This is a genomic window from Nocardia jejuensis NBRC 103114, from assembly GCF_001613145.1.
Lineage (GTDB): Bacteria > Actinomycetota > Actinomycetes > Mycobacteriales > Mycobacteriaceae > Nocardia > Nocardia jejuensis.
This window is the reverse complement of sequence record NZ_BDBU01000030.1, coordinates 1-57671: the sequence shown is the minus strand read 5'-3', so window position 1 is coordinate 57671 and position 57671 is coordinate 1. Positions and strand designations below refer to the sequence as shown.

Here is a 57671-nt window from a genome sequence, read left to right as displayed (position 1 = left end):
TGTCCGACCCCGCCCCACAGCCCCAACTGCAAGGCCCCGGCCGAGACGACCTCGATCGGCTCCAGTCGCAGCAGGGTTATCGGCGCGGTCGGCCCGTCCCCGCGAAGCCATTCGGCCTCGAGTGCGGGATCGGGATCCGGATCACGCCAATCCCGTTCCCCGCCAAGGGTATCGGACCGATACGGGCGACCGGCCGGCGGGCGGCGGGTGCTCGGGGCGCGGCGGGTCAGCCAGCCGTCGAGTTGCCAGCGGATGCGGTCGGCGGTGCTGTCGGGGGTCAGGGGTTCCGCGCAGCGCCAGATGCGGGAGAGTTGTTCGCCCGCTTCGGTTTCCGCGTAGATGGACAGGCGGGTGCACGCCACCGAGGCCGCGGACAGCACGGCGTGCAGTTCGGTGGCGAGCATGCGGCCCGCGAAGGCGGCGGCGTCGATGCGGTCGATCGGCGGATCGCAGCGGTAGTCCACGATCAGGTCGGGGGCGGGAGTGCTCACCGAGGGCGGGCGCTCCGGGACGGCGCGCGCACAGCGGTGTGCGGCAATGGCATCCGCGCCGAAGCGCGAGGACACCTCGGCCGGAGTGAGCGCCGCGAAATCGCCGATCCGGCGCAATCCCAGGCGGTGCAGCAGATCGACCAGCTCACCGCGCTGCGGCGCGGCCAGGGCGGGTTCCACCGCCAACTCGGAAACCGGCAGCGGCGCAAGGAATTGCGCGCCCCCGCCCGGCGGCACGATGGTGGAGCTGCGTGCCGCGAGCACCGCCGTGGAGAGCTCGTCCGCGATCCCTATCTGACATTCCGCCCCGGCCGCCGCCACCGCGTCCATCAGCCGCTCCGCCGCCGCCTCCTCCGACCCGAAGAACCGCGCCGCGCCGCGCGCCGCCAGCACCAGCAGCCCGGGCCGCAGCACCTCGACCCCGGGCACCGTGGCATCGACCGCCGCGACCACAGGCTCGAAGAACCGCGCGTCGCGTTCCGGATCATCGTGCGCCACAAGCAGATCCGGGCATCTGCCCTGCGCCTCCCGTCGCCGCAGTCCCCGCCGGACCCCCTCGGCCCGGGCCACCGCCGAACACGCGACCACCAGGTTCGCCGAGAACACCGCCACCGCCCGCGTCACCGGAGCGCCGGCTTCCGCTGCCGCCGCCACCGCCGGCCAATCCAGGCACCACACCGCCAGCACCCGCGAACGCGACGCCGTCACACCCACCCCGCCATCACGCTGCCGACAGGCGAACGTCAGGAGACGGCATGACGGAGCGGGAGGGCGGGGGTCGCGGCGAGGGGCTCGGTTTCGATCCATTCGGTGCGGCCGTTGCGCGGGCACAGATCCAGGCGACCGGTGCGGGGCTGGGCGGACCGGCCGCGCACGGAGACGTTCAGGCCCACGGTGCGCAGGCGGCCGCAGCCACGACCGAGCCCGCCGTAACCGGCCACCTCGGTGTCGATGCGCAGGACGGGACCGGCCCAGGAGCCACCGGTGACGATCAGGGTGGAGCTCTTGCTGCGGGCGCGGGCGCTCAGGACCCGGGTGCGCGAGAGCGGCACCGAGGCGCCGTTCAGACCCAGCACGACCAGGTCGAGACCGTCGAGCAGCACCGAGGCGACCTCGAGCGGATCCGAGCCGGGGTCGGTGACCACGGCCAGGCGATCCAGGCGCGCGCCCATCTCGGCCGCGGCCAGCAGACCGAGGCCGGGCAGGCCGAGGACCGCCGCGTACCCGCCGGCGCCGGTCACCGCGGCCAGCAGACCGGACAGCAGCGAGCTCGCCCCGGCGTAGGCCACCACCGAGCCCTTCACCACACCGCCCTCGGGCAGCAGATTTTCGAGAGCGGGCGGCACCGGCAGCGGTTCCCCGCGCAGCGGGTTCCCCTCCGGACCGACCCGCGCCACCGGCACCCGGGTGGACGCCTCCGCCCCGCGCGCGGGAACCGCGGCCATCCGCCGGCGCAACTCCGCGAGCTGCCGCTGTTTCGCTTCCCCAGCCGAACCCATCTATCGACCACCTCTCTCAACCGATGGGGACCGGCCGGTACAAGCTCCCGAACTCCGCGAAAGGGGCGATTCGAGAAATCCAGCACCGGTCCAGCTACCTGACATAATCGAATATACGTTCGATCAATGCACAGTAGAACTCGAGCCCGGGCACGCGTCAAGCACCAGTGGCGTACACCTCGCGTTTCTCCCTCGCACGGTCCGTGCGAGTCCGCTACCTGCGAAGAGGCCGCGTCCAGGTCTCGGCGCTCTCCTCCCGCACGGTGCGCGGCGGACGCGGCGTCCGAGGGCGGGGGCGCCCACCCGGCTCGACCCCTGTCCGGGTGCCGGAACCGTCGGCCGCAGGGGCGCGGGAACCATCGGGCGACCCGACACCGGAACCGCTCGCGGACCCGGCGTCAGCCGAACCCGCGACGGTGCCGCCCATCGACCCGCTACCGGAATCGCCCACCGGTCCGGCCGCCGAACCCGCGCCGGAACCGCTCGCCGGACCGCCGGAGTCCGCGGCGGAATCAGCGGCCCGTCCCGCCGCACGGCGCCCGGCCCATCGGGCGACCCGCCCCGGCGCACGAGCGCCTCCGGGCACACGACCCGCACCCGCCGACCCGGCCGAGCCGCGCATGGGCTTGTCCACGATGATCGCGCCGATCGCCTCGGTGACCGGATCGGTGATCGGGGTGGTCTTCACCAGATCGATGACCTCACCACCCGGATGTTCGTGTGCCAGAACGGGTTCGCCGAGTCCGGTCCGGCGCTGGATCTTCTTCATCCACTCCGGAGCCCACCAGCAATCGTCCCCGAGCAGCTTCATGGTCGCGGGCACCAGCAGCATGCGCAGCACGGTGGCGTCGATGAACAGCGCCGCGATCATGCCGTACGCGATGTACTGCATCATCACCAGATCCGAGAACGCGAACGCCCCGGTCACCACGAGCAGGATGAGCGCGGCGGCGGTGATGATCCGCCCGGTGTGCGCGGTGCCGATCCGCACCGCCTCGGTGGTGGACGCGCCCGCCGTGCGCGCCTCGACCATGCGCGACATCAGGAAGACCTCGTAGTCGGTGGAGAGTCCGTAGATGATCGCGATGATCAGCACGAGCACGTTCGCCTGCATCGGCTGCGGCGTGAAATTGAGCAGCCCCGACCCGTGCCCGTCGACGAAGATCCAGGTCAGGATGCCGAGGGTCGAGCCGAGCCCGAGCGCGCTCATCAGCGCGGCCTTGATCGGCAGCACCAGCGATCCGAAGGTCAGGAACATCAGCATGGTGGTGACGAGCAGCACCAGCCCCACCATCAGCGGAATCCGGATCAGCAGCGCGTCGATGGTGTCCTTCTGGATGGCCGGGATGCCGCCGACCATCATCTGCACCCCGTCGGGCAGTTCGATCGAGCGCAGGTACTCGACCGCCGCCCCCGCGGCGTTGACGTCCTGCACGCTCGCCTTGGTGCGATAGACGTTCGAGAGCACCGAGGAGCGCGCGGGAACCTCGAATTGTGTTGTCAGACCGGGTGCTTCGTCGGCCTGCTTCCAGATCTTGCCGACGGCGGTGCTGTCGCCCGAGATGAAGATCAGCTCGATCGGATCGGAGCTGCGCGCCGGAAAGAGCGTATCCATCTGCTCTTTCGCCAACCGCACCTTGTTGTCCGGCGGCAGATACTTCTCACTGAGCCCGCCGAAGATCAGGTTCTGCATCGGCAGGATCAACAGGATCAGCGCGATGCACAGCGAGACACTGATCTTCACCGGATGCTTCATCACCCAGACCGTCGAACGTCCCCAGAAGCCGTTCTCGATCTCCTCGGCGGACTTGGCCTTGCGGAATCGCTCGAGCCCCAGCGCATCCACCCGCTTGCCCAGAATGCCGAGCGCGGCGGGCAGGATCGTGATGGCGGTCAGCGCCGCGAGCGCCACGGTCGTGATCGCGCCGTAGGCCATGGATTTGAGGAATCCCTGCGGAAACAACAGCAGGCCGCCGACACTCGCGATGATCATCGTCGCGGAGAACACCACGGTGCGCCCGGCGGTCATCACCGTGCGGCGCACCGCGGCCCGGGTGTCGTATCCCTCGGCGACCTCCTCCCGGAATCGGCTCACGATGAACAACCCGTAGTCGATCGCCAGACCGAGGCCGATCATCGTCACCACCGAGGAGACGAACGAGTTCACCTCCGCGAAATTGGTGAGTATGCGGACGATTCCGAGCGCGCCGATCATGGTCAGGCCGCCGATGGACAGCGGCAGCGCGGCCGCCACCACACCGCCGAAGATGAAGAACAGCAACACCCCTACCGCGGGCAGCGCGATGGCCTCCATGCGGCGCAGGTCGTCCGCCATGGTGTCGTTGAGGGTGCCCGCGATCGGCTGCAGGCCGCTGACCTGAACATCCAGGCCCGGAATGAAGAAGACGTCCTTGACTTTTCGATAGTTGCGCACCATGTCGGTGTCGTTGTCGCCCCGGATGGCGATCAGGGCGATGCCGCTCCTGCGATCCTTGGTGGCCGCGGCCTGCCCGCTCGCCTTCCCGGTCTCGGTCTTCCAGTACGCGAGGTTGATTCCGGAGATCTGATCCGGATGCTCGCGCGGGAGGCGGTTCAGATTGTCGATGACGGTGCGGCTGAACGCGGGATCATCGACGGTCTTGCCCTCGGGCGCGGTGTACAGCACCGCGACGTCCACATCGTGATTGCGGCCGAACGCCTCGTCGGCCAGACGCGCGGCCTGCGAGGACTCCGACCCCGGATCGTCCAGACCGCCGGAACTGAGGTGGTCCTCGAGCCCGAACCCGTACGCGCCCAAGGCGAGCAGACCCGCCACCGCGATGCCGATGACTCCGAACCGCAGGCGATAGACCACATCGCCCCACCACGCGAACATCTAGAGCGCACCTCGTCCGGAATCGCGATCGGCCGTCGTCTCGAGATCCATCAGAACGGAACTCCCTTCACATCGCCCGCACAGACGCGGAATCCGGGTCCAAACGTACCGGGGTACAGCGAGATGTCCGATCGGACAGAGGATTTCGCCGTCCCGATCACGCTCCGGCAGCCTCCGGGCACCGCTCCGGCAAACCTGCCGACAACACGCTGATCGGTGACGATGAGCCCGAACGATCGGGGCCGGATGCCGTGATCAGAGCCTCGGCAACCCGCCGCCCCGGCCACACCGCACGGCACCCGCGCCGAGCGCCCGCACGGCAGTGGCGCAAACCTCGGGCTTCGAACCAGGCCAGTCAGGATGGTTTTCCGCTACCCTGCACCCGTGACCGAACGCGCCCATCCCATCGTCGGCCCCGATTACCTCGTGGCCGGTCGTTACCGTCTGCAGTCCAAGCTCGGTGGCGGTGGCATGGGCGCGGTATGGCTGGCGCACGACCGCCTGCTCAAGCGTGATGTCGCCGTCAAGCAGGTGCTTTCCACCGCCGGCCTCAGCGAGGACGAGGCGCGCGAGGTGCGCAGCCGGATCATGCACGAGGGCCGCGTCGCGGCGAAACTCTCGCACCAGCACGCCATCGCGGTGTACGACGTGGTGCTCGAGGCGGGCGAGCCGTGGCTCGTCATGCAGTACCTGCCCTCCCGCAGTGTGGCCAAGGCGCTGGCCCTGGTCGAGCGGCTCTCACCGATCGAGGTGGCGCAGATCGGCGCTCAGGTCGCCGACGCGCTGGCCACCGCGCACGCCGCGGGCATCACGCATCGAGATATCAAGCCCGGCAATATCCTGGTCGCCGATCGCGGCGACGAGGTCGGCATGGTGAAGCTCAGCGACTTCGGCATCTCCAGCGGCGCCAACGACGCCGAGGAGGTCGGCGACGTCATCACCGGCACCCCCGCCTACCTGCCGCCGGAGGTGGCGCGCGGCGCGCGGCCGACCAATGCCAGTGACGTATTCTCGCTCGGCGCAACGCTGTACACCGCCATCGAGGGCCACCCGCCCTACGGTTTCGACGAGGACAGCGACGTGATCGTGGAACGCGCCGCGATGGCGCAGATCATTCCGCCCGAGCGCAGCGGCCCGCTCACCGAGGCGCTGCTGCACATGATGGAGCCGTCGCCGCAGCGCCGCCCCACCATGACCGAGGCGCGCAACGAAATCCTCACGGCCGCATTCGGTCCCGGCACCGCGCCCTACATCCTCAGCGCGCCCGTGCGCACCGAGGACGGCACGATTCCGGCCTGGGCCGCCCGCAATTCGGCGGCCGGACTGCGCAGCCCGAACTCCAGCCCGCTGCCCCGGCCGCAGCGTCAGCCGGCCGCGGCACCCGCTGCGCCGCAACGCACCAGCAAGCCCAAGGGCATCGACTTCAGCAAGCTCGGCCCCAACGCGGGACCGCTCGCGGTGGCGATCGGGCTGCTCATCGGCCTGTTGATCATCATCCTGATCCTGGTGGTGCTCTGACCGTCGCCCCGGGACTTCATCAGTCGATGCGGCGGCGATGAGCCCAGCGGGTCAGGGCGTTTCGGTTCGACTGCTGCGTCTTTCGCAGCACGTTCGACGCGTGCGTCTCCACCGTCTTCACCGAGATGAACAGTGATTCGGCGATTTCGCGGTAGGTGTAGCCGCGCGCCAGCAGCCGCAGCACCTCGAGCTCACGCGGGGTGAGCGAGTCCAGCTCCGGATCCAGCGGCGGCTCGGGCACTGGCGATCGACCGGTGAACGAGTCCAGCACGAAGCCCGCCAGGCGCGGGCTGAACACCGCGTCCCCTCCCGAAACGCGCCGAATGCCGTCCGCCAGTTCGGGTCCCGAGATGGTCTTGGTGACATAGCCGCGCGCGCCCGCCCGGATCACCGCGATCACGTCCTCGGCGGCATCGGAGACGCTCAGCGCCAGGCACACCGGGCCGGACTCGATGCCCTGCAGCACCGCGACGCCGCCGCCGTCGGGCATATGCACATCCAGCAGCACCACATCCGGTGTGGCGGCCTTGATTCCGGCGATGGCCTCGGCCACCCCGCCGGCCTCGCCGACCACCTCCATATCGGATTCACGACTCAGTTCGGCCCGCACCCCCGACCGGAACACGGCATGGTCGTCCACCAGAAAGACCCGGACACTCACCTGAGGCTCCTCACCCTGACGCCGATTTCACCCACATCGGTACCACATTTCCCGAGCGACGCACGTGCGACGCCGGACTCCACCGCACCGCTCGCCCGCCGGGGCAGCCAGACGGACTGTTCGCCACGGCACCCCGATCGACCATCCCCGTGCCGTGGCGATGCCGGGGCGACCTTTCGCGAAGATCTCACGCCGAGGGGCCCGCCCCGGTGTCATCGGGTGTGCGCCCGTCGCTCTCGGCCTCCCGATCCACCGACGGCCCGGTGGGCTGCACCACCAGCCGGTCCTCGCCACCGTCGGTGCGCGGCATGATGATTCGCACCTCGGTACCGCGACCGGGGGTGGACTGGATCTCCACATGCCCGCCCCGGCGCTCGATCCGCGCGTGGATGGATTTGGCCAGACCCTGCCGGTCCGAGGGCACCAGATCCGGATCGAAACCCTTGCCGCGGTCGCGGACGAACACGCTCACCTGATGCGGTTCGGTCTCGGCGAACAGGTCGATCGACGGCACGTCGGCGTGTTTGGCCGCGTTGACCAGCGCCTCCCGCGCCGCGCCGAGCACCGCCGTGAACTGTTCCTTGCCGAGGCCGACACCGCTGTCGTCGACATCGATGGAGACGTCACCGACGGTCACCGGCGTCACCTTCACACCGTGCTGATCCTCCACCTCGCCCGCGATGGTGCGCAGTGCGACAACGAGACTCGACTGCGCCGGACCGGCGTCATCGAACAGCCACTTGCGCAGTTCGCGTTCCTGGCTGCGGGCCAGGCGCACCACCTCCTGCGGATCATCGGCCTGGCGCTGGATCAGAGCCAGCGTCTGCAGGACCGAATCGTGCAGGTGCGAGGCGATCTCCTCGCGCTCCTCGGTGCGAATACGCGCGGCGCGTTCGGAATTCAGCGCCCGCACCATGCGCAGCCACAGCGGCACGGTGAGCAGTCCCGCGCCGACCAGCGTCACCGCCACCGCGAGCATGGCCGACCCCAGCGAACTCAGATCGATGCGGGCCAGCACCACCACGCCGAGGCCGATCACGATCAGCGTCGCACCGCCGACGATGCGCGCCCAGGTGACCACGTTCGGCCGGGCGGGCAGTCCGATGACGGATCTCGGTCCGTCCGCGTCGAATTCGCGCCACACCAGCGCCGCGCCGATGGCCACCACGATGATCGGGCCGACCACATGCGCGGCTGTGCCGTTGAACAACCACGCCATCGCCACCGACAGCGCCAGACCCAGCAGCGCGAGCCCCACACCCTGACGCCGCTCCTTCGCCGAGGGTGGTCCGGCGTCGCCGCCGCCCGGGGTGAAGATCCACAGCATGCCGTAGGCGACCAGACCCGCGCCCATCAGCGCGGACAGCAGCACGAACGCCATCCGCACCTTGAACACGTCCATGCCGAGATGATCGGCGAGCCCGCCCGCCACCCCGCCCACGATCCGGCCACCCGACCGCCGCACCAATTTCGGCGTCCGCGCGACGGGAACCGCCCCGCGGGCAGGGTCGAGTAGAGGTGGGGACGGGTACATGCCCTCGATACTGGCACGCCGCACCGACCGGCGGCATCGGGAAACACCCCCATTCCGCCCTGAGGCGACCCACCGGCTCCCAGGCGGGTTCGCGCCGCTCGGAGCAGACCTTTAGTGCATATGCACTAAAGCTGGGCATCGCCCTCGGCGGTCTGACGATAGCGCCCGGCTCTTGTTTCCTGTGAGCTGAACCATGGTGCCCGAGCCGTGTGATCGGCGCTACCCGAGCAATGACGCTGGAGGACGAAAGTGAACAACTCGCGCTTGCGCCGAGTCGTCGTGATGACGATCTGCGCGCTGGTGGCGGTGAGTGCGGGAGTGGCGTCGGCCGACCCCGGCTACCCCACCTTCCCGCCCGATCAGAACCAGCTGCCGCAGCTGCCGTTCTCGGAACCGCAGATCTACGATCTGCTCCCGATCCCGGTTCCGGACGAGGATCCCTGGTACGACGATCCGGCGGATATCGCCTCGTACGCTCCCGGCCAGATCGTGCGCTCGCGCGAGGTGCAGACCCGTGTCCTGGGCATCCCGTTCCCCGTGTACACCAAGCAGCTGCTGTACCGGTCCAATGACGTGCACGACAATCCGATCGTCACCGCGACGACCGTGATCGTGCCCGGCATTCCGTGGAGCGGCAGCGCCCGGCCGGTCGTCTCCTTCCAGGAGGCGATCGACTCCACCGATTCCTCGTGCAACCCCTCGCACACGCTGCAGACCGGGACCATGAAGGAATCCACCCTCGTGATCTACTGGCTCACACAGGGTTTCGCGATCAACGTGCCCGATTTCGACGGCAAGTTCAACACCTTCAACACCTATGCCGAAGGCAAGATGGTGCTGGACAGCCTGCGCGCGATGAAGAACGATCCGGGCCTGGGCCTGACCGATTCCGGGATCGCGCTGTACGGCTACTCCGGCGGCGGTTCCGGATCGATTCGCGCGGCCGAACTGCGCGCGACCTATGCCCCGGACGTCCGGCTGCTGGGCACCTCCTTCGGCGGCGCCCCGGCCGACCTGGTCGCCATCGCCCAGTACGCCACCCAGCCCCAACCCGGCGTGGCCGGCACCAGCAGCTTCACCATGTGGCTCGGCTGGGCCGCGCTGGCACGCGAATACTCGGATGTGTTCCGGCCGGAAGACCTGCTGACCGAAGAGGGTCAGACGCTCCTGAAGGACTTCGAACACCGCTGCTACGCGACCATCGCGCTCTCGGGCGTCTACCGTCCGATCAGCGACTACTTCCAGCCCGGCAAGTCGCTGGAAGGCTCACCCGAGGTGATGAGGGTGCTGCGGGACAACAGCCTCGGCAAGTACATCCCGGATACGCCGCTGCTGTGGTGGCACGGCATGTGGGACGAGCTGATCCCGCCGTCGGCCGTCGTCATCCCCACGGTGAACTCGTACTGGGAACGCGGCGCCGACCTGCGGTTCTACACCGTGCCCGTCCCCGAGCACATCACCAACGCGGTGACCGGCTGGCTCCCCGCGGTCGCCTGGACCAGCGCGGTGCTGCGCGGATTGCCCCCGGGACCCAAGTTCAAGGCCGACTTCCAGCCGCTGCCGCCCGGATTCCCCGGCAGCTGATCTCGACACCCGACGGCGGCACCACGCCTGCCGTCGGGTCACTCTCACCTAGGGTGAGCTGCAACGTCGCAGGAAAGGCGGATGTCCGATGACGCACATCTCCCTCACCGGAATCGATCGCGCCCACGATGAGCGCTGGCACAGGGCGATCGACCGCATGCGGTCCGGGGCGCTGGCCCTGGTGAGTCGGTTCAGCGTGGACGCGCCGCCCTACGACGCGCTGCCGCGTTCCATGCGGGACGCGGACTTCGTGCCGAGTGCGGAACTGAACCTGGCACTGTTCTTCCGCTACGCCGGTGATGGCGTCGAACCCTCCGAGCAGGACACCGCGCCGCTCGTCGAACGCGCGGTGCGCCTGGTCGACGACGGGATGCCGATCGAGGAGGTGCTCACGAACTACCGCATCGGCATCTCGTTCTTCTGGGCGCAGCTCATTCCCAATCTGGGGCCGGACGAGTTCGAACTCATCCCGGACTTCGGCCACCGGGTCACCAACTACACCAGTCTGGTGCTGGTGCGGATCACCATCGCGCTCGTGGAGGACGCCCGCCAGCCGCGCTGGGACATGCTCGAGCGCCAGAGCGAGATCGCCGCGGACCTGCTCGCCGGGCGCAATCCCGAGGGCTGGGCCCGCGACCTCGACACTCCGGTCGCCGACAGCTTCCTGATCGTGGTCATGCGCCTGGGTGAACCCTCCCCCGGCACCCTGACCGCGCTGCGCACCCGGCTGGCCGGCCTGCCCGGCGCGCTGCTGCATCGTGACAGCGGCGGCTGGACCGCCCTGGTCCCGCCGCGCCCCGGCGACGAGGCCGATCCGGTGCGCGCGCTGACCTCCCGGCTCGCCCTGCGCCCGGCCGATCCGCATCCGCAGGTCTGGATCGGCATCGCGCCCGCACCGACCCATGCCGCGATTCCGGAGGCCTGGGCCGAAGCGCGCATCGTGGCCGAGACGGCGCGCTGCCTCGGCCGCCCCGAAATCGTCTGCGGCCGAACCGACATGATGTTCGAGTACGCCATCGCCACGGCCGAGACAGCGCTGCCGAGCCTGGCCGCGCTGCTGGACCCGATCGACGAACAGCCGCTGCTCACCAAGACTCTCGATGCCTACATCGACAGTCAGTTCAACCACAACGCGGTCGCGCGGGCACTGTTCATCCACCGGAACACGGTGACCTACCGGCTCTCCCGCATCACCGACCTCACCGGATACGACCCCCAGGATCCGGCCGGGATCTCCACGCTGATGGCGGCGCGGGTCGCACGACGGTTGCGCGCCAAGTCATTCCGCGCCTGAACCCACTGCCCGGCTGTCCGGTCCGGACAGAAAACCGGTAGAGATCAGGCATTTCGCTGGTCGTCGCCGATTCAGGCGCGAGTATCGGAGCACGGTCGCTCGGCTTCGTCGTGCTCATATCCCTTGTCCTGGCCGGACGAGGCTCGCAGCATCGTCCATGACCGCCTGACCGGACCGGCAAACCACGCCGACCTGGTTGACCTGGACTTTCGCGCTGGCCGCACCGAAAGTTCCTCGGCCGCAACCGGTCCGGCTGCCTACGTTTCTTCTCGAGGCCATCGAGCCTCCGGGCACCGGGTCCTGCAGTGATCGGGTCCGAACCGGGCCGGGGGAACGGCTCGGAGGGCGAACAGCCCACACCGCGACCGCTACCGGCGATCGCATTCAGTTCCGGGGAGAAACCACATGATGATCAAGACCGCGTTCACCGCCGCCGCCACCGCCGCGGGCCTGCTGCTGGGTGGTCCGATGGCGAGCACCGCACAGGCCGGGGCGATGGCGCCGCACGAGAAGACGACCGTCGCACCCAACGGCATGTCGGTCACGGTCGGGCACCAGGACAACGCCTTTCGGCCGGTGGCTCCCTTGAACGGCATGCCCACGAGCCGAGAGGTGTACCTGGACAACACGTCCTACGGCCGGGTGGCAGGTGGCACCGGCACGATCAGGACCGGGTACTTCGTGGCGTGCGCGGTCGACCTGGATGTCAGCTTCACCATCGAGGGCAGCGCCGGGATCGACATCGGCGCCTCGGTGGGCGTCGGGGTGGGGTCGCTCGGTGTGACCCCCACCGCGAGTGCCGATATCAGCCCGACGATCGGCGGCAGCATCGGCTTCGATCTGTCGATCGCACCGGGCAAGATCAAGGACATCAGCCTGGCCGAGAAGCAGATTCCCGCCGGCGGCACCGGCTACGTGGTCAGCAGCGACTATCGCCTGACCGTGGAGGGCTGCGGCGGACCGCTGACGGTGCAGGCCTACACCATCATCGAGGCCACCTCACCCGAGGCGGACGCGGCGAGCTGGGTCATCGGCGACCCGATCAACCTGTGATCCGTCCGGACCGGCGGCCCGATGTCCTGCGGCGGCTGAGTGATTCGTTCAGCCGCCGCTTCGGCAATTCACAGGGCGGGCCGATAAATTTGCGACATGCTCTGGGGGATAGACCGCATGTCGGGGACTCTGTGATGACCGAACACACCATCACGGACGATCACACTCGTTCGCCGCGAGCGCTTTTCGCGCAACGGTTCGCCGAACTCTATGAGGCGGCGGGCAATCCGACCCTGCGCCGCGTCGCCACCGCCGCCGACACCCGAATGCGCGCCGCTCAGGGCAACCGCCCCGGCGGCGCCTCCGCCCAGCGCATCAGCGACTGGAAAGCGGGCCGAAACGTCCCGGCCCGCTTCGAATCCCTGCTCCCCGTCGTCCTCACGCTGGTGGAACTGGCCCGCAAGAGGGGCGCCCCGCTCCCCCACACGCTCGCGGACCCCAAGCAGTGGCAACGCCTCTGGCACACCGCCACCACCTGGAACCCCGAGGACGATACCGAATCCGCCTGCCCCTACCTGGGTCTCACCTCCTACCGCCCCGAGAACCACGCGCTCTTCTTCGGCCGCACCCGCTCCACCACCGAACTCATCACCCTTCTCCGCGAGGCCACCGGCATGGTCGCCGTGATCGGAGCCTCCGGAGCGGGCAAGTCGTCCCTCTTGGCCGCGGGCCTCGTCCCCGCCCTGCCCGACTGGGAGATCACCACCTTCGCACCGGGAGCCCATCCCCTCACCGCCTTGCACACCGCCATCGGATCACGTTCCACCACAGCGGAATCAGCGCCGGATGTCCTTTCGCAGCCCGATCGAGCAGAACGAACCGCATGCGATGGTCGAACAGGACCGGACGATCGAACAGCACACGACGTGGCCGCCGACGACACGTCACGGGGCGCTGGAATCGCCGACGGTCTGGCTCCGCGTGTCGAGGGCAGGCGTCGATTACTGATCATCGATCAGTTCGAGGAACTGTTCACCACCTGCGCCGATGAGCACGAGCGCGAAGAATTCCTCGCCACCCTGGACCGATGCGCCACCCGCGCGGACGATCCCCTCGCCGTGGTGATCGCCCTGCGCGCCGACTTCTACGCCCACTGCCTCAACTACCTCGTCCTGCAGCGCACCCTCGAACAGCGCAGCTACCTGCTGGGCCCCATGCGCATGGACGAACTCGCACAGGCGATCTCCGGACCCGCCCGCGCGGCGGGCCTGGAGCTCGAGCCCGGCCTCGAAGAACTGGTCATCACCGAACTCTGCGGCGCGGGCGACCATTACGGCCGCCGCAGCTACGACCCGGGGGCCCTCCCCCTGCTCTCGCACGTCATGTCCGCCACCTGGCAGCACCGCGAAGGCCGCCGACTCACCACCGCGGGCTACCGCAAGGCGGGAGGCGTGGTCGGCTCCGTCGCCGAAACCGCCGAATATGCCTGGAACGAACTGACTTCCGCACAGCAGCAGGCCGCCGAAGTCATCCTGCTCGCCCTGGTCACGGTGGGCCAGGACGCCCGCGATACCCGCCGCACCGGTCAGCGCCACGAGCTGCTCGGACGCGTCGAGGACCACCAGGATGCCGACGCCGCGCTGGAACTGCTGTCCCGTACCCGGCTGATCACCCTCGACGCCGACACCGTCAGCCTCACCCACGAAGTCGTCCTCACCGCCTGGCCGCGCCTGCGCCATTGGATCGACGAGGACAGGGTCGGCTACCTGGTTCGCCAGCGTCTGGAGGCCGACGCGGCGGAATGGGCTGCCCAGGAACGAGATCACTCACTGCTGTACCGCGGCACACGCCTACGCAACGCCCGTGAACATGCGAGGTCGACTCCGGTCGGACCGCTCGCCGCAGCGTTCCTCACGGCCTCTACCACCACCAGAAACCGCACCCGGCGGCGTTCATCACGCGCCAAAGCGATGCTGGCGCTGCTGGGAGTGGCACTGCTCGTGCTCGGGTTCGCCGTGTACTCCCAGGTCCGGATCACCGACCGGCAACGCGACGACAGCCGGTTCAACGCCGTTCTCGCCGAAGCCGACGGGCTAGCGCACAGCAACCCGTCACTGGCAGCGCAGCTCTACCTCATCGCGCACCAACTGCGTCCGGAGAATTCCGACGCGAACACTCGGGTGCTGCGGACGCAGAACATGCCTCTCGCAGCTGCCAATCCAGCCCACTCCAACGGGATACGAGCGGTGGCTCGCGGAAAAGGCGACCTACTGGCATCGCTCAGCTGGGACCGGGAACTGAAGCTGTGGGACGTCGCCGAAGCACTGCACCCGCGCCAACTGGGCGACCCGATCAACGGTATTACCAAAGTAGCGATCAACGCCACAGGTGACCTGATGGCCACAAGTTCGGGCGGGGGCGATATCCGGATCTGGGACCTGCGAGTACCGGCCACCCCACGTCAGCTGACGAGCCTGCCGCATACCGTCGGCGACGAAGCACTTGATCTCCAGTTCGCGGGCGACGGCCGGACCCTCATTGTCGTGGAAATCGACCGGCTCATCCCGTGGAGTCTGAGCGACCTCGGTGCTCCGAGAGCACTCGCCCCATACGTGATCTATCCCGGCATGAGTACGCGAAAGATGACCACACCACCGCATCTCGCGGTCAGCTCCGACGGCCGGATCCTGGCGATCTCGCGTGATGCCGGCCTCGATTCCGATCATGTGACGGAATCGGTGCAGTTGCTTCGCCTGGCGAGCGACGGCTCTGTGATCACGGTTCTCATGGATCGCCTCGAAACTCCCGAGGTCTCGATCAACAGTATCGCCTTCAGCCCTGATGGCAGGACCCTAGCCGTGGGCGCCGCGAACGAAACGGCTCGCTCGCTCAACGGCACAACCATGGTCCAATTGTGGGAGATATCCGACCCCGTGCACGCACACAGGAGCGGGACGGTGTCGGAGGCCGGATTTGTCCAAGGCTCTCTGGCATTCAGCCCGGACAGCCGCATACTCGCGGCCGCCACGGCCGACGGGATCGGGATGTGGAACGTAACAGAACCGTCGAGTCCAGGTCTTATGACGAACGAGCTCTCCTCGGGGAAGACCCTCTGCCGCATCGGCCGTGCCACTACTCCGTGCGGTGGAAGCATGGGGGACTTCGTGTTCACCTCTGATGGGCGCGCATTGCTCGAGGGCAGCGCCGGCGGCGAAATCCGAACCTGGTCGCCACCACCATCGGTGCTCACCAAACAAGCCGGGTATGTCACGGCGCCCACTTTCGATGCCACGGGTAATCGGATGGTGACCGTGTCCGGTGACGGCAGGATCGCGGTCTGGGATATCCGAAACCGACTATCGCCGAACCGAACAGGAGAGTTCCGACTGCCGCCGCTGTTCTACGGCGCGCACCTGTCTCCGGACGGGAACACCTTGGTGATCACCACCACCGATACCGACGAATGGCCGGGATCGATGACAACGCTCGCCTTGGATCTGTCGGACCCCGCACGCATACACCTTCTCGCCGACTGGACCCCGAGCCTCGGGCCGGCGCAAAGCCTGAGCTTCAGCTCGGACTGGCGAATACTCGCGACACTCGACATAGACCGGACCATTCGACTCTGGGACCTCTCCGATCGCACACGTCCGAGGCCCATCGGCCCCGGCTTCGCGAAAGAGCCGACCACATTGACACAGGTGGCTTTCGGCAAAGACGACACGACACTGCTTGTCCAGCAGCGAAACTGGGGCGGCGACGAGTCCGGAAGTCTCGTCGTCAGCCGCTGGGACATCAGCGATACGACCAATCCACGACGGACAGGTGAGGTACTACGGAACGACTCCGACGAGGCCGGGCAGATGAACGCCTACTTCACTCCGGATCGACGCACCATGGTCATCGCGAACTACGGGAACATCGAAGTCTGGGATATCAGTGATCCAGGGAAGACCGAAGCCCTCGGGAGCCCGATCACCGCACACGACCTCTCCGTCGGCTCGGTGGATTTCTCGCAGGACGGAAAGACCATGCTGACATCGAGTGTCGATGGGGCGGTGCAGCTCTGGGACTTCTCCGATCGCACTCGACCCGAACGAAAAGACGGAGCGATCCAGGAGACCGGAAGCGCGAGCTCGACCGTCCTGTTTCATCCCAGCGGTCGACTCCTCGCCGGCGGCGGGTCCGACGGAATGATCCGCCTGTGGGACTTGGATGAACAGCATGCGATCGATCGGATCTGCGCGATCACCGGAAAGATGTGGACGCCCGAGTTGTGGCGGCGGTATCTGCCAGAGGTGGACTACCGGCCGCCGTGCGAGTGAAACCGCCGACGCCGCGCGACCGCACAGTCAACTCCCAGGAAACCCGCAGCGGCCCCGAAGTTTCGGCGTCGAAGATCGACTTCGGCCGCAGGGCGCGCCGCAGCACGCACGGCCGGATTCGGGGAGAAGGATGTTTCGCACACGGGTGCCGATCGCTGTCATGGCGGCGGTCGGGTATGTATTGACGGCCGCGCAGGCCGGGGCGGCGGCGGTGCCGCACGAGAGGACCTATTCGACGCCAACGGGTTTCGCGTTCACGGTGGGGAGCCGGGATCTGAACTATCGACCGGTGCCGTCGTTGAACGGGATGCCGACCAATCGGGAAGTGTTCCTGGACAACACCTCCTACGGGCAGATACCCGCCGGCGCCACCGGCAAGTTGAAGACCGGGTACTACGTGGCGTGCCAGGTGGATATCGACGCCAAGCTGAACATCGATCCGGAGCTGGACCCGAACCCGGGGGCCACCTTCCACGTGGGGGCCGACGAGTACGGCCCGCACGCGGGTGTCGACCTGTCCGTCGGCCCCACCGTCTACGGCGGCGTCGGGATCCTGGCCACCATCGCCCCCGGCAAGATCGTCGACGTGGTTGCCGGGGAGCAGGACCTGCCGGGCAACGGCACGCTCGGCTACCTGGTGAACCAGGACTTCCATCTCATGGTCAACGGATGCGGCGGCCCGCTCACCCTCCGTCCCTACACCCTGATCACCGCCAAGGCGGACGGCGACGGCGGCACCGGCGCGGTCTACGGCGACCCCATCACCCTCTGACCCGGGTCTCACCCAATGTCAGGTGCGGTTTCAGGGTGATCCCCGATGCGAGTGAGCGGCCCGGGAACGCACGATAGTGGCATGACGAGAACGAGCGACTGGTCCCGGGGCACCGGCCGTGCCGGCTTCGGGGATCAGATTCACGACATGTGGCGAACCCGGCCGGTTCGACTGCCTCAGCACGGACCGATCGCGGGCGTCGCCGCCGGATTCGGGCGTCGCTACAACGTGGACCCGGTGGTGGTGCGGGTCGCGTTCGTGGTCTCGGCCCTGTTCGGCGGCGCGGGCTTCGTGCTCTACCTGCTGGGGTGGCTGCTGTTCACCCAGCAGGGTGATCGGAGCTCGGCCGCGGAATCGCTGCTCGGCAAGGGCCAGAGCTCGCAGGGTTCGTCCAAGACCATCGTGCTCATGGTGGCGCTGGGGATCGCGGTGAGCACGGTGGGTCCGGTCGGGGTCGGCCTCGGTGGATCCGGCGCGATCAGCTTCGCGCTCATGCTGGCCGGATGGTGGCTGCTGCACCAGCGCCAGCCCGAACCGCCCGCCGGATACCTCGACCCCTCGATGGAGGGCATGCTCGAGGGCGCCTACCCGAGCCCGAGCAACCCGTTCTGGACCGGATACCCGGGCACCGGCCCGTTCGACACCTACGGTCCGCACACCAAGCTCCCCGATCACTACGAGCCGGACCCGAGCGTGCAGGCCCAGCAGCAGCAGTTCGCCGAGGCACCGACGGAGGCCTTCGAAACTCCGGTCGCCGCAACGGAATCCGATACCGCGGTACTGAAGACCGAACCCGCCGACACCGCAGTGCCGCGCGAAGCCACGGCGGCACAGGACGACGTCGCCTCGACTCGGAACGCCGCAGGTCCGGTCTCACTCGACAAAGCCCCCGGAGAGAACCGCACCGCACCGGACGACGCCGGGGACCAGCACCCCGCTACCGCCGAACTCGCCGCGATCGACGGCAAAGAGCCTGTCGCACCGGACAAGCCGGCCGACACCACGGCGCTCGACAAGGCAGACGGCCCACCCGCACCCGAAGCGAACGCTCCCCGGACCCCCGAACCTCGTACCCTGCACCGCATTCCGCCCAGCGGCGACCGCGCGTACACCGGGTACGGCCCGGCCCCCATCTCCCCCGACTTCGGCCCGACCCCACCCGGCTGGGACCCCTTCGGCGTCGCCCCGCTCGCCTGGGATCTGCCCGAACCCACTGCCTCCGCGGCACTTCCGGTGCAGGCTCCCCCGCAGCGTCCGCGCTCCCGCTTCACTCCGGTGTTCATCGGCACGGCCCTGCTCGTGGCCGCGGCGGCCGGTTCGGTGGCCGCCTCCGGAGTCGAGTGGATGACTCCCGCCCGAATCGGTGCGGCCGCCCTGGCGGTGATCGCCTTCGGCCTGATCCTCGGCGCGTTCCTGCGTCGCGGGTACGGACTCATGGTGATCCTGGCCCCGCTGGCGGGGTTCGTCATCCTGGCCTCGCTGATCGGCCCGATCGAGTTCGACGAGGGCGCGATGGGTGATCAGACCTGGTCCGCCGCCACGGCCGCCGATCTGAAGCCGGACTACCACGTGTCCATGGGCTCGGCCACGCTCGATCTGAGCAGGCTCGCCCTGACCGAGGATCACGCGGTCGCGGTGTCGGTCAATATGGGTGAAGCGAAAGTCGTTCTCCCCCCGGACCTTCGGGTGAACACCACCTGCCACGTGCGGATGGGCGACTCGAACTGCGTGAGCGGCATGTCCGGCCCGGCCACCGGCCCGGTCCTGAACCTGAAAGTCGATGTACAAATGGGAAACGCGGAGGTGAAGCGTGACTGAGAACAAGAACCGTCGTCCGTCGTTCTCGCTGCTACTGGCGGGAGTACTGGCCCTGCTGGTGAGCGTCTGGGCCTTCATCGGCCCGCACTCCTGGCCCGTCTCCGGCGGCCTCTCGCTCGGCTGGATCGTGGTGATCGCCGCCATCGTCGTCGGAGTGGTCCTGGTCCTTTCTCCCCGCAAGCGCAAGGAATAGCCCTCCGGCACAACGGAAAAGGGCCCTCGATCCGAGTCGGATCGAGGGCCCTTACGTCTGTGAGCTACCCGCTCACTCCCATTCGATGGTGCCCGGCGGCTTGCTCGTCACGTCGAGCACGACGCGGTTGACGTCCGGAACCTCGTTGGTGATGCGGGTGGAGATGCGCTCGAGGACCTCGTACGGCAGGCGGGTCCAGTCGGCGGTCATGGCGTCCTCGCTGGAGACCGGGCGCAGCACGATCGGGTGACCGTAGGTGCGGCCGTCACCCTGCACGCCCACGCTGCGGACGTCGGCGAGCAGCACGACCGGGCACTGCCAGATCTGCTTGTCCAGACCGGCGGCGGTGAGCTCCTCGCGCGCGATGGCATCGGCCTGGCGCAGCAGCTCCAGACGCTCGAAGGTCACCTCGCCGACGATGCGAATGGCCAGACCCGGCCCCGGGAAAGGCTGGCGGGCAACGATTTCCTCGGGCAGGCCGAGCTCGCGGCCGACCGCGCGGACCTCGTCCTTGAACAGCAGCCGCAGCGGTTCGACCAGATCGAACTCGAGATCGTCGGGCAGGCCGCCGACATTGTGGTGGCTCTTGATGTTCGCGGTGCCGGTGCCGCCGCCGGACTCGACCACATCCGGGTACAGCGTGCCCTGCACCAGGAACTCGACCTTCGGCGCGGAGCCGTCCTCGGAGGTGCCCTCGGCCTTGACGACCTCGGCGACCGCGTCCTCGAACGAGCGGATGAACTCGCGCCCGATGATCTTGCGCTTCTCCTCGGGGTCGGTGACGCCCTTCAGTTCGCTCTGGAACTTGTCCACCGCGTCGACGGTCACCAGTTTGGCGCCGGTCGCGGCGACGAAATCGCGCTGCACCTGCTCGCGCTCACCCGCCCGCAACAGACCGTGATCGACGAACACACAGGTCAGCTTGTCGCCGATGGCACGCTGCACCAGTGCCGCGGCCACCGCGGAGTCGACGCCACCGGACAGACCGCAGATGGCGTGCGCGTCCCCGACCTGCTCACGAACCTGCGTGATCAGGGCCTCGGCGATATTCGAGGCGGTCCACGCGGCGGGGATGCCGGCGATCTCGTGCAGGAATCGGCTCAGCACCTGCTGGCCGTGCGGGGAGTGCAGCACCTCGGGGTGGTACTGGACACCGGCGAGCCGGCGCTCCAGATTCTCGAACGCCGCCACCGGCGCACCGGTGGACGTGCCGGTGACCTCGAACCCGGCGGGAGCGTCGGTGACCGCGTCACCGTGACTCATCCACACCGGCTGCCGGATCGGCAGGCCGCCGTGCAGCACACCGCCGTCGACACTGAGTTCGGTGCGGCCGTATTCACGAGTTCCGGTGTGCGCCACCGTGCCGCCGAGCGCCTGCGCCATGGCCTGGAAGCCATAGCAGATACCGAAGACCGGTACGTCGATGTCGAAGAGCCGCGCGTCCAACTGCGGTGCGCCCTCCGCGTACACGCTGCTGGGCCCGCCGGAGAGAATCACGGCGAGCGGCTTCTTCTCGGCGATCTCCTCGACCGTGATGGTGTGCGGCACCACCTCGGAGTAGACGCTCGCCTCGCGCACCCGGCGCGCGATCAACTGCGCGTACTGCGCACCGAAGTCGACAACAAGGACTGGTCGCTGGGTATCTGCCACCTGCTCAGTCTAGTGAGAGACACAGGACACCTTCGCCCCGGGCGGCTCGGCCGTTCCGCCGGGCAGCCGGGCCGTGCGCGGGGGTTCGGAAGGGGGCGAATCCGCGATTCCGGTTAGGGCATTCCGCCTCCGGCGACCGGGGCATTACGGCCCGAGAGCCCCGGGTACACCGACACATGCTGTGCCGGTGCGCAACAAAGCTCACATTCTTGTCATAGACCCTGGCTATCCTCTACCTCGTGCCATTCGCCCGTGCGATAGATGCAGAGGTCCATTACCAGGACAGCGGGGGCACGGGACCGGTAGTACTGCTCGGGCACGAATTCCTCATGGACCGAACGATGTTCGCATCGCAGCAGGCGGCGCTGACACCGGAGTTCCGACTGGTCACCTGGGATGCGCGCGGGCACGGCAGCACTCGCGACGAACGGCTGCCGTTCACCTACTGGACCTGTGCCCGCGACGCCCTGACCGTGCTCGACCAGCTAGGGGTGGAACGCGCCGTGGTGGGCGGCATCGCGCAGGGCGGCTTCATCGCGCTGCGCACCGCCCTGTTGGCCCCCGAACGCGTTGCGGCACTGATCCTGATCAGCACCGACGCCCACGAACCCACCACCGGCGAACTCGTCAACGCGCGCAGGTTCCTGGACAAATGGCATGACGACAGCACCCGACCGGCACTGGCCGAGCACCTCGCGCACTGGCTCATCGGCCCGGACGACCGGTATCGCGCCGTCTGGGTGAAACATTGGCTCTCCCATGACGCGCACGCCACCGAGGTGGCCGCCGGCGCCCTGCACAATCGCGACTCGGTGCTGGAGCGACTACCCGAAATCACCTGCCCCACACTGGTGATCCACCCGACCCGCAGCGCGGTCCCCCGCGCGCACGCGCGAACCCTGGCCGCCCGCATACCCGATGCCCGCTACCTCGAGATCGAGAACGCCCGACAGACCGCGAACATGACCCACCCCGCAGCCGTCAATACCGCTATCCGCGAATTCCTTCGCGACCAAGCGATTTCACGCACCCTCACCCGAACCCACTCCGGGCCCCGGGCGAGCGGACTCGCCGCGAGAGCCGGTCAGCGCGAAGGCCGAGTAGCCGAGGTCCATTCGCGCCCATCGTGATAACGCAGCAGCGGCGCGCCACCCGGGTCGGGATACCACCCGGGTGCCACGCCGCCACGAGACTTCCTGGTCACCGCGATGATGATCGCCGAGACCGCACCGGCGATGATCAGCACGATCACCACCAGGATCAGCAGGTGAAAAATCGAGAAGACGGCCACTGTACGACCCTAGTGCGACTCCTCGCGCACCGTGGGCTGTCGAGAACTACGCCGTGAGCTGGTGAAAACCACTCAGCCGCGAACGTTCAGGCCGACCTTCTGGAATTCCTTGAGATCGCAGTAGCCGGACTTGGCCATCGAACGGCGCAGGCCGCCCACCAGATTCAGCGAACCGAACGGATCGTTGGAGGGACCGTTGAGGACCTGCTCCAGCGGCACGCGCTCCTCGTCGATGGCGTACGGCAGCACCGCACCGCGCGGCACCGACGGATGCGCGGCGGCCGAGGGCCAGTACCAGCCCGCGCCGGGAGACTCCTTGGCCATGGTCAGCGGCACGCCCAGCATGACCGCGTCCGCACCGCAGGCGATGGCCTTGGCGATGTGACCCGAGGTCAGCGCCTCACCGTCGGCGATGACGTGCACGTAGCGGCCACCGGTCTCGTCCAGGTAGTCCCGGCGCGCGGCGGCGGCGTCGGCGATGGCGGTGGCCATCGGCACCGCGATGCCGAGCACCTCGTTGGTGGTGGTCGCGCCCTGCAGCGAGCCGTAGCCGACGATGACGCCCGCCGCGCCGGTGCGCATCAGGTGCAGCGCGGTGCGGTGATCGCTCACGCCACCCGCGACGACCGGCACGTCCAGCTCGGCGATGAAGGTCTTGAGGTTCAGCGGCTCGCCGTCCCCGACGTGCTCGGCGGAGATGATGGTGCCGTGCACGACCAGCAGATCGATGCCCGCCTGCACCAGGCTCGGAGTCAGCGCCCGCGCGTTCTGCGGCGACACCCGCACGGCGGTGGTCACACCTGCGTCCCGGACCTGCTTGACCGCGGCGGCCAGCAGATCGGGCTGCATCGGCGCGGCGTGCAGCTTCTGCAGCAGTGCGACCGCGGCCTCGGTGCCCTCCTTCTCGGCGACCTCGGTCAGCTGCTGGATCTTGGCCTCGACATCGGCGTGCCGGGCCCACAGGCCCTCACCGTTGATGACGCCCAGACCGCCGGCCTTGCCGAGCTCGATGGCGAAGGCCGGCGACACCAGCGCATCGGTCGGATGAGCCAGGAAGGGGATCTCGAACCGGTAGGCGTCCAACTGCCACGCCACGGACACCTGCTGGGAGGAACGGGTCCGCCGCGACGGAACGATGTCGATATCGTCCAGCTCGTAGGTGCGCCGGGCAGTCCGGCCCATGCCGATCTCGACGAGGTCGCGCATCGTCAGTTGTGTCCTTTCGGTGTTTGATCTGCCTCCGCTTCGCTGCGGCGGATCTGCGGCATCGAGTAGATGCCGGGGACGCCGCGCGAATCCTGCTGCGGGCGAGGCACATCAAAATAGGTGGCACACCGCCCGACGTGCGGGCGGTGTGGTCGGGTCAGCGGGTGGTGTAGTTGGGGGCTTCCACCGTCATTGTGATGTCGTGCGGGTGCGATTCCTTGAGGCCCGCCGCGGTGATCTGCACGAACTGCGCCGCCTGCAGGTCGGTGATGCCCTGGGAACCGGTGTAGCCCATGGCCGCACGCAGACCGCCCACCAACTGGTGGATGACCTGATCCAGCGGACCGCGGAACGGCACCCGGCCCTCGATGCCCTCGGGCACCAGCTTCTTCTCCGAGAGCACGTCGTCCTGGAAGTAGCGGTCCTTGGAGTAGGACTTGGCCTCGCCGCGTCCCTGCATCGCGCCCAGCGAACCCATGCCGCGGTAACTCTTGAACTGCTTGCCGCCCACCAGGATCAGCTCGCCCGGCGATTCGGCGGTTCCGGCCAGCAGCGAACCGAGCATGACGGTGGAGGCGCCGGCGGCGATCGCCTTGGCGATATCACCGGAGTACTGCACGCCGCCGTCGGCGATGACCGGAACACCCAGGGGCGCGCACGCCGCGTTGGCCTCCATGATGGCGGTGATCTGCGGCGCGCCGACACCGGCGACCACGCGGGTGGTGCAGATGGAGCCGGGGCCGACACCGACCTTCACCGCGTCGGCACCGGCCTCGGCCAGCGCGAGCGCGCCGGCGCGGGTGGCCACGTTGCCGCCGATGATCTGCACCCGATCGCCGACCTCGGCCTTGATCTTGGTGACCATCTGCAGCACGCCGGCCTGATGGCCGTGCGCGGTGTCCACGATCAGCACGTCGACGCCGACATCGGCCAGGGTCATGGCACGGGTCCAGGCGTCCTCGCCGACACCGACCGCGGCGCCGACCAGCAGGCGGCCGTCCCGGTCCTTGGTGGCGTTCGGATACTGCTCGGTCTTGACGAAGTCCTTGACCGTGATCAGGCCGCGCAGCTTGCCGCTGCCGTCCACGATCGGCAGCTTCTCCACCTTGTGGCGACGCAGCAGGCCCAGCGCGGCCTCGGCGGTGACGCCCTCCTGGGCGGTGATCAGCGGGGCCTTGGTCATGACCTCGGCGACCTTGCGGTTCTCGTCGACCTCGAAGCGCATATCGCGGTTGGTGATGATGCCGACCAGATTGCCGGTCTCGTCGACCACCGGCAGGCCGGAGATCCGGTACCGCGCACACATGGCGTCGACCTCGGCGAGGGTGTCGGTGGGACGACAGGTGACCGGGTCGGTCACCATGCCCGCCTCCGAGCGCTTGACCGTCTCGGCCTGCGACGCCTGCGCGGCGACCGAGAGATTGCGGTGCAGCACACCCATGCCGCCGGCCCGCGCCATCGCGATGGCCATGCGGGCCTCGGTCACGGTGTCCATGGCCGAGCTCACCAGCGGCGTGCGCAGCGAGATGTCACGGGTCAGACGGCTGGAGGTGTCGACGGAACTGGGAATCAGGTCCGAGGCGGCAGGCAACAGCAATACGTCGTCGAAGGTGAGGCCGAGCATCGCGACCTTGTTCGGATCGTCTCCACCCGTATGGGGGCGGCCGGCGCGTCCGGCGATATCACTGCGTTCGCCCGTCACGGGACTGCTCATTCGGATCGACCCCTCCTGGAGCTTCGGCTACGTCACCGGGCCGGGTCCCGGCGGACGCGTGGATGAAACGGCACCGCTTGCCAAACAACAAAGCCGGCGTTTGCCACCCGGCCTTTGGTCAACCATGGTATCGGTCGCTCAATTCCTGATCGCAGCCACGCCCGGCCACCACACAGCAGACCTCGGCGGCGTCGAGTTCCCGCCCGACAGCATGGCGCATCCTCGACGCTCCGTGTTCCGGTTGCCTGAGCGGCGGCACTGTGGTTGCCTGCTCGAGGGCAGTGCGACGGCGTGCCCCATCGAGGTGTGCTCGCATGCGCGACATCACTGTGTGCCGCACCACCAGCGAAGTGGGGGCAAATACACCACAGCGCTGGCGCAGAGGGCCTAGTTCTGCGTACCGTGGGACTGTGCGTGACCATCTACCACCTGGCTTGCCGCCGGATCCATTCGCCGGAGATCCCTCCGACCCGTCGGCCGCGCTCGATGCCATCGAGCCGGGGGAACCGCTGGATCCTCACGAGCGCCTAGCGGTCGAAGAGGATCTCGCAGACCTCGCGGTTTACGAGGCACTGCTGGCCCACCGCGGTATCCGCGGTCTGGTTGTCAGCTGCGAGGACTGTCGACAGGACCACTACCACGACTGGGACATGTTGCGCGCCAACCTCCTCCAGCTACTGGTGGACGGTACGGTGCGCCCGCACGAGCCCGCCTACGACCCGACTCCCGAGGCGTACGTCACCTGGGATTACTGCCGTGGCTACGCGGACGCCTCGATGAACGAGGCGCTGCACGGCGACGGGTTCGACGGGTTCGACGTCTGATCTTTCTTTCCCCGCCCGGCCGTTCCTCGGCTCGGCACCGGTTTCCGCCGTGCGCGCAACCGGTCCCACGGGAATCAGGCTTCACCGAATCGACCTACGAAAAAGGCCCGCATCCAATGGATGCGGGCCTTTTTCGAGGTGCTGTGTTCTCGAGGTGCGGTGTTCGACGCCGGTTGCGCGATGCGTATCGCGCGGACGCCGAACGGTCTAGTGCGTGGGTCCCGCCGGCGGCGGCACCGGAATGCTGATTCCACCGTTCGGAACCGAATTCTGTTGTGTCGGAGGAACCACCGGTGGCGCGGCTGTCGGCTTCTCGGCCGGCGGCTGCGTCACCGGTTCCTGGCTACCGGGGTTTGTTCCCGGCCCTCCGGTCTGCGGATTTCCCGCGGTGGGGGTGACCGGAACCGTCGAAGGCTCGACCGGATCGACGGTCGTCGGCGGCTCGGTGACCGGCGGCGGCGTATTGGGCAACGTCGTCACCGGGCCACCGGTCGACGGACCGGGGCCACCGGGATCGGTGGTATCGAGCGTCCGCGGATCGACCGTCGGCTTGGTGCTGTCAGGCGTGCCCGGTGCCGGAGTCAGCAGAACCGTGGTGGGCACCGTGGTCACGGACGGCTTACCGGGGGTGGTCGTGACCGGTGCCGAAGGTTCCAACGACTTGGCGATCTCCGGATCCACCGCCGAGAGCTGAGTGAGCAGCACCTGCCAGCGATCGACGAGATCGCCCTTCTTGGTGCTGTCGTTCACCTGGCTGGCATTGCTGGAGGCGCGCTCCATGACAGCCTTGGCCTGCTCCGGCTTCTTGTCCTTGATCAGCTGTTCGGCTTCGGCCAGATCACTGTCGGCGCGTGCGACGACCGTGGTCTGTGCCTGCTCGCTGAACACGACCTCTTTGACCCGCCAGAGCGGATCGCCGGGCTCGGCGCTGTAGGAGAACGCCGTCAGACCACCCACGACCAATGCGAGTGCCGCCGCCGCGCCGAGCAACGGCCGTACCAGCCGTAGTCGCCCGCCCGATTGCGCGCTGATCCTGGCCTGACGTGCGCCGATTTCTTGATTCACCGCTGCGACAATGGAATCCAGATCCGGACCGGCCGGCATCGGCTCGGCGACGATCTCCGCGCGCCAGTTCGCGAGCAATGCCGCGAGCTGGTACTCATCGGATGTCCCCGTCTGCACGGGGCCGTCGCCTGCGATGGCATCGATCAGCGCATCGTCGCGGCGTACCGCGGCTATGTCGACCGGACCGGTGTCACCACCGGACGCATCGGCGTAGGGACCGCTGTTGTGCGATCCAGATCGCGCCTTCCAGTCGCCCCGACCGCGCTCGCCATCCCTAGCCATACATTTCACCTGCCCTCGCCACTTGAGTCTTGAGTTTCGCGAGTGCCCGATGCTGGGCGACTCGTATAGCACCTGCCGTACTGCCCACGGCAACTGCGGTTTCTTCGGCTGACAAACCCATGACCAAGCGCAGGATGAGGATCTCTCGATGCTTCTCCGGAAGTGTCGCCAGCAGAGAGTTCATCTGCCGACTCGTTTCCGATTCGAGAGCCCGCTGTTCCGGCCCCTGGTCGGTGGATATGACATCCGGTACTTCGGCCATGGCGTCCGCTTTGTTACGGGCGGCGTTGCGATGAGCGTCGGCGACTTTGTGGGAGGCGATTCCGTAGACGAACGCCATGAACGGTCTGCCCTGGTCCTGATACCGAGGAAGGGCAGTCATGACGGCCAGACATACCTCCTGAGCCACATCGTCCGCAGAGAGTTGACCTCGCTCGGCGGATCCGATACGCGCACGGCAATACCGCACCACCAAGGGGCGGATGCTCTCCAGTACCTGGGCTAGGGCAGACCGGTCGCCCTGCGCTGCGGCAGCGACGACAGCGGGATCCAACTCCTCACCCGTGTTGTTCATCGTCAGAGCTGTTCCTGGCGTTACGAGTGGCACCGCGGCGGGAGGGCCGGTGCTTCCGCGGAGGGGCGGAACGGTCCCAACAATAGCGGCTATCACATTCGGGCCAGTGCTTACGGGGTCGTTCTCGGGGAGGTCTCAGGGAGGTCCCCGAGACCTCTCGGGGTGATTCGAGAAGTCCGGCGGCTTAACGCAATCCCCCACCGCGAGCGGCCAGCAATTCCGCGCACACGGCAGCTTCCCGCGCGGCGTTTCCCCGCGGATCGAGACCGGACCGCAACATCGCGCAGGCCCAGCGGAGTGGCAGCAGTTCGAGTTCGCGGCACTCGCGATCGACCTCGTTCGCGAGAGCGAGGGATCTGTCGAGCCGGCCCGCCGCCGCCGACGCGGCGGCGACGAGTAGCCGGGATTTCACTCGATGCCGCAGGGAGGGGGCCTGCTCGGCCAGTCGCAGCGCGGCCTCGGCGTGCGCGAGCGCCGGGTCGGTGGTGACGGTCGCCGGGTCGGTGTCCGAGGCGGCGGCGGGCGCGGAGATCAATCCGGCGCCCGGCGCGCACAGCGCAGTTTCGGCAGACACCCAGTGCAGCCGGACACGCTGTCGCCACGCGGAATCGACGCCGCCGAGATGAACATCTAGTTCGCTTCGGCAACGACCCAGCAGCCGGGCCGCGAGAGCCGGGCGATCGGTGCCGAGGGCATCGGCGGCAAGGCCCGTCAACGCGTCGCAAACCGCCTCGGCGCGTGCCGCGCCGGGTCCGAATTCTGCGTGTCGGCTATCGCGCGCCTCGGCGGCCGGGGTGGGGCGCAGCACCAGCGCGGCCGCGCGACCGTCCAGGGCGGCGGCGCGAACATGCCATCCGAGCTGGCGCAGGAGCGACCCTTCGGTACTGAGGGCGAGCGAGCGCAGTACCGGATCGGAGGTCCAGCGCAGCGTGCGGTGGAGCTCGGCACGCGCCGCGGCGTAGTGACCGACGCCTCCCAGAGCGACCGCGCGGAGCCAATTCTCGGGGGCGGAGGCCGCGATCGGCAATCCGGCGGCAGCGCGGCCGGGAGTGCCGCCGAAGGCAGCATCGGCGAGCACGGAGTTCACTTCGAGCACAGACACCGCCGCACTGTAACCAGTGCGACCCCGATCACTCGTCACCGCCATAGCACAGATGGTCAGCAACTCTTCAGCATTCGCGGATGCCTTTGTGTTTCCGCTCCGTAAAACTGTTCTCGCTATCGGCTAGCACGCGCGCAAGAAATTCGTATGGCGTTTCGCGCTATTAACCTGGCGGCCTCGAATCGGCCATCTCTACCCTACTCACCGCGCTCACCGCAATGGCTGAGATCACTTCGAACGGAGGGGTGGCATAGCTGCGGCCGATCGGATTTGCGCCGAAAAACCGGCCCCTACCAGGCATTACATCAAGTCGGAACGGCTATCGCAGCAGCTCACTCGTGCTGGGCAACCGATCAGTATCACCACAGAGCGCCCGCTTTGTAAATAGCGATGATGTTAATTCCTTAATGCGCCGGTATTTGAATCGCTATGGGACGAACTATTGACTCGATTTAGTTGTCGGACCTAACGTACGACATCGCCGACGTTGGTGCCGGGCGAAATTGCACGGCATCGGCGGAGTGCAATCGCCGACCTGGCGATCGGCCCACTGTTTGCCACCAGCAGCGCTCGACAACGCCGACGAGCTCGCACCATGAGGAGTTCACATGCCTATGCCGACCCACCTCCCTGGTCCGAATGCCGACGTCTGGGACTGGCAGATGCAGGGCTCCTGCCGCGGCCAGGACTCTTCGGTCTTCTTCCACCCGGACGGCGAGCGCGGCCGAGCGCGAGCCCAGCGCGAGATGCGCGCCAAAGAGGTCTGCCGGGCCTGCCCCGTACTCCTGCAGTGCCGTTCGCACGCCTTGAAGGTGAGCGAGCCCTACGGAATCTGGGGCGGAATGTCCGAGACCGAACGGGAGATGCACGCGCGCCGCAATCGCCGGCGGGCCGTGGCCTGATCCGCACCGCCGGGATCCGCATCACCGTCGGTTGCGTCGCCAGTGCACCTGCGTGACTGGTGTCTACCAGCGGTGAAGCTGTTACGAGGACGCCGAATCCCGTTCGGAAATCGTCCCATCCGCGCGGCGCGGCGTGCCGAATGTCTAGCAAACAACCGGCCACTGTTCGGACAGAGTCCGGTTGCGGCTACCGCGTCACGGCATACATCCGGAAGTTCGCAAATCCGGCGAGTCGCTACAAAACGGAAAACCTTTGCGCGACAGTCACTTTGCCGATACCCCCACCCGAGAGGAGGTTATAGCGGCAGGCTACCCTCGTGGCCGATGACACAGAACGGAGCGTTGTGACAACGCGGCCGTCGGCCGCAGAGGGCAACTCGTTCCAGAGTTCGAGGGACGGGCGGGTGGGAACACCCAGCGTGGACTCTGCGGTGACGGCACGCGCAGCCGAAAGCCTCGAATTAGCCGCGTTACTCCAGCGTTGTGGAGGGGCGGACGAGCAGGCTTTCGCGGAACTGTACGACCGCACCAGCGCGCGAGTCTTCGGCCTGGTCCTGAGGGTGCTGCACGACCCCGGATACGCGGAGGAGACCACCCAGGAGGTCTTCCTGCAGATCTGGCGTACGGCAGCCAATTTCGACCCCGCCAAGGGGTCGGCAGTCACCTGGTTGATGACGCTCGCCCACCGGCGCGCGGTCGATCGCGTGCGTGCCGAGCAGGCGCATGCGCTGCGCGAGGTCGCGTATGGCACGAGCACACTCGGTCACGAGTTCGACGAGGTGACCGAAGAGGTAGGTCGGCGGCTCGAACAGCAAGCTGTTCGGCAGGGTCTGGCCACCTTGACCGAGACTCAACGGGAAGCCATCTCGCTCGCCTACTTCGGCGGACGGACATATGCCGAGGTAGCGGCATATCTGGGCGTAGGATTACCTACCGTTAAGTCTCGTATACGAGACGGATTGACACGACTCAAGAAAAGTTTGGGAGTGACGTGAGATGAACGAAAGCCAGATCGATCTCGCGCACACTGTGGCGCTCGGATCGATCGGCGACGAAGACCGGCGCGCAGTGCAGGCCATAGTGGATTCCGAGGATCCGGTTCTGCGCGCGGACTTCACCCAGGAAGTGCAGCAGACCCGAGAAGCACTCGCCGAGTTAGCGTCGACGGTGGCCGTCCAGCCACCGCCCGCTCTTCGCGATCGGCTACTCGAAGCCCTAGCTACAGACCAGGCTCCGCCGACAGCGATCCATCACAGCCGCAACATGATCCACCCCGGAAACGGCCGCTCCCGAGCAATCCGCGACTGAGCGGCTTTCAGCGCGCCCGAGATTTCGGTCGCCCGTCCGGTTCATTCCGCCCGCTCGCGCTTCTCGCGTCATCATCGCCTGCGTCATTCCGGCGACATCGATGTCTCATCGAAATCAGGCCCCCTGGACAGATTTTCGGTCCAGGGGGCCTGATTCGTCCGGCAACCCCGTCCGCGCGCTCCCGCGAAATTTCGCGTGCCGAACGCCGGGGGCTGCTGCTACCGTGTGGCGCGACGCCGGGCCAAGGGGGCTTGTGGGGCGTCGGTTGCCGGGGAGAACGAGGATTCATGGTGTTGCGGGGGCTGCGCGAGTTCGTCCAGGGGAGGACGACGGCGGAGGAGATCGGATCGATCACGTCCGGGCGCGGGTTGCACCTGTCGCCCGAGGCACAGCACGACGTGGCGGCACTGCTGGCCGGGCGCACCGCCGCGGAGCTGAACGCGTCCGTCGTGGCGCTGCGCAATCTCGGGCCGGGCGGGGACCTGTTCCACACGGCGGTTCTGGCCCTGCTGTGCGGCACGCTCGTCGAGCAGGGTGCCGATGCCGGGGCTGCGATCGATGCCACGATGGACCTGCTCGTACGGCAGCTGGACGCGCTCGCGGGCGAACCCGACGAGGTGGTGACCGCGGCGAGCAGGCTGGTGATCCCGGCCGCGATGGCGATGCTGTGCCGCTCCAAGGAAACCCGCAAGCGCTGGCGTCGGCGTCCGGAGGTGATGCACCGACTGGACGAGCTCGAGGGCGCCGACCTGGTGCCGTTCTTCCTGCGCGAGGTCTTCACCCTGCACGACGACGTGGACCTGCTCGTGCTGGATCCGAATCACCGCCGCGCCTACCAGTTCCGGCTGATCGGCGTGCGCGACCGCCTGTACCACTGCTACGCACTGCTGCAGGACGCCCTGCTGCGCCACGCGGGCCCGGACTACCTCGACGCCGAACCCGTCGACCCTGTCGCCGTCCGCTACGCGCGCAATCACCGCCTGGCACAGTCCGATTACGCGGACGTCCGCAGCGACCACGCCCGCTTCGCGTTCACCCGGCCCGGTGGCCTGATCGTCCCCGGTTCGGCCTCCCCGGACGAGCTACCCACCCTCGACGACTCCCCCATGCTGGTGGTGCGGCCCGCGACCACGACTTTCGCCTGGAACCCCGCCGCCGTGTACCCGGTGGTCCACGGGGCCCTGCACGCCTCGGTCGAGCTGATCCGCGAATTCGATCCCGCCCAGGCCGAGGACTTCCTGCACCGCGCGGGCATGGCCTGACCCTCGTGCGATCCGACCACGCTCGCCCGCATATGACAGGGCCCCCGGCGATGTCGCCGGGGGCCGTGCCCGTTCTTCATCCCAGCGCGACAACTGATTTCGCGAGATCCGGGTAACTCACCGGATACCCCCGAAACAGTGCCCGCACCCGACCGATCCCCGCGTGCGGGATTCTCCACGGCACTCAGCCGTGCGCGAACCCCGCAGAGGCGGATCAGCTCAGTGCGAGTGGCCGTGGTGGCTCTGCTCGGGCTCTTCGGCCGGCTTCTCCACGATGGCGCTCTCGGTGGTGAGGACCATGCGCGCGACGGAGATGGCGTTCTCCACCGCGGAGCGGGTGACCTTGACCGGGTCGATGACGCCCTCGGCGACCAGGTCGCCGTAGGTGAGGGTGGCGGCGTTGAAGCCGTCCTTGCCGTCGGTGACCTTGGAGACGACGACCGAGCCGTCGACGCCCGCATTGCTGGCGATCCAGAACAGCGGGGCCAGCAGGGCCTGACGCACGACGTCGACGCCGATGGCCTCGTCGCCGGACAGGGTCTCGCGCAGGGCGACCAGCTGAGCCGCGGCCTGCACCAGCGCGGTGCCGCCGCCGGGGACGATGCCCTCGGCGACCGCGGCCTTGGCGGAGGAGACCGCGTCCTCGACGCGGTACTTGCGCTCCTTGAGCTCGGTCTCGGTGGCCGCGCCGACCTTGATCACGGCGACGCCGCCGGCCAGCTTGGCCAGACGCTCTTCGAGCTTCTCGCGGTCCCAGTCGGAGTCGGTGTTCTCGATCTCCTTGCGCAGCTGCACGACTCGCGTGTCGATGGCGTCCTGGGTGCCGGCGCCCTCGACGATGGTGGTCTCGTCCTTGGTGACCACGACGCGGCGGGCCTTGCCCAGCACCTCGAGGCCGGCCTCACGCAGGGTGATGCCCAGGTCCGGGTTGACGACGGTACCGCCGGTGACGATGGCCAGATCGTCCAGGAACGCCTTGCGGCGGTCACCGAAGAACGGCGCCTTGACCGCGACGGCCTTGAGGGTCTTGCGGATCGCGTTGACCACGAGGGTGGACAGCGCCTCGCCCTCGACATCCTCGGCGATGATCAGAACCGGCTTGTTCGACTCGGCGATCTTCTCCAGCAGCGGGAGCAGATCGGCCAGGGCCGAGATCTTCTCGCGGTTCAGCAGGATCAGCACGTCCTCGAAGACGGCCTGCTGGGTCTCCGGGTCGGTGACGAAGTACGGCGACAGGTAGCCCTTGTCGAACTGCACGCCCTCGGTGATCTCGAGCTCGGTCTGCAGCGAGGAGGACTCCTCGATGGTGACCACGCCGTCCTTGCCGACGGTGGTGAGCGCCTTGCCGACCAGCTCACCGATCTCCTCGTCACGCGAGGACACGGTGGCGACCTGAGCGATGGCCTTCTCACCGTTGACCGGGGTGGCGGCCGAGAGCAGGTAGGCCGAGACCGCGTCGGCGGCCTGGGACATGCCCTTGCCCAGGGTCATCGGGTTCGCACCCGCGGCGATGTTGCGCAGGCCGTTCTTGATGAGGGCCTGGGCGAGCACGGTGGCGGTGGTGGTGCCGTCACCGGCGACATCGTTGGTCTTGGTGGCGACGCTCTTGACGAGCTGCGCGCCGAGGTTCTCGAACGGATCCTCGAGGTCGATGTCGCGAGCGATGGTCACGCCGTCGTTGGTGACGGTCGGGCCACCGAAAGCCTTGGCCAGCACCACGTGCCGGCCGCGCGGGCCCAGGGTGACCTTGACGGCGTCGGCGAGCTTGTCGACGCCGCGCTCCAGTGCCCGGCGAGCCTTCTCGTCGAACTCGATCTGCTTTGGCATTGGTTACCTACTCCTGAATGAAGGTTGGGGTGCGGCGAACGCACTCCGCCCCGGGTCGGTAGCTGAGCATGCAGCGGCGACGCCGGGGCGGAAGAGCTTGAAGCGTTGCCTACTTGGTGACGACTGCCAGCAGATCGCGCGCCGACAGGATCAGGTAGTCCGAGCCGGCGTACTTGATCTCGGTGCCGCCGTACTTGCTGTAGATGACGACGTCGCCTTCCTTGACGTCCAGCGGAATCCGCTTCTCGCCATCTTCGTCCCAGCGGCCGGGGCCGACGGCGATGACGGTGCCCTCCTGGGGCTTTTCCTTCGCCGTATCGGGGATGACCAGGCCGGAGGCGGTGGTGGTTTCGGCCTCGTTGGCCTGGACGAGGATCTTGTCCTCGAGCGGCTTGATGTTCACGCTCGCCACGTTGAGCCCTCCACTTTCAGGGGATCTTCTGCGCCCGGGGCGGTTCCCCGGACTCACGGTTTCGGTCACGTTGCCGACACTGTGCACAGCCCCGTCGTCGCGGGTGCCGGGACCCCTGCTCAGTAGTCGTAGGTGGCATCGGAGCACACCCCCAATGCCACCTAGCACTCTATACACGCGAGTGCCAGCGGTCCAGGCGGGGTTCCGTGATCGAAACGGAACGAATCGTGAACCGTGCTGGTACGCGACTCGCCGAGTGAACGGCCAGAAAATCTGAGGTCTTCCAAAGAAAAACGAAAAACTGTAACGTTCGGATAACGGATTGTGACACCATTGACGACGGTCGCGCTGTGGACCCACCACGGGCCTGTCACGCGCGCCGCCGACAACAGCACAACCGCATCAGTTCCGCCCGCTTCACCTGCTTCACCCCGCTAACTGTGCGGCATCGTCCGTGCAGGCATGAGACGAGAGCACTACCGCAAAGTGATCAGAGGCTGGTCCCGACGCCCCATCGGACGAAGGCCCGGCCCGATCCGTAGCTCGGGGGCCTCCGCCGTCATCCATACGGCGATGACCCCGCAGTCCGTTCGAGATGGTCGGCGACACCGTGACCATCCGCTCGAAGGGAGGTGAACATGCGAACATCCCTCGGTATTTCGGCCGGGAGCGAGGTGGTGTGCTCGGCGACGGTCGCCACCGCCCCCAACGGCGTCCAGCACTTCGACTATCGGGTCGTCACCGCCGATACGGCGCACTCCGATCTCGGCGACCTCGTGGCGTCCTCCATCCAGTTGATGACCACCCAGATCCCGCGCGACTCGGTGCATCCCGTCGGCGCGCATCCGGTCGCGCTGTCCTCCGCGCGCCGCGATGCCGAGCCCTCCCCGCCCGCCGACATCGCGGTCGCCTATCGCGATCGGGAACAGGCCCAGATCATCCGGTCGGCTATCGGCCGGCAACGCCGCGACGTTCGCCTCATTCCCGAGAGCACCGCGGCCCTGTCCTACCTGCGCCACACCGGTCTGCTGGACCGGTACCAGACGGTGGCGGTGCTGGACATCGGCGCCACCGGCACCACGGTCACCGTGGCCGACCACGCCGACGACACCGTGCTGCGGTCCGAGCGCACCACCACCATCAGCGGCAATTCCGTCGACGAGCTGATCCTGCAGCATCTGCTGGACTGTCACCTGGCCCGGCGCGGCACCCGCCCGAACCGCGGCATGCTGATGAACCGCAGCCGCGCCGCCAAGGAGCATCTGTCCATCGCGCACGCGGTGACCATCGACCATGTGGCCGGTCAGCCGCTCAAGCTCACCCGGGTGGATTTCGACGAGCTGATCGCGGACCTGCTGCGTGAACTGGCGCTGTTCGCCCGCGGTGTGTTCGCCCGGGCCCCGAAGTTCCCCGAGGCCGTCGCGGTGATCGGCGGCGGCGCGAACACGCCCGCCGTGGTGACCAAGCTCGAACGCCAGCTCGACGTCCCGGTGTTCACCGTGCCCGAGCCCGAGGCCGCGATCGCCAAAGGCGCTGCCCTGATCGCGGATTCGGCGACACCGGCCGCTTTCCCGGTGATCAGTCTGGGTTCGGACGCGCCGGTCGGCACCTTCACCAAGCTCGCCGGCACCCTGGCCGGGGCGATCGTGGTGGTCGGTCTCATCGTCGGCTACGGCGTGAAGGAACTGGTCCCGGAGCCGCAGGGCACCAACTACTCCCCCACCACCTCGGGCGCGCAGGTGCCGGTCACCCCGCCCACGCCGGCGACCGTCCCGCAGACCGGCACCACGGTGAACCAGAGCCGCGATCACGTCACCACCGCTCCGGTCATCCCCCCGACCAGCGGCCAGTCGAGCACGACGACCACCGGCAGCCCGAGCCAGTCGAGCCTCACCTCCCAGCCCCCGCTGCGCCCGGACCCCGATCTGCCCCAGATCCCCTTCCCCTCCGACCTACCCCGTCTCCTGGGCCCGCTCCTGGGCACCACCCTGCCGTCCACGGAGCTCGACCCGAACCGTTCCGAGACCACCACCCAGGGCTCGACCATCCCCGGAACCACCACGCCGCGAAGCAATTCCGGCTCGGCGGGCGGCGCGACCACCACCCTGGTCCACCCCTCCCGCTGATCCCCCGGAGCCCGAGCTACGTCGGTGGTTCCGCGAGGTTCGGGCGGCGGTCGGGTTCAGAGTTTGCTGGTGGAGACGGGCAGTCCGGGGTCGGTGGCGACGGTGAGGGCGGAAGGTTTTGCGCCACCGGCTATCACGTGGGCCCCGAGGGTGGCGATCATGACGCCGTTGTCGGTGCACAGGCGTGGGGTGGGAACGCGCAGGGTGAGGCCGGCCGCGGTGCAGCGCTCCTGCGCCATGGAGCGGATGCGCGAATTGGCGGTGGCGCCGCCGCCGAGCACGATGGTGTCCACGTCGAGGTCCTGCGCGGCGCGCACGGCCTTCATGGTGAGCACGTCCGCTACCGCTTCCTGGAAGGAGGCGGCGATATCCGGAATCGGCAGTTCGCGACCTTCGCGCTGGGCCGATTCCACATAGCGGGCCACCGCGGTCTTGAGGCCGGAGAACGAGAAGTCGTAGCGGGCGTCGCGGGGACCGGTCATGCCGCGCGGGAACGCGATGGCGTGCGGGTCGCCTTCCCGGGCAAGGGAATCCAGCACCGGACCGCCCGGGTAACCCAGGCCCAGCAGCCGAGCGACCTTGTCGAAGGCTTCACCGGCGGCATCGTCGACGGTGCTGCCCAGCTCCTGGATCGGCTGCCCCAGGTCGGTGACCTTCAGCAGGTGGGTGTGTCCACCGGAGACCAGCAGAGCGACCGCGGGCGGCATCGGCCCGTGCTCGAGGGTGTCGACCGCGACGTGTCCGCCGAGGTGGTTGAGCGCGTAGAACGGGATGTCCCAGGCCGCCGCATAGGCTTTCGCCGCGGCGACCCCGACCAGCAGGGCACCGGCCAGACCCGGGCCGATGGTGACGGCGAGCGCGTCCGGCTTGTCGATATCGGCCGCGGCCAGGGCCCGGCGCATGGCGGGCACGATGGCCTCGAGGTGTGCGCGAGAGGCGATCTCGGGCACCACGCCGCCGAAGCGGGCGTGCTGATCCACGCTGGAGGCGACCTCGTCGGCGAGCAGTTCGCAGCTACCGTCCGGCAGATGCCGCACGATGCCGACTCCCGTTTCATCGCAGGAGCTTTCGATACCCATGACGATCATGACGTGGCCTCTGGGGGGAGCTGGGCGGGCAGGGATACAGCCGCGAGCGGCTCGGAGGGCACAGCCGCGAGCGGCTCCGAGGGCACAGCCGCGAGCGGCTCCGAAGGCACAGCCGCGAGCGGCTCGGAATCCGACACGACCCCGACCTGCTCCGAATCCTGTTCGCCCGCACCGTCATCGGGCTGCGGGAACCCCGACAGCGCGGGGCGGCGCATGGTGTACGCGTCCGCGCCGCTGGGCTGGTAGTAGTTCTTGCGCAGGCCGATGATGTGGAACCCGTGCTTCTCGTACAGCGCGATGGCGGGCAGGTTGTCGGTGCGCACCTCGAGGAACACCGGCCCGCCCCGCCGCCCGGCCTCGGCCAGCAGCGCGAGCAGCAACTGCGTGCCGACGCCGCCGCGATGCAGCTCCGGATCCACTCCGATGGTGTGTATCTCGGCTTCGGGGTGTTCGGCCGTCCCGAGCAGCGCGATACCGGCGTAGCCGATCATGCGGCCCTCGGCGTCCCGCACGGTGATGTACCGGTTGTGCGGCCCCGAGAGTTCGGACAGGAACGACACCTCGTGCCAGGGGTCGTCCTCGGGGAACAGCAGCTGTTCGAGTTCCGCGCATCGCGAGACATCGGACGGCCGCATCGGTTCGACGCGGAGGGTCATCGTCCCACCTGCGCGTAGTTGCGTTCGACAGCGTCGGGGCGGCGCAGATAGAGGGGCACCAGCGGTTCGGGTGTCGCCCCGGAGAGCAGGTCGCGCGATGCGACGCGCACCAGCCCGGCGGGCGACGGCGTCTCGACGGGTAGCACGGGCAGATCGAAATAGTCGACGTGCGAGGCGGACCCGGCGATCACGGTCGCGCCGGACGGATCCAGATCGACCGGCTTGCAGACCTCGGGTCCCTCGATACGCCCTTCGGCGCGATAGCGGGCCCAGTACACCTCGCGGCGGCGCGCATCGGTGACGACCAGCAGCTCGATGGGTTCGGCCTGATCCCGCAGATAGCTCTCGGTGTCGGCGGCGATGGCGTCGAGGCTGCACACGCCGTGCACCGGGATCCCCAGCGCGTCACCGAAGGCGGCGGCGGTGGCCATGCCGACGCGCAGGCCGGTGAACGGCCCGGGTCCGATTCCGGTGACGACCGCGGCGATCTCGCCACGGGTCCGGCCGGATTCACTGAGGCAGGCCAGAATTTGAGGTGTGAGCACCTCGTTGTGCGCGCGTGCGTCCACGGTCACCTTGGAGATGATCGTGGTGATCCGGGGTGCGGTCGACCCGTCGTCCGCCGGTTCCAATTCCACCAGTCCCGCCGTAACGGCGGGGGTCGCGGTGTCGACAGCCAGGATAAGCATGATTGTCCTTACGATACCGGGTGGTAGCGGCCACAACCGTCGCGCGTACCGCCTGTGCCCGCGCCCTACCTGCTAGTTGGTAGCGAGCCAGGTCCAGTCGGCGGTGCGCACGTCCGACTCGGGTTCCCGGCGTAGCTGTACTCGCAGGTGCCGATCGGACAGATGCTCGACCACTCCGGTGCCCCATTCCACAACCACGACGGCGTCGTCGATATCGGTGTCGAGGTCCAGCGCGTCGAGTTCGTCGAGGTCGCCGCCGAGCCGGTAGGCGTCCACGTGCACGAGTGCCACCGCGCCCGGATGATTACCGGCGCGATGCTGGCGCGCGATGATGAAAGTCGGTGAGCTGACCCGTCCTTGGACGCCGAGTCCCGCGGCGATGCCCCGGGTGAGCGCGGTCTTGCCGGCGCCGAGCGGTCCGTCCAGGATGACCAGATCACCGGGCTCGAGTTGCTCGGCGAGTTCGCGTCCCAGCGCCTCGGTGTCCTCGACGGTCGGGAGCAGGCGGTGTCCGTTGCTGTCGCTCATCGATCGCCTCCGAGGTATCCGCGCACCGCACGGCCGCGCGGTGCGCACACCACTTCGTAGTGGATGGTGCCGAGTGCGTCCGCCCACTCCTGCGGGTGCGGGACGCCGGGCTCGCCGCCGAACAGGACGGCGGTGTCACCTTCGCGCACCCCTGTCTCGTTCTCGCCGAGGTTCACCACCAGTTGATCCATGCAGATGCGGCCGATGCCGGGCCGGCGCGCGCCGCCGAGCCACACCGAGAACTTGCCGCCGAGGGTGCGCGGCACGCCGTCCGCGTAACCGGCGGGAATGAGGGCGACGGTGGTGTCGCGGTCGGCGATCCACTCGTGCCCGTAGGACACGCCCTCACCCGCCGCGACCCGTTTCACCAGGGCGACGCGGGCGCGGAAGGTCATGGCCGGGCGCAGTCCGAAATCGGAGATCTCCGGGATCGGCGACAGCCCGTAGACGGCGATGCCGGGACGCACCATGTCGAAGGCGAGGTCCGGACGGGTCAGCGCGGCAGCGGAATTGGCGAGGTGCACGAGTTCGGGTGTCAGCCCGTGCGCCCGGGCGACGGCGATGAACTCCCCGAAGCGGTCCCGTTGCAGGTCGATGCTCGGGTGCCGCGGCTCGTCGGCGTTCGCGAGATGGGAGAAGATCGCCCGTAGGCGCACCTTGTCCTCGGTGACGAGTTGTTTCAGCAGTTCCAGCAGGCGTGGATATTCGGACTCGGGCACGCCGTTGCGATTGAGCCCGGTATCGACCTTCACCGAGACGATCGCCGGACGGCCGAGCCGATCGACCGCCGCCGCAACGCCCTCCAGGTGCGCCACCGAGGGCACCGCGATCTCGATATCGGCGGCGATGGCACTGCCGAAATCGGCGTCGGAGTTGTTGAGCCAGCACAGGATCGGCGCGTCGATGCCGGATTCACGCAGGGCCACGGCCTCGGCGATGGTGGTCACGCCCAGTTCCCGCGCGCCCGCCGCCAGTGCCGCCTTGGCGACCTCGATCGCACCGTGGTTGTAGCCGTCGGCCTTCACGACCACCATGACGGCGGCGTCCCCCGCGTGTTCGGTCAGGATGCGCACGTTGTGCGCGATGGCATCCAGATCGATGAGGGTTTCGAGCTGCGGCACGGTGTTCACAATGCCCGATCCTGCCATCCGAGGCGCGGCGACCGCGCTCACACCCGCTCGGCGGGCGGTACCGAACAGATAGCGGATGTCGGCCGATGGCCGCCCGGATACCGGTTTCGGATCGCGGCGGCCGGTGACTACGGAGGTTCGGTGCCGCGCATCGGCGGAGTCGTCAGCCTCCGACCGCCGAGGCGGGGTCCGCGCACGACGGAATCGGTGGCTTCGAGCGGTACCGGGCGAGATCCGGCAGCGCCGGGGACTGGTCGAAGGCGTCAGGGAGCGGGCACCAGGGCCGGTGTGCCGATGGCATCGAGGGTGTTCAGCGCGGCCTGCAGCGCATCGTCGGAGGCGGGCAGCAGCGGGAGGCGCACCGAGGGGGTCGGGATTCGGCCCTGAGCGGCCAGAACCGCTTTCACGATCGTCGGGTTCGGCTCGCTGAACAGGGCCGTGGCGAGCGGGGTCAGCCGGTTGCCGAGTCGGCGGGCGTGCTCGATCGCCCCGGAGCGCCAGGCGTCGATGAGTTCGACGTAGGCGGCGGTGGCGACGTTGGCGCAGGCCAGGATTCCGCCGACGGCGCCGAGCGCGAGCAGCGGCGCGGCGTACAGATCGTCACCGGCCAGGATCGCGGTGTGGGCGGGGAGGCGGCTCAGGAACGTGATCGTGGTGTCGTCGATGCCGCCCGCCGTGTATTTGAAGCCCGCGACGTTCGGCAATTCGGCCAGGCGGCACAGGGTTTCGGCGCTCAGGGTCAGGCTGGTGCGGTACGGAATGTGATAGATGAACAGCGGGACCGGGCTGGCGGCGGCGAGTTGCCGAAAGTGTTCCACCACACCGGCTTCCGAGGGGCGGATGTAGTAGGGGACCACGGCCAGCGCGGCGTCGGCCCGGGGGTCGAGTTCGATCAGGTCGCGGATCGAGTCGGCGGTGGCATTGGATCCGGCCCCGGCGATCAGCTGGGCTCCGCGGTCACGGCAGACCTCGGCACAGATGTCGAGCACCCGGCGGCGTTCGGCGACGGTGAGGGTGGCCGGTTCGCCGGTGGTGCCGAGTGCGACGAGGCCCGACGCGCCCGCGTCCAGGGCATCGTGGGCGAGTCGTTCGAGGGCGGTCTCCGCGACCGCGCCGGTGCCGTCGAACGGGGTGATCAGCGGGACGTACAAGCCTTCGAAGGTCATGGCACCAGCCTGAACGCCGCGAGCCTTCAGGTCTATTTCACGTTTCTGCATCCGAGCATAAGCTGTGCTGATGCTCGATGTGCGCCGTCTCCGCCTACTGCGTGAACTCGCGCGTCGCGGGACCATCGCCGCGGTCGCCGAGGCCCTGGCCTATACCCCGTCCGCGGTATCCCAGCAGCTGACCGCGCTCGAGCGCGAGGCCGGTGTCCCGCTCCTGGAACGCACCGGGCGCAGCGTCACCCTCACCCCCGCCGCCGTGCGCCTGGTCGAGCACGCCGAGTCGATCCTGGCCGTGCTGGCGCAGGCATCCTCGGAATTGGCCACCGCCAGAACCGAACTCACCGGAACCCTGCGCATCGGCGCCTTCCCCACGGCCATCCGCTCCATCCTGTCCCCCGCCCTGGTCACCCTCAGCCGCGACCACCCGCACCTGGAACTGCTGGTCACCGAACTGGACCCGGCGGGCGCGCCCGCCGCCCTGCGCGCGGAATCCCTCGATATCGCCCTGGTGCAGGAATACGACTACGTCCCCGTCGGCCCCGACCCCGGCCTCGACACCGAGCCCCTGCTCGAGGAGACCGTCTACCTCGCCACCATGACGCCCGCCTCCGAGCCGCCCACCGACCTGCGACCGGACACGGCCACATCCGGCCGGGAAGTCGTCGCGGCGCACGCGGATTCCCCCTGGATCGCCAGCACCCCCGGCACCCTCTGCCACACCATGACCGTCCGAGCGTGTCTCGCAACGGGATTCACCCCGCGCATCCGTCACCACGCCGACGACTTCAGCACCGTCCTGGCTCTGGTCTCCGCCGGTCAGGGCGTCGCCCTGGTCCCCGAGCTGGGGGCACACACCGTTCCCCCCAATGTCACCCTCACTCCCCTGCCCACCCATCGCCGCACCCACCTCGCCTACCGCCGGGGCACCGCCCGCCACCCCGTCATCACCGCCGCCCGAGCCGCCCTCCACACCGCCGCGACCACCCTGACCTAGTCCGGACCGGCGATGACGCCGAAACCGCCGGCGACCAGGTCAGGTCGCCGCGAACGTGCGCAGGGTTCCGATGGCCTCGCGGATGTGGCCCAGGAGCGGAGAGGCGGAGATGGGGGTTCCCGAGGGGGCTCGATCGTGCGCGGCGAGGTTGGCCGCCAGGGCGTGGACCCGGGCGGCGGCCGCGGCGGACCAGGCTGGGTCGCGGCCCGCTGCCAGGAGGGCGCCGAGGACACCGGACAGGATGTCGCCGGAGCCCGCGGTGGCGGCCCAGGAGCCACCGGCCTCGTTGACCAGGACCGGACGGCCGGGAGCCGCGATCAGGGTCGCTCGCCCCTTGAGAAGGACGGTGACCTGCCAGGATTCGGCGAGTTCACGAACGGCGGCCACACGATCGGGCGCGGGGTCGGAGCCGGTGAGGCGCGCGAACTCACCGGCGTGCGGGGTGAGGACGGTGGGGGCGGTCCGCGCGGTGACGAGACCGGGATCCGCGGACAACAGGGTGAGCCCATCGGCATCGACGACCACCGGAAGGTCGGTGGCGAGGATTTCCGCGAGACGGTCGCGAGCGGCGGAGTCGGTGCCCGCGCCGGGGCCGAACACCCAGGCCTGCACTCGGCCCGTCTTCGAGATGCTCGGGGAGGCGATGACTTCGGGGAGGTGCGTGAGCACCTCGGCGGCGCCGGAGCCCACGTAGCGCACCATGCCGGAGGTGGCGGCGATCGCTCCGCCGGTGCACAGCACGGCCGCGCCGGGATAGGTGGCGCTGCCCGCGCAGACTCCGGTGACGCCCTGGGAGTACTTGTCGTCGGACGCCTCCGGCACCGGCCATGCCGCACCGATCGATTCCGGCCGCAGCGCAGCGAGATTCGGCTCCGGCAACTGTAATCCGATGGGCACCAAGTCGATTCGGCCGCAGTGGGGAGCGGCCAGAGCGTGCACCGGTTTGTACGCCCCGAAGGCGACGGTCACCTCGGCTCGCACCGCGGGCCCCTCGACCGCTCCGGTATCGGAGTCCACACCGCTGGGAAGATCCGCCGCCACGATCGGAACCCGCACGGCGGAAACAAGTTTCGCCGCATCGGGACGCAGCGGCCCGCGTCCCGAGATGCCGACTATGCCGTCGACCACCAGATCCGGATCACCGAGCGCCTGCTCCGGGTCGCCGATATCGGTGCGCACCCGCCCACCGGCTTTCCGCAATGCCGCCAGCCCCTGAGCATGCGCGCGTTCGGGTGAGAGCAGCACGGCCAGCACCGCGACGCCCCGGCGGCGTAGAAACGACCCCGCCCAGAGCGCGTCGCCGCCGTTGTCGCCGGAGCCCACCAGCAGTGTCACCGCGCGGCCGGTCACTCCTCCGGTCCGGTCGCGCAGCTCCGCCGCCACCGTGTCCGCGAGTCCGTGCGCGGCCCGGCGCATCGGCATTCCGGCGGCGACGCGGGTGAACAGTTCCGCTTCCGCGGTCCGCACCTCGTCTGCCGTGTAGTACCCGCGTACCTCCGAAGCGTGCATCATCCGCCTCTCACGACCGGTCCTCGCGGGAGCAGATCCCGCCTGCGTGCGACGACAGCAGACTACGCCCGCGAATGGCCTGCTACCAGCGCCGGTTACCCTGGCTGCCATGTCGATCCGCCGCTTCTCTCCCGCGCGTGCCCTGTTCCTCGTGATCGTGGTCGCCGGAGCGCTGATCGCCGGCGGTTGCGGTTCGAACTCCTCGACCGCGGCGAAATCCACCACCGCCGCGCCGTCCACCTCGGCGTCCGCCACCTCCGGCCCGCGCGCCCCCGCCTCGGTCACCGTCGCCGTCTCCGATATGAAGTTCTCCCCGGCCGCGGTGACCATCAAGGCCGGTGACACCGTCGCCTGGAAGTTCGACGACACCGTCCCGCACGCCGTCCAGGGCATCGGCGACGTCGCCCTGGGCATCAACAGCCCGATCATGCGCCAGGGCGAGTGGTCCCACACCTTCACCGTCCCCGGCACCTACCGCTACCTCTGCCCCCTGCACCCGGACATGAAGGGCACCATCACCGTCGAGTGATCGCGCCTCACTCGACCGTCACGGATTTGGCGAGGTTGCGGGGCTTGTCGACGTCGTAGCCGCGGGCCTGGGCCACCTCGGCCGCGAAGATCTGCAGCGGGACGGTGGACAGCAGCGGCTGGTAGAGCGTTGGGGCCGAGGGGATTTCGATGAGGTCGTCGGCGAAGGGGCGGACCGTCTCGTCGCCCTCCTCGGCGATGACGATGGTGCGCGCACCACGGGCCTGGATCTCGCGGATATTGCTCAGCAGTTTGGAATGCAGGACCGCACGGCTCTTCGGCGAGGGCATGACGACGATGACGGGCAGGCCCTGCTCGATGAGGGCGATGGGACCGTGCTTGAGCTCGCCCGCGGCGAAGCCCTCGGCGTGCATGTAGGCCAGCTCTTTGAGCTTGAGCGCACCCTCGAGTGCGACGGGGTACCCGACGTGGCGGCCCAGGAACAGCACGGTCGGTACGTGGGCGAGCGAGCGCGCGATCGCCCGCACCTGAGGCGCCGATTCGAGCACGCGCGCTACGAGTTTCGGCATCGCCTCGAGTTCGGCGAATTCGCGGGCGACCTCGTCGGGGTACTTGGTGCCGCGCGCCTGGGCCAGCGCCAGGCCGACCAGATAGTTGGCGGTGATCTGGGCGAGGAATGCCTTGGTGGAGGCGACGCCGATCTCGGGCCCGGTGCGGGTGTACAGCACGGCATCCGATTCGCGGGGGATCTGCGCGCCATTGGTGTTGCAGATGGCCAGGACTCGCGCCTTCTGCTCCTTGGCGTGTCGCACGGCCTCCAGCGTGTCGGCCGTCTCTCCGGATTGGGAGATGGCCACGACCAGGGTGGAGCGGTCCAGAACCGGGTCGCGGTAACGGAATTCGCTGGCCAGCTCGACCTCGACGGGCAGACGGGTCCAGTGTTCGATGGCGTACTTGGCGAGCAGGCCCGCGTGATACGAGCTGCCGCAGGCGACCACGAACACCTTGTCGAACTCGCGCAGCTCCTGATCGGCCAGCCGCTGCTCGTCCAGAACGATGCGGCCGTCCGCGAAGTGGCCGATGAGCGTGTCCGCGACCCCGGCGGGCTGCTCCTCGATCTCCTTGAGCATGAAGTAGTCGTGGCCGCCCTTCTCCGCGGCCGCCAGATCCCAATCGATGGTGAACGGCCGGGTCTGCACGCCCTCGGTCGCACCGTGGAAGTCGGTCACCCGGTAGCTGTCCGCGGTGATGACGACGGCCTGGTCCTGACCCAGTTCCACCGCCTCCCGGGTGTGTTCGATGAACGCGGTGACGTCCGAGGCGATGAACATCTCGCCCTGTCCGACACCGACGACGAGCGGCGTGGAGCGGCGCGCGGCGATGATCGTGTCCGGATGGTCGGCATGCGTGAACAGCAGGGTGAACGCACCCTCGAGCCGCCGCACCACCGAGAGCGCGGAGCCGACGAAGTCCCCCGCGGTCTCGCCGGACGCGTACGCGCGCGACACCAGATGGACCGTCACCTCGGTGTCGGTATCGCTGCCGAGTTCGACCCCGGCGTCCTCGAGTTCGCGGCGGAGCGGGACGAAGTTCTCGATGATGCCGTTGTGCACCACCGCGACCCGGCCGTCGAGGTCGCGGTGCGGGTGGGCATTGCGGTCGGTCGGCGCGCCGTGGGTCGCCCAGCGGGTGTGTCCCATACCGGTGCTACCGGCGAAACGCGCCGTCGCGGCCTCGCCCAGTTCGGCTTCCAGATTCGACAGGCGACCGGCCTTGCGCTCCACGGCCAGACCGCCCGCGCCGTCCAGAATGGCCACGCCCGCAGAGTCGTAACCTCGATATTCCATGCGGCGCAACGCGTCAACGACCACCCCGAGGGCGTCCCGGTACCCCACATACCCCACGATTCCGCACATGGGTCACCAGCCTAACCGTGCCCGACAGGCGCGCGAATCCGAGTGCGAACAGGACTGGGCGAAACGCCCCAAGGGCTCCCGCATCGGATAGGTTCTACGTCGTGTCGGCGTCTGTGAAATCGCTCCTGAGCATTCTGACCGCCCGCGGCCCGCATGCGGTGCTGCGCGGCAACCTCGGCATCGCCGGGCAGCCCGGCGTGGTCTACACGCCGGAGAAGGGACTGAACCTGCCCGCGGTGGCATTCGGTCACAGCTGGCTGACCGGTGCCGGAAACTATCGGCGACTGCTCGAGCATCTGGCGTCGTGGGGCTATGTCGCCGCCGCGCCCGATACCGAACGCGGACCGATTCCCTCGCACCTGAACCTCGCGACCGATCTGCTCACGACCCTGGACATCTGCGCCGGGGTGCGCCTGGGTTCCGGCGAGATCAGCGTGGATCCGAAGAAGCTGGTGCTGGCCGGGCACGGCATGGGTGCGGGCGCGGCAGTCATCGCCGCCTCCCAGCGCGACGTGGCCGCTGTGGCCGCCCTCTATCCCTCCCCCACCGCGCCGTCGGCCGAGTCGCTCGCGCCCGAGATCGACGTGTCCGCGCTGATCCTGGCCGGGGCCGCCGATGTGGATACGGTCAACTCCAACGCCGTCCCGCTCGCCGCCGCGTGGGGTGAGGGCACCATCCTGCGTTCGGTGGACCGCGCCTCCCACAACGGCATGGTGGAGGGCCGCCGCGCCCTCGCCGCCCTGGGCGCGGGCAAGCACGAACCCCGAACCGAGCGCCTCACCCGAGCCCTGCTCGTCGGCTACCTCAACTACCAGGTCCTCGGCGACAAGAAATTCAAGCCCTTCGCCGACCCCGAGGCCGAGATCCCCCACACCCGGATCATCGACCCCTACGCCGTGGACGAAGAACCCGAACAGCCGCCGAAGCTCCCCCTCCTGCAGCTGGTCCAGGCCCTGCGCAAGTAGGTCCGCACCGGTCAGGACGCCGTCGCACCGGGGATTTCGATTCCGCCGTCCGGGATTTCGATCGTGGGGTCCTCACCGAGGGACGGGTGGGGACTTACCGATGGGGCGGGATCTTCCAGGGGTGGAATGGGTTCCACGGTGGGCGGACCGGAATCGTCGGTGGGCGTGCCGCCCTCGATCGGCGGGAACGGATACGTGCCGTCGGCGGCCGGTGGGGCCATGCCCGCGCCGTCCTCCGGCGGAGTGGCCGGACCCGCATTGTCATCCGACGGTGGACCCACACCGTCCTCCGACGGTGGAGTCGCACCGGCACTGTCCCCCGACGGCGGAGTCGGTCTCGCGCCCTCGTGCGTCGGTGGGACCGCGTCGGACGAGGGCAGCTGGGCACACTCGGTAGTCGGCGCGGGCCCGCAGCACGAGCGGTGCGAATCGCAATCGTCAAGGGGTACAGAACAATTCGGCGAACGGCAGCCGCACACCGCAGTGGATGCACAGGAGGGTTGGTTCCCCTCGGCGGGGAGCTGGCCGGTATCCGCTGGACAGGACACTCCGGGCGAGGAGGGGACCGCGCATCCGGGTGAGTGGTCAGGGACCGCGGGATCGCCCGGCGCTCGAGGCTCGGCGGCTCGGTCCGTGGCAGGGTCGGCCGGGCTGTTCGGCGACGTCTCGGCGAGATGGTCGGAGGCGCTCGGCGATTCGGGCACCGAGGGAACATCGCCGGTCGAGGAGCCCGTCGTGGAGAGGCCATCGGCTGGGCCCGGATTCTCGGGATCGCCTGTAGTACCAGAGGGTTCCGAAGGTTCGTCCGGCAGCGGGTCGAGCAGCGAACCGAGCCCTTCGAAATCGATAGTCGAGATCCCGGTGATGACTGTGCGGACAAGGTCGCTCAGCCCGGCGGTGAGGGCGGTGGACAGTTCCGACAGCGCGGCATCGCTGCCCAGGAGTGCCTGCTGCTGTGCGGATTCCGCCCCCTCGGCATGCAATGCGTCGGCACCGGCGCCCGATCCAGGGCTCGCGGAGGCATCCGGCTGGGCGCTCCCGCGTGAGTGCGGACCAGCAGCGCCGGACCGGTCACTCGATGTCGGCGACGATGATTCAGCGCACGTCCCACAGCGATCACCGGATGAGGTGGACTGCGGGACCGTTCCAGGAGAGTCCTGCGCGGACAGTGCCTTCCCACAGCAATCGCCGGATGAGGCCGACTGCGGGACCGTTCCAGGAGAACCCGGTTCGGACGGCGACGATGACCGCACCGGAGCACCCGGCTGAGACTCCCCCGGCTGAGCCGACGGCTGCCGAGCCTGCGGCATCGACGGAGGCTGATCCCAGGTCTGCGACGAGCCGGATACCTCAGGCACACCGGCAATCCGAGGCGGTCCGGCGGAGTCCGACGGGCCCGAGGAGTTCGGCGGGCCGACGGCTTGCGGGCGGGTCGATTCCGGCTGCGGAGGTGAGAGTGAGTGCGGTGCTGCGCTTTCGGCGGAGGGCGGGGCGGAGGCCGGGAGATCGCCGGGGTGCGGGTAGGGGGTGTCGGGGATGCGGCCGAGAGTGGTCAGGAGGGTGTCGTAGTGCGATTCGAAGAGCTGGTCGGCGGTGGTGCAGGTGGCGCCGAACAGGGCGAGGCTGTGCTCGATCTCGGGTTTGAACGTGTCGGTGAGCCAGGGGGAATCGGTGTCCAGGAGGGCTTCGATGTCGGCGGCGGTACGGCCGTCTATCGCGGGATCGGGTGAGGTGTCGCCCGGGTGACCGAGCAAGGCAAGGGTGTCTCGCGCCTTGGCGTGGGCGGCCGCACGAAGCCGGTCCGGGAGGTCCGACAGGGCAGCGGCCGCGGCCCGGATCAGGTCGAGATCGGCTCGGGCCGTGCGGAGTTGGCCGGCGACGACGGTGAGCGCCTCGGCGCCCGTGCCGCCCTGCCAGAGACCGGGGAGGGCCCGGGTCAGCTGCTGGTAGGTGGACCACTGGGATTCGGCCTCGGTGAGCGCTCCATCCAATTCCGTTCGAGCGGAGTCGAGTTCGGCGAGGTCGGTGCCGCGCTGTTCGTCGTAGGCGGCCCGCAGCTCCGAGAGGGTGGCGGCCGGGTGGCCGAATGCCCTCTCGTAGAGGGGCAGGAAGGCGTCCCAGTACCGCAGGCCGGGGGCTCCGCGGTCGAGGATCTCGTCGATCGACATGCCTTCGGCGCTCACGGCCGCACCTCCGATACCGCGCGGGCACGCTCGGTGTCGATGCGGTCGTATTCGGCTGCGGCGCGCGCGAATACGGTGGCGGTGGCCTCGGCGGCGGCGGACCAGTCGCGCAGGCGGGCGGCGATTCGCTCGAGGCCCTCGTGTACCGCGCGGCCCTGTCGCGAATAGTCGAAACCGGCGTCGTTCCCGCTTCCGAATGCGCGATCGCCGACCCGGCGACCCTGTAGGCCGAGCGTGACCGCGCATTCCCGCAGGGTCACGGCGGCACCTCGCAGCGCATCGGTATCGACGCCGAGCATGGTGGATCCACTCATGTGTCCCCCTCGAATCCCCCTGGCACGCGGCTGTTTCGCCGGCACGCCCCCACCTGAATGCCCGGCTATTTGCCGAGGCGGCCCTCATCCGTGCGCACCCATTCGGTGGTGCCGTCGGGATGATGGTGGAACTCCCACGCCGCGTAGTCCCCGCCGGTGTCCACGACCGTCACATGATCGGCGTAGCCGTCGTGATCGAGATCCGTCCACACGTGCATGGCGTGATCGCTGCTGGTGGTCACGGTGTCCAATAGCCCGTCACCGTCGATGTCCTGAGTCGGGTGCTCGAGTTCGATGGCACCCAGCGCACCCAATTCCGAATGCGCGTCGAGGTTCGGCAAATCCAGGCTGCCCGAAAGATCACCTGATATGGCCATGTGCGCTCCTCCGCAGTGACGTGGCTCTCATCCTGTCACCACGGCGCGGAGCACGCAGCCGCTTCATACCGATTGTGGATAACTCTGTCGGTGTGGATATTCAGCGCTTCGGAATGATGATCCACAGCGCGATGTAGAGGATGAACTGCGGCCCCGGAAGCAGGCACGACAGGATGAAGAGCAGGCGCACGAGAGTGGCGTTCCAGCCGAGGTATTCGGCCAGACCGCCGCACACGCCGGCGAACCATTTGTCGGTGGTGGAGCGACGAAGCTGACGGGTGGTGGTCGGTGTTGTCATATCTCCACTGTGCCGAGTCCGCGCGCACCGCACATCGGTCCCATGACCCATTACGACCCTGAACTTCGGCGGGGGCGGGGTCAGGGTGCAACCCTGAGCAGGGCAGAATCGCCCTGGTGAGCACCACTCTGCATGCGCGCGGACTCGCCGCCGGACACGGCGAACGAACCCTGTTCTCCGACCTCGATCTCGTCCTGGCACCCGGGGACGTGATCGGCCTCGTCGGCGTGAACGGAGCCGGGAAGTCCACCCTGCTGCGCATGCTCGCCGACCGCGACGCGCCGGAGGGCGAGATCACCCTCAGCCCACCCGATGCCACGGTCGGCTACCTGGCCCAGGAGCCCGAACGCGTCGAAGGCGAGACGGTGCTGGAGTTCCTGCGCCGCCGCACCACCGTCGCCGAGGCGCAGCGCACCATGGACGAGGCCGCCGAACGCCTGGCCGACGGCGGCGAGGACGAGTACTCCCCCGCACTCGAGCGCTGGCTCGCGCTCGGCGGCGCGGACCTGGAGCAGCGCGCCGAGGAGGTGGCGGCCGATCTGGGACTCACCGCGAGCCTGCCGCACGGCCTCGACACCCTCATGACCGTGCTGTCCGGCGGTCAGGCCGCCCGCGCCGGTCTGGCATCGGTTCTGTTGTCCCGCTTCGACATTCTGCTGCTGGACGAGCCCACCAACGATCTCGATCTGGACGGCCTGGACCGGCTGGAGCAGTTCGTGACGGGCGTGCGGGAACCGCTCATGGTGATCAGCCACGATCGGGAGTTCCTGGCGCGCACCGTGAATCGCATTCTGGAACTCGATCTGGCGCAGCAGCAGGTCGGCAGTTACGACGGCGGCTACGAGTCGTACCTGAGCGAGCGCGAGATCGCCCGCCGCCACGCCCGCGAGGCCTACGACGAATTCGCCGACACCAAGGCGGGACTCGAAGCGCGAGCGGGCATGCAGCGCAACTGGATGGAGCACGGCGTCCGCAACGCCCGCCGCAAGGGCAAGAACGATTCGGACAAGATGGGCCGCAAGACGCGTGCCGAGGCCACCGAGAAGCAGGCGTCCAAGGTCAAGCAGACCCTCAAACGCATCGAACGCCTGGACGCGGTGGAGGAGCCGCGCAAGGAGTGGGAACTGAAGATGTCCATCGCCGTCGCACCGCGCAGCGGCACGGTGGTGGCGACCCTCGGCGGCGCGAGCGTCACGCGCGGCGACTTCACCCTCGGCCCGGTCACGGTCCAGATCGATTTCGGCGATCGGATCGTGCTCACCGGAGCCAACGGCGCGGGCAAGTCCACGCTGCTGTCCCTGCTGCTCGGAAAGACGAAGCCGGACAGCGGATCAGCCATGCTGGGCTCCGGGGTCGCGATCGGCGAGGTCGATCAGGCGCGCGGCCTCTTCCGCGGATCCGGCACTCTCGCCGACACTTTCAGCGCCGAGATCCCCGACTGGCCCGAGGCCGAGGTCCGCACCCTGCTGGCCAAGTTCGGCCTGCGCGGCCCGCATGTGCTGCGCCCCAACGACACCCTCTCCCCCGGTGAGCGCACCCGCGCCGCACTGGCCCTGCTCCAGGCCCGCGGCGTCAACCTGCTGGTCCTGGACGAGCCCACCAACCACCTGGACCTGGCCGCCATCGAACAACTCGAGGAAGCCGTCGAATCCTTCGAGGGCACAGTTCTTCTCGTCACCCACGACCGTCGCATGCTCGACAACGTGCGAGCCACCCGCCGGTGGCACCTCGACGGCGGCCGGTTGACCGAGGCGCAGTAGCACCCCGGTCGATCGCTCCGAGCGGTCAGACCGCGGCGACCAGCTTCGCCAGATCCCCCGCGAGGCGGTGCGCCGCGTCCAGGTCCGTCGCTTCGACCATGACGCGCACGAGCTGCTCGGTTCCACTGGGGCGCAGCAGAACTCGGCCGGTCTCACCCAGCTCGCGCTCGGCGGCGGTCACGGCCTCCAGCACCGTCGGAGCCACGGCCACCGCGGCCTTGTCGGACACCGGAACGTTCAGCAGCACCTGCGGCACCGTCTGCACGACGGACGCGAGATCGGCCAGGGTGCGGCCGGTTTCGGCCATCCGGGCCATGATGCGCAACCCGGTCAGCACGCCGTCGCCGGTGGTGCCGTGCTTGGGGAACACCACGTGACCGGACTGCTCGCCGCCGAGGGTGAAGCCGCCCCGGCGCAGTTCCTCGAGCACGTAGCGATCACCGACCGCGGTGGTGCGCATCTCGATTCCGGCCTCGCGCATGGCGATATGCAGCCCGAGGTTGCTCATGACGGTGGCGACGAGGGTCTTCTCGGCGAGTTCGCCCGCGTCGGCCATGGCCAGCGCGAGCACCGCCATGATGGCGTCGCCGTCCACGATGGCGCCGGCGGCGTCCACGGCCAGGCAGCGATCGGCGTCGCCGTCGTGCGCGATGCCCAGATCCGCCCCGTGCTCACGGACCGCGCGCTGGATGTGCTCCAGATGCGTCGAGCCGCAATTGTCGTTGATGTTCAACCCGTCCGGGTCGGCGTTGATGGCGATCACCGTCGCACCGGCCTCGCGGTAGGCGGCCGGGCCGACCTCCGACGCCGCGCCGTGCGCGCAGTCCACCACCACGGTGAGCCCGCTCAGATCGCGGCCGGTGGCCTCGACCAGGTGCTCGATGTAGCGCTCATGGGTGCCCTCGAGGCTGTATCGATCGTCGGCGTGGAACACCTGACCGGGCTTGCCGAGCACCCGGCCGATGCCGCCACCGGTGGGGCGGGTGAACACGCCCGCGGCGACCAGCGCTTCGATGCGATCCTCGGCGGCGTCGTCGAGCTTGTGCCCGCCCGCGGCGAAGATCTTGATGCCGTTGTCCGGCATGGGATTGTGCGAGGCGGAGATCATCACGCCCAGGCAGGCGTCGTACACGCCGGTCAGATAGGCGACGGCCGGTGTCGGCAGTACGCCCACCGAAAGTACGTCCACCCCAGCGGAAGTCAGGCCGGCGGTGACCGCGGCCTCCAGCATTTCACCGCTGGCGCGCGGATCACGCCCGACGACAGCGAGCGCGCGCTTCTTGCCCCGGCTCAGAACCTGCGCAGCCGCGGCCGAAACGCGTAGCGCCAGCTCAGGACTCAACGAGTCGTTGGCGAGTCCGCGGACTCCGTCGGTGCCGAACAAACGTCCCATACTCAACCCCTGGTCGGTGGATACAGCACGAGAGCAGGCACCCGAGCGGTCCGCGATGTTCCGCGAAACCCACTGCAGGGAGCCTGCTCTCGACAGGTTGCCGGTTCGACCGTACCGTGCCCGGCGCCCGAAGGAACCGGGCACGGTACAGCCGAACCGAGCAAGATCAGCGCTTCGAGTACTGAGGCGCCTTACGGGCCTTCTTCAGGCCGTACTTCTTACGCTCGGTGGCACGCGGGTCACGAGTCAGGAAGCCGGCCTTCTTGAGGGAAGGACGATCCTCGAGGGTGACCACGATGAGCGCACGGGCGATGGCCAGACGCAGCGCGCCGGCCTGACCCGAGGGGCCTCCGCCGACGAGGCGAGCGTAGATGTCGAAGTTCTCGACACGCTCGACCAGCACCAGCGGCGACTTGACGAGCTGCTGGTGCACCTTGTTCGGGAAGTAATCCTCGATGGTGCGGCCGTTCAGCACGAACTTGCCGGTGCCGGGCACCATGCGCACGCGGACCACGGCCTCCTTGCGGCGGCCGACGGTCTGAACCGGGCGGTCGATCAGAGCCGGGGCGAAGGTCTCGACGAACTCCTCGGCCTCGTAACCGTCACCCTCCTCGACGACCTCGACGGCGGTGTCCTCGACGTACTCGGCGTCGTCGTTGAATTCCTGCTCAGGAGCGGTCACTGGGCCACCTGCTTGATCTCGAACGGAATGGGCTGCTGAGCGGTGTGCGGGTGGTTCGGGCCTGCGTAGACCTTCAGCTTGCCCACGAGCTTGTTGCCAAGCTTGTTCTTCGGGATCATGCCCTTGATCGCGCGCTCGACCAGACGGTCGGGGCGGGTCTCCAGGATCTGGCCCACGGTACGGCCCTTGATGCCACCCGGGTAACCGGAGTGGGTCCAGAGGACCTTGTCAGCCTTCTTGTTGCCGGAGACGGCAACCTTGTCGGCGTTGATGATGACGACGAAGTCGCCACCATCGAAGTTCGGAGCGTAGGTCGGCTTGTTCTTACCGCGCAGGATGTTCGCAGCCTGCACGGCGAGACGGCCGAGCACTACGTCAGTGGCGTCGATGACGTACCACTGGCGGGTAACGTCACCGCCCTTGGGGCTGTACGTAGGCACAGTGCATCCCTGTCTGTCGTAGGTTTTGCCAGCACAAGCGTGTGGTCGAGCTGTTCCCGGCGGCCGGTGGAGACCCGGGGCTCGTGGGACAACCGGAATTACCCGGCCGTACCGCACGCCAACGAGCCACCATACCAGCGAGGTATCGCCTACCTGAAACCGGTCCGGACAGCGACCGCCGAGACCACCGACCAGCGAGATCTCGTCGGATGACGGGCCCGCTCGCCCCTCCGACCGGCGCACGACTCCGGTCGGAGGGGCACCGGGATCCATCACCGACGGAATCACCGGCCCGATACAGATCGATGCCCATAGCCCACCGCCAGGAGCGACGGCAAACCCACCGCCGCGGCCGAACTCGGTGCGCGAGAGCCGACCGGAGGTCGGCACTCGGATCGGTCCGATCACATCTGCCGATATTCGGATCCCGCCGGTGCGACAACCGCCGTGATCCGCGCTCGAAGACCGATCAGATCTGCATCGGGGCGCCCGGGTCGGCGCCGCGCACCGGTCCCGGGATCGTGTAGCGCAGGTTGTCGATGCTCAGACGCAGGCAATCGAGCTGCTGCGGATCCCCGACGTCGGCGACGCCGGTGCGCGGGGACACCACGAACGGTGTCGTCGCGCACGCGTCGAGCGCGGCGAGCTGCGCCGGATCACCGTCGCCGTACGCGCCGAGCGCCGCCAGCGTCGCGGCGCCGACGATGATCGGCGCACCGAAGCGGTCCCTCATCTTGTTCCACAGTTTGCCCTTGCGCGGCTTGCCCTCGCGGGAGCCACCGGAGTCCGAATCCGGTTGCCCGGCGGCATCTTCCGGCGATTGCGGATGCGATGGACGCGACCCACTGGACGGCATCGATCCACCGTACCCCGCCCCGGCGTGACCAGCAGCGTTTCCGGACCCGCCGGCAAAACCCCCGCGTCCGGCAGAACCGGGCGCACCACCCTCGGGCCCATATCCGCCGGGGCCGTAGCCGCCCTGCGGTCCGTAACCACCCTGAGCGGAACCCGCTGCTCCGTACGGCCCCTGGGGTGCGTACCCGCCGCCCTGCTGACCCTGCGGCGCCGCGGGACCACGCCCGGCCGCATGTTGCCCGTAGTGTGCCGGAGCACCCTGAACCGGGCCGTACTGCCCGGTGTTCGGGCCCTGCGCACCCTGACCCGGCTGCCCGGGATACTGCTGACCGGGGGCCTGTTGACCCGGCCCCTGTTGACCCTGACCCGGCTGCTGACCCGGCTGCCCGTAGGCACCGCCGGATTGCGGCGACCCCTGCGGATATCCCGGATCCGCCCCGTGCGCACCGGTATCACCGGGCGCGGACTGCGGCCCACGACCCAGCACGGCCGTCATCTGATCATCGGCCGGGGTGCCCGGCGGCCGGGTGAACCGACCACCCACACCCGCGAGCCCCGGCGGCAGCCCCCGGGAGGCGACCGGCGCCGACGAAACGTCTTCCGCCCCAACCCGACGCGTCTCACCGGTACTCGGGTCGGCCGGACCCTGCGGCGGCTGCCCCTGTGGCGTCTGGCCCTGTGACGTCTGGCCCTGTGACGTCTGGCCCTGCGGCACAGCGTGTCCCTGCGGAGCCTGGCCGTGCGCGCCCTGCCCTTGCGGACCGTGACCGTGCGTCGTCTGCCCTTGCGGCGCTTGACCTTGCGCGGCCTGCCCCTGCGCATCCGGCCCGGGAGCACCGGGCCCCTGAGCCGCGGGAACCTGTGCGACCGGAGCCCCGAAGGATCCCCGCCCCGCCGTCTCCTCCGCCGAGATGCGCCGGGTCTCGCCCGAGTTCTCCGCATCGGCGGCGCCCTGCGGCGGCCGCCCCGCACCGGATTCGGCCGGCGAGTCCTTGTGCCGCGTAACCATTTCCGGTTGTTTCGCCAGCGGTTCCGGCTGCCGCTGCATCGACTCCATGCCCGCGGGCGCGCTGGGAGCGACGTGCCGCGGCCCCTGCTCGACCGGACGAGCCTCGTCCCCCGGTGCGACCGGCGAGG

The 57671-nt window shown here is 68.7% G+C and carries 47 protein-coding genes and 2 pseudogenes (1 of these 49 running past the window's edge); 19 read left to right on the top strand and 30 right to left on the bottom strand.

Features of this window, described 5'->3' with window-relative positions; translation table 11 throughout:
• From NJ1_RS40650 to NJ1_RS24170, 3 genes are all read right to left on the bottom strand, one after another.
• On the bottom strand, positions 1–1205 hold the 5' portion of the coding sequence (locus NJ1_RS40650; RefSeq protein ID WP_422615773.1) for a DNA polymerase Y family protein. The gene continues 487 nt to the left of window position 1, outside the view; 1205 of the gene's 1692 nt are visible here — the first part of the coding sequence; the start codon lies at positions 1203–1205; its stop codon lies beyond the left edge, outside the window.
• A 29-nt stretch (positions 1206–1234) separates the two neighbouring features.
• Positions 1235–1990, bottom strand: coding sequence for a DnaE2-dependent mutagenesis accessory factor ImuA' (gene imuA' / locus NJ1_RS24175; protein ID WP_067698259.1), 756 nt, complete (start codon positions 1988–1990; stop codon positions 1235–1237).
• 214 nt (positions 1991–2204) lie between these two features.
• Positions 2205–4865 carry an MMPL family transporter gene (locus tag NJ1_RS24170; RefSeq protein WP_084478724.1) on the bottom strand — a complete coding sequence of 887 codons (2661 nt, stop codon included), beginning with the start codon at positions 4863–4865 and terminating at the stop codon, positions 2205–2207.
• 360 nt (positions 4866–5225) lie between these two features.
• Between NJ1_RS24170 and NJ1_RS24165 the strand changes: the two genes are divergently transcribed.
• On the top strand, positions 5226–6383 hold the full coding sequence (locus tag NJ1_RS24165; protein ID WP_067698257.1) for a serine/threonine-protein kinase: 1158 nt from the start codon (positions 5226–5228) through the stop codon (positions 6381–6383).
• Positions 6384–6402: 19 nt separating this feature from the next.
• Here the strand turns inward: NJ1_RS24165 and NJ1_RS24160 are convergent, their stop codons facing one another.
• Together NJ1_RS24160 and NJ1_RS24155 are read right to left on the bottom strand one after the other, a co-directional pair.
• A complete protein-coding gene (locus NJ1_RS24160) occupies positions 6403–7044 on the bottom strand; it encodes a response regulator (RefSeq protein ID WP_067698255.1) in 642 nt (213 codons plus the stop codon).
• Positions 7045–7231: 187 nt separating this feature from the next.
• Positions 7232–8578 (bottom strand): ATP-binding protein, encoded by a 1347-nt coding sequence (locus tag NJ1_RS24155; protein WP_084478722.1) that lies wholly within the window; start codon positions 8576–8578, stop codon positions 7232–7234.
• Positions 8579–8860: 282 nt separating this feature from the next.
• On the opposite strand from NJ1_RS24155, the gene NJ1_RS24150 reads away from it, so the two are divergent.
• The 7 genes from NJ1_RS24150 (at position 8861) to NJ1_RS24120 (ending at position 19557) form a co-directional block, all read left to right on the top strand.
• Complete coding sequence (locus NJ1_RS24150; protein WP_067698471.1) at positions 8861–10162, top strand: lipase family protein; 1302 nt, start codon at positions 8861–8863, stop codon at positions 10160–10162.
• A gap of 88 nt (positions 10163–10250) precedes the next feature.
• Complete coding sequence (locus NJ1_RS24145; protein WP_067698253.1) at positions 10251–11456, top strand: PucR family transcriptional regulator; 1206 nt, start codon at positions 10251–10253, stop codon at positions 11454–11456.
• Between the two features lie 405 nt (positions 11457–11861).
• Positions 11862–12509, top strand: a complete 648-nt coding sequence (locus NJ1_RS24140) for an MspA family porin (protein ID WP_067698251.1) — start codon at positions 11862–11864, stop codon at positions 12507–12509.
• Between the two features lie 134 nt (positions 12510–12643).
• Positions 12644–16774, top strand: coding sequence for an nSTAND1 domain-containing NTPase (locus tag NJ1_RS24135; RefSeq protein ID WP_067698249.1), 4131 nt, complete (start codon positions 12644–12646; stop codon positions 16772–16774).
• Between the two features lie 145 nt (positions 16775–16919).
• The gene (locus NJ1_RS24130) at positions 16920–17546 is read left to right on the top strand and encodes an MspA family porin (protein WP_169813194.1); all 627 of its coding nucleotides are present in this window, start codon (positions 16920–16922) and stop codon (positions 17544–17546) included.
• A gap of 81 nt (positions 17547–17627) precedes the next feature.
• Positions 17628–19364: a PspC domain-containing protein gene (locus NJ1_RS24125; protein WP_067698244.1), complete on the top strand. Its 1737-nt coding sequence runs from the start codon at positions 17628–17630 to the stop codon at positions 19362–19364.
• Positions 19357–19557: a hypothetical protein gene (locus tag NJ1_RS24120; RefSeq protein WP_067698242.1), complete on the top strand. Its 201-nt coding sequence runs from the start codon at positions 19357–19359 to the stop codon at positions 19555–19557. The genes NJ1_RS24125 and NJ1_RS24120 overlap by 8 nt, the downstream gene beginning before the upstream one ends.
• 72 nt (positions 19558–19629) lie before the next feature.
• Here the strand turns inward: NJ1_RS24120 and guaA are convergent, their stop codons facing one another.
• A complete protein-coding gene (gene guaA / locus NJ1_RS24115; RefSeq protein ID WP_067698240.1) occupies positions 19630–21207 on the bottom strand; it encodes a glutamine-hydrolyzing GMP synthase in 1578 nt (525 codons plus the stop codon).
• 239 nt (positions 21208–21446) lie between these two features.
• Between guaA and NJ1_RS24110 the strand changes: the two genes are divergently transcribed.
• Positions 21447–22337: an alpha/beta fold hydrolase gene (locus tag NJ1_RS24110; RefSeq protein ID WP_084478718.1), complete on the top strand. Its 891-nt coding sequence runs from the start codon at positions 21447–21449 to the stop codon at positions 22335–22337.
• Here NJ1_RS24110 and NJ1_RS39355 read toward each other — a convergent pair.
• The 3 genes from NJ1_RS39355 to guaB all read right to left on the bottom strand — a co-directional run bounded on the left by NJ1_RS39355 (position 22292) and on the right by guaB (position 25418).
• The gene (locus NJ1_RS39355; protein ID WP_067698236.1) at positions 22292–22498 is read right to left on the bottom strand and encodes a DUF2510 domain-containing protein; all 207 of its coding nucleotides are present in this window, start codon (positions 22496–22498) and stop codon (positions 22292–22294) included. The genes NJ1_RS24110 and NJ1_RS39355 overlap by 46 nt on opposite strands.
• A gap of 72 nt (positions 22499–22570) precedes the next feature.
• Entirely contained in the window at positions 22571–23704 is a 1134-nt protein-coding gene (locus NJ1_RS24100; RefSeq protein WP_067698234.1) for a GuaB3 family IMP dehydrogenase-related protein, read from the bottom strand.
• A 157-nt stretch (positions 23705–23861) separates the two neighbouring features.
• On the bottom strand, positions 23862–25418 hold the full coding sequence (gene guaB / locus NJ1_RS24095) for an IMP dehydrogenase (protein WP_067698232.1): 1557 nt from the start codon (positions 25416–25418) through the stop codon (positions 23862–23864).
• 410 nt (positions 25419–25828) lie between these two features.
• Between guaB and NJ1_RS24090 the strand changes: the two genes are divergently transcribed.
• Positions 25829–26242 (top strand): DUF5319 domain-containing protein, encoded by a 414-nt coding sequence (locus NJ1_RS24090; protein WP_029923780.1) that lies wholly within the window; start codon positions 25829–25831, stop codon positions 26240–26242.
• A gap of 207 nt (positions 26243–26449) precedes the next feature.
• Here NJ1_RS24090 and NJ1_RS24085 read toward each other — a convergent pair whose 3' ends face one another.
• The 3 genes from NJ1_RS24085 to NJ1_RS24075 form a co-directional block, all read right to left on the bottom strand.
• Positions 26450–27589 carry an anti-sigma-D factor RsdA gene (locus tag NJ1_RS24085; protein ID WP_084478717.1) on the bottom strand — a complete coding sequence of 380 codons (1140 nt, stop codon included), beginning with the start codon at positions 27587–27589 and terminating at the stop codon, positions 26450–26452.
• A complete protein-coding gene (locus tag NJ1_RS24080) occupies positions 27582–28163 on the bottom strand; it encodes a sigma-70 family RNA polymerase sigma factor (protein WP_067698228.1) in 582 nt (193 codons plus the stop codon). Before NJ1_RS24080 ends, NJ1_RS24085 begins: the two co-directional genes overlap by 8 nt.
• Positions 28164–28347: 184 nt before the next feature.
• Entirely contained in the window at positions 28348–29265 is a 918-nt protein-coding gene (locus NJ1_RS24075) for a hypothetical protein (protein WP_067698225.1), read from the bottom strand.
• 608 nt (positions 29266–29873) lie between these two features.
• On the opposite strand from NJ1_RS24075, the gene NJ1_RS24070 reads away from it, so the two are divergent.
• The 4 genes from NJ1_RS24070 to NJ1_RS24055 all read left to right on the top strand — a co-directional run bounded on the left by NJ1_RS24070 (position 29874) and on the right by NJ1_RS24055 (position 32737).
• Complete coding sequence (locus NJ1_RS24070) at positions 29874–30167, top strand: WhiB family transcriptional regulator (protein WP_067698224.1); 294 nt, start codon at positions 29874–29876, stop codon at positions 30165–30167.
• 419 nt (positions 30168–30586) lie between these two features.
• On the top strand, positions 30587–31162 hold the full coding sequence (locus NJ1_RS24065; protein WP_067698222.1) for a sigma-70 family RNA polymerase sigma factor: 576 nt from the start codon (positions 30587–30589) through the stop codon (positions 31160–31162).
• A 1-nt stretch (position 31163) separates the two neighbouring features.
• Entirely contained in the window at positions 31164–31475 is a 312-nt protein-coding gene (locus tag NJ1_RS24060) for an RskA family anti-sigma factor (RefSeq protein WP_245717561.1), read from the top strand.
• Positions 31476–31762: 287 nt separating this feature from the next.
• Positions 31763–32737, top strand: coding sequence for a hypothetical protein (locus NJ1_RS24055; protein WP_067698220.1), 975 nt, complete (start codon positions 31763–31765; stop codon positions 32735–32737).
• Between the two features lie 219 nt (positions 32738–32956).
• On the opposite strand, the gene groL is transcribed toward NJ1_RS24055, so the two are convergent.
• Complete coding sequence (gene groL / locus NJ1_RS24050) at positions 32957–34564, bottom strand: chaperonin GroEL (protein ID WP_067698218.1); 1608 nt, start codon at positions 34562–34564, stop codon at positions 32957–32959.
• Between the two features lie 109 nt (positions 34565–34673).
• Positions 34674–34976: a co-chaperone GroES gene (groES, locus tag NJ1_RS24045; RefSeq protein WP_067698216.1), complete on the bottom strand. Its 303-nt coding sequence runs from the start codon at positions 34974–34976 to the stop codon at positions 34674–34676.
• A 638-nt stretch (positions 34977–35614) separates the two neighbouring features.
• On the opposite strand from groES, the gene NJ1_RS24040 reads away from it, so the two are divergent.
• On the top strand, positions 35615–37102 hold the full coding sequence (locus tag NJ1_RS24040; protein ID WP_067698214.1) for a DUF7159 family protein: 1488 nt from the start codon (positions 35615–35617) through the stop codon (positions 37100–37102).
• 56 nt (positions 37103–37158) lie between these two features.
• Here the strand turns inward: NJ1_RS24040 and tsaD are convergent, their stop codons facing one another.
• The 6 genes and pseudogenes from tsaD to dapA all read right to left on the bottom strand — a co-directional run bounded on the left by tsaD (position 37159) and on the right by dapA (position 42359).
• On the bottom strand, positions 37159–38190 hold the full coding sequence (gene tsaD / locus NJ1_RS24035) for a tRNA (adenosine(37)-N6)-threonylcarbamoyltransferase complex transferase subunit TsaD (protein WP_067698212.1): 1032 nt from the start codon (positions 38188–38190) through the stop codon (positions 37159–37161).
• A gap of 194 nt (positions 38191–38384) precedes the next feature.
• Positions 38385–38846 (bottom strand): annotated as a pseudogene (gene rimI / locus NJ1_RS24030) (ribosomal protein S18-alanine N-acetyltransferase); the annotation flags it as partial.
• Positions 38843–39535 carry a tRNA (adenosine(37)-N6)-threonylcarbamoyltransferase complex dimerization subunit type 1 TsaB gene (tsaB, locus tag NJ1_RS24025; RefSeq protein WP_067698204.1) on the bottom strand — a complete coding sequence of 231 codons (693 nt, stop codon included), beginning with the start codon at positions 39533–39535 and terminating at the stop codon, positions 38843–38845. The gene tsaB and the pseudogene rimI, both read right to left, overlap by 4 nt.
• Before the next feature lie 72 nt (positions 39536–39607).
• On the bottom strand, positions 39608–40063 hold the full coding sequence (gene tsaE / locus NJ1_RS24020; protein WP_067698202.1) for a tRNA (adenosine(37)-N6)-threonylcarbamoyltransferase complex ATPase subunit type 1 TsaE: 456 nt from the start codon (positions 40061–40063) through the stop codon (positions 39608–39610).
• Entirely contained in the window at positions 40060–41211 is a 1152-nt protein-coding gene (gene alr / locus NJ1_RS24015) for an alanine racemase (protein ID WP_067698469.1), read from the bottom strand. Before alr ends, tsaE begins: the two co-directional genes overlap by 4 nt.
• 245 nt (positions 41212–41456) lie before the next feature.
• Entirely contained in the window at positions 41457–42359 is a 903-nt protein-coding gene (gene dapA, locus NJ1_RS24010; protein ID WP_067698467.1) for a 4-hydroxy-tetrahydrodipicolinate synthase, read from the bottom strand.
• A gap of 70 nt (positions 42360–42429) precedes the next feature.
• On the opposite strand from dapA, the gene NJ1_RS24005 reads away from it, so the two are divergent.
• A complete protein-coding gene (locus tag NJ1_RS24005) occupies positions 42430–43353 on the top strand; it encodes a LysR family transcriptional regulator (RefSeq protein WP_067698462.1) in 924 nt (307 codons plus the stop codon).
• A gap of 39 nt (positions 43354–43392) precedes the next feature.
• Here the strand turns inward: NJ1_RS24005 and NJ1_RS24000 are convergent, their stop codons facing one another.
• A complete protein-coding gene (locus tag NJ1_RS24000) occupies positions 43393–44865 on the bottom strand; it encodes an NAD(P)H-hydrate dehydratase (protein WP_245717560.1) in 1473 nt (490 codons plus the stop codon).
• A 106-nt stretch (positions 44866–44971) separates the two neighbouring features.
• Between NJ1_RS24000 and NJ1_RS23995 the strand changes: the two genes are divergently transcribed.
• Positions 44972–45391: a cupredoxin domain-containing protein gene (locus NJ1_RS23995; protein ID WP_067698200.1), complete on the top strand. Its 420-nt coding sequence runs from the start codon at positions 44972–44974 to the stop codon at positions 45389–45391.
• Positions 45392–45398: 7 nt separating this feature from the next.
• Here the strand turns inward: NJ1_RS23995 and glmS are convergent, their stop codons facing one another.
• Complete coding sequence (gene glmS, locus NJ1_RS23990) at positions 45399–47267, bottom strand: glutamine--fructose-6-phosphate transaminase (isomerizing) (protein WP_067698198.1); 1869 nt, start codon at positions 47265–47267, stop codon at positions 45399–45401.
• A gap of 101 nt (positions 47268–47368) precedes the next feature.
• Between glmS and NJ1_RS23985 the strand changes: the two genes are divergently transcribed.
• Positions 47369–48232, top strand: a complete 864-nt coding sequence (locus NJ1_RS23985) for a dienelactone hydrolase family protein (protein WP_067698196.1) — start codon at positions 47369–47371, stop codon at positions 48230–48232.
• An 11-nt stretch (positions 48233–48243) separates the two neighbouring features.
• Here NJ1_RS23985 and NJ1_RS23980 read toward each other — a convergent pair whose 3' ends face one another.
• From NJ1_RS23980 to NJ1_RS23965, 4 genes are all read right to left on the bottom strand, one after another.
• A complete protein-coding gene (locus tag NJ1_RS23980; protein WP_157574183.1) occupies positions 48244–50415 on the bottom strand; it encodes a hypothetical protein in 2172 nt (723 codons plus the stop codon).
• Positions 50412–50729: a hypothetical protein gene (locus tag NJ1_RS23975; protein ID WP_067698192.1), complete on the bottom strand. Its 318-nt coding sequence runs from the start codon at positions 50727–50729 to the stop codon at positions 50412–50414. Before NJ1_RS23975 ends, NJ1_RS23980 begins: the two co-directional genes overlap by 4 nt.
• Positions 50730–50794: 65 nt before the next feature.
• Positions 50795–51106: a DUF6802 family protein gene (locus NJ1_RS23970; protein ID WP_067698190.1), complete on the bottom strand. Its 312-nt coding sequence runs from the start codon at positions 51104–51106 to the stop codon at positions 50795–50797.
• A 100-nt stretch (positions 51107–51206) separates the two neighbouring features.
• Positions 51207–51404: a PspC domain-containing protein gene (locus tag NJ1_RS23965; RefSeq protein WP_067698187.1), complete on the bottom strand. Its 198-nt coding sequence runs from the start codon at positions 51402–51404 to the stop codon at positions 51207–51209.
• A gap of 116 nt (positions 51405–51520) precedes the next feature.
• On the opposite strand from NJ1_RS23965, the gene NJ1_RS23960 reads away from it, so the two are divergent.
• Entirely contained in the window at positions 51521–53164 is a 1644-nt protein-coding gene (locus NJ1_RS23960; protein ID WP_067698185.1) for an ABC-F family ATP-binding cassette domain-containing protein, read from the top strand.
• A 25-nt stretch (positions 53165–53189) separates the two neighbouring features.
• Here NJ1_RS23960 and glmM read toward each other — a convergent pair whose 3' ends face one another.
• From glmM to NJ1_RS40250, 4 genes and pseudogenes are all read right to left on the bottom strand, one after another.
• On the bottom strand, positions 53190–54557 hold the full coding sequence (glmM, locus tag NJ1_RS23955) for a phosphoglucosamine mutase (protein WP_067698183.1): 1368 nt from the start codon (positions 54555–54557) through the stop codon (positions 53190–53192).
• 166 nt (positions 54558–54723) lie between these two features.
• Complete coding sequence (gene rpsI, locus NJ1_RS23950) at positions 54724–55239, bottom strand: 30S ribosomal protein S9 (protein WP_084478714.1); 516 nt, start codon at positions 55237–55239, stop codon at positions 54724–54726.
• On the bottom strand, positions 55236–55679 hold the full coding sequence (rplM, locus tag NJ1_RS23945) for a 50S ribosomal protein L13 (RefSeq protein WP_067698181.1): 444 nt from the start codon (positions 55677–55679) through the stop codon (positions 55236–55238). Before rplM ends, rpsI begins: the two co-directional genes overlap by 4 nt.
• A gap of 469 nt (positions 55680–56148) precedes the next feature.
• Positions 56149–57671, bottom strand: a pseudogene (locus NJ1_RS40250) (hypothetical protein); the annotation flags it as partial.

Coding starts and splice junctions, on each gene's coding strand:
- glmS (WP_067698198.1), bottom strand. CDS start 47,267: ATGTGCGGAATCGTGGGGTATGTGGGGTACCGGGACGCCCTCGGGGTG.
- NJ1_RS24070 (WP_067698224.1), top strand. CDS start 29,874: ATGCCTATGCCGACCCACCTCCCTGGTCCGAATGCCGACGTCTGGGAC.
- alr (WP_067698469.1), bottom strand. CDS start 41,211: ATGGCAGGATCGGGCATTGTGAACACCGTGCCGCAGCTCGAAACCCTC.
- NJ1_RS24055 (WP_067698220.1), top strand. CDS start 31,763: ATGGTGTTGCGGGGGCTGCGCGAGTTCGTCCAGGGGAGGACGACGGCG.
- guaB (WP_067698232.1), bottom strand. CDS start 25,418: ATGAGCAGTCCCGTGACGGGCGAACGCAGTGATATCGCCGGACGCGCC.
- NJ1_RS23970 (WP_067698190.1), bottom strand. CDS start 51,106: ATGGCCATATCAGGTGATCTTTCGGGCAGCCTGGATTTGCCGAACCTC.
- NJ1_RS24135 (WP_067698249.1), top strand. CDS start 12,644: ATGACCGAACACACCATCACGGACGATCACACTCGTTCGCCGCGAGCG.
- NJ1_RS24040 (WP_067698214.1), top strand. CDS start 35,615: ATGCGAACATCCCTCGGTATTTCGGCCGGGAGCGAGGTGGTGTGCTCG.
- NJ1_RS23975 (WP_067698192.1), bottom strand. CDS start 50,729: ATGAGTGGATCCACCATGCTCGGCGTCGATACCGATGCGCTGCGAGGT.
- NJ1_RS24155 (WP_084478722.1), bottom strand. CDS start 8,578: ATGTACCCGTCCCCACCTCTACTCGACCCTGCCCGCGGGGCGGTTCCC.
- glmM (WP_067698183.1), bottom strand. CDS start 54,557: ATGGGACGTTTGTTCGGCACCGACGGAGTCCGCGGACTCGCCAACGAC.
- NJ1_RS24125 (WP_067698244.1), top strand. CDS start 17,628: ATGACGAGAACGAGCGACTGGTCCCGGGGCACCGGCCGTGCCGGCTTC.
- NJ1_RS24145 (WP_067698253.1), top strand. CDS start 10,251: ATGACGCACATCTCCCTCACCGGAATCGATCGCGCCCACGATGAGCGC.
- NJ1_RS24170 (WP_084478724.1), bottom strand. CDS start 4,865: ATGTTCGCGTGGTGGGGCGATGTGGTCTATCGCCTGCGGTTCGGAGTC.
- NJ1_RS24165 (WP_067698257.1), top strand. CDS start 5,226: ATGGTTTTCCGCTACCCTGCACCCGTGACCGAACGCGCCCATCCCATC.
- tsaB (WP_067698204.1), bottom strand. CDS start 39,535: ATGCTTATCCTGGCTGTCGACACCGCGACCCCCGCCGTTACGGCGGGA.
- NJ1_RS24140 (WP_067698251.1), top strand. CDS start 11,862: ATGATGATCAAGACCGCGTTCACCGCCGCCGCCACCGCCGCGGGCCTG.
- NJ1_RS23995 (WP_067698200.1), top strand. CDS start 44,972: ATGTCGATCCGCCGCTTCTCTCCCGCGCGTGCCCTGTTCCTCGTGATC.
- NJ1_RS24060 (WP_245717561.1), top strand. CDS start 31,164: ATGAACGAAAGCCAGATCGATCTCGCGCACACTGTGGCGCTCGGATCG.
- NJ1_RS24005 (WP_067698462.1), top strand. CDS start 42,430: ATGCTCGATGTGCGCCGTCTCCGCCTACTGCGTGAACTCGCGCGTCGC.
- NJ1_RS24085 (WP_084478717.1), bottom strand. CDS start 27,589: ATGGCTAGGGATGGCGAGCGCGGTCGGGGCGACTGGAAGGCGCGATCT.
- tsaE (WP_067698202.1), bottom strand. CDS start 40,063: ATGAGCGACAGCAACGGACACCGCCTGCTCCCGACCGTCGAGGACACC.
- dapA (WP_067698467.1), bottom strand. CDS start 42,359: ATGACCTTCGAAGGCTTGTACGTCCCGCTGATCACCCCGTTCGACGGC.
- imuA' (WP_067698259.1), bottom strand. CDS start 1,990: ATGGGTTCGGCTGGGGAAGCGAAACAGCGGCAGCTCGCGGAGTTGCGC.
- NJ1_RS23965 (WP_067698187.1), bottom strand. CDS start 51,404: ATGACAACACCGACCACCACCCGTCAGCTTCGTCGCTCCACCACCGAC.
- groL (WP_067698218.1), bottom strand. CDS start 34,564: ATGCCAAAGCAGATCGAGTTCGACGAGAAGGCTCGCCGGGCACTGGAG.
- NJ1_RS24000 (WP_245717560.1), bottom strand. CDS start 44,865: ATGATGCACGCTTCGGAGGTACGCGGGTACTACACGGCAGACGAGGTG.
- tsaD (WP_067698212.1), bottom strand. CDS start 38,190: ATGATCGTCATGGGTATCGAAAGCTCCTGCGATGAAACGGGAGTCGGC.
- NJ1_RS24100 (WP_067698234.1), bottom strand. CDS start 23,704: ATGCGCGACCTCGTCGAGATCGGCATGGGCCGGACTGCCCGGCGCACC.
- NJ1_RS24080 (WP_067698228.1), bottom strand. CDS start 28,163: ATGAACAACACGGGTGAGGAGTTGGATCCCGCTGTCGTCGCTGCCGCA.
- NJ1_RS24150 (WP_067698471.1), top strand. CDS start 8,861: ATGACGATCTGCGCGCTGGTGGCGGTGAGTGCGGGAGTGGCGTCGGCC.